The following is a 56202-nucleotide window of genomic DNA, read 5'->3' as shown; positions in this document are numbered from 1 at the left end:
AATTCGGGGTCGTGCTGGTATTTCGCATAGGCGGCGCGAAGCTCGTCGATGGCGTGCGTGAGCGTCTCGCTCACGAAGCTGCCGCCGTATTTTCCGAAGTGGCCTGTCGGGTCAGGTTGAAGATAGGAGGGCATTGGGGGACCTTGCAAGGAGCGCGTCCGCGGCGCGCACGGCCGCGACGAACTGTTGGATCTTGCCGGCGTCCTTGATGCCTTTCAGCAAGGCCCCGCTGGTAGCGTCGGCCTCGACGCCGGAACTCACGTCAACGGCCAGCGTCCTGCAACGCGGCCGCACTTGCACGATGCCATCGGTCACGTTGGCAGGCCTCAACCCACCAGACAAGACGAGGTGAGCGTCGACGCTTGTTGGAAGCCGTGACCAATTGAATGCCTTGCCGCCGCCGCCATAACCGTCGACGTGGGCGTCGAGGAGCAGGGCGTTGGCGTGGGAGTGGAGACGTGCGAATTCTAGCAAGTCGAAGGGCGTGGCCTCGTCGAGCGGGATGCGCGCGGCGCGCATGTATGCGCGCTCGCCGGCGGCCTCACGGCACTGCTGGGGTGTCTCGTCGCCATGGAACTGCAGCATCGCGCCGGGCACGAGGTCGCAGGCCGCGCGCACGGCCTGCGCGCTCGCGTTGACGAACAGCAGCACGGGCGTGAGGAAGGGCGGCAGGCGCCTGGCGAGCACGGCGGCGCGCTGCGGGGAGACGAAGCGCGGGCTCTTGTCGAACAGCACGAAGCCCACGGCGTCCGCGCCGGCTTCCACGGCCGCATCGACATCCTGCTCGCGCGTGAGGCCGCAGATCTTGATGCGCGTGCGAAGGGGAGGAGCGTTGTGCGCGGGGTGCGCGGGGTGCGCGGCGTGCGGCGTCATGGCAAGGCATCATACGCAGCGGTGCGCTCGGGCAGCCCCCAGCGGGCGTCGTAGACCGGCCCGAGGAAGTGGAGGCCGGCGGGCGAGAACGTGCGTGCCGCCGCATCGCGGTCGCGCGCGGCGAGCACCTCGCCCATCCACGCCGCGGGCTTCAGTCCCTGCCCGACGAGCACGAGGCAATCCATGATGTTGCGGATCATGTGGTGCAGGAAGGCGTTGGCCTCGAAGTCGAAGCGCCAGTAAGCGCCGCGCCGGCGGATCTCGATGCGGCGCATCGTCTTCACCGGACTTTTCGCCTGGCAGGCGGAGGCGCGGAAGGAGGTGAAGTCGTGCTCCCCGATGAGGTGTCGCGCGGCCTCGCGCATCGCAGCTTCGTCGAGCGGGCGGAACACCCAGCCCACCCGCCCGCTGTCGATGCTGGGCCGCACGGGGCTCTCGAGCAGCACGTAGGCATAGCGGCGCGCGATGGCGCTCGCCCGCGAATGAAATTCGTCGGGGACCGGCTGCGCCCACTGCACGGCGATGTCGGCAGGCAGGAAGGTGTTGGTGCCGCGCACCCACGAGAAATTCTCGCGCCGGATGTCGGTGTCGAAATGCACCACCTGCATGAGGCCGTGGACGCCGGCGTCGGTGCGGCCCGCGCAGATCGTGGCCACGGGCCGCGGCTGCGCGGTGAATTGCGCGAGCGCCGCTTCGAGGCGGTCCTGCACGGTACGTCCCGAAGGCTGGCTCTGCCAGCCTTCGTAATCGCGTCCGTCGTAGGCGAGGCCCAGCGCCATCCGCATGCGCGCCCGTGCTCCCCGGGAAAAACGCGCTCAGCCGCCGCCGGGCCGCGCGGCCGCGGAAGCAACGAGCGTGGAAGCCGTCATTTCCTAACCGATTTCTGCCAGCAGGCGTTGAGCGCGTGACCGCAGATCGCCCGTGGCCTCGGCCAGAACTTCCTCGGCGAGGCTTCGCGCGCCATCGGAATCGCCGATGGCGTTGAACTCCTCGGCCAAGGCGAGCTTGGTCGCGAGCGGGTCCTCGCCGCCTTCGTCGTCCCCGCCGGCAAAACCCAGAGAGGGTGCCGCCAGCGGCGCGACCTCGCTGGCCGGGAGGTCCATGTCCAGGTCGAAACTGGGCACGTCCAGCGCGCCGGAAGGCGCGGACTCGGCCGGCGTCGGCGCGGCGGAGGTGGGCGCGTCCGGCTGCGAGAGCGGATCGCCCGGCAGGTCGAGCGAGAGCGTGCCGAGGTCGAACTCGATCATTCCCGAATCGGCCGGCTCCGCAACGGCCGGTTCAACGGCGGGTGCGGGGCTGGACGGGGAGGGCGGCGGCGCCACCGGACTCGGCGGCGGCGGCGGCTCGGGCGTGAAGTTCAGGCTGTTCTCGTCGAGCGTCAGGTCGGGCGCGTCGAGCCGCACGGCCTCGGGCTCGGGGTCCCGTGCGGTCTGGGCCTGGGTCATGACGGCCGCTGGCGCGGGGTCGAAGTCCATCTCGAGCGGCGGCATGTCGTCGGGGACGGCCGGGTCGGTGGGGACAGGCGGGGGAGCCGCTGGCGGCGGGTCCAGGGTGAAGGCCTGCGTCGCGATCGCCTGCGTGCGATCGAAGGCAGGCGTGGGCGGTGCGACGGCGGTGGACGTGTCCTCGGGCTCGTCGCCAAGAGAGAAGTCGAGATCGAGGTCGAGATCGACCGCGGGCGGAGGCGGTGCGCTCGCAAGCGCCTGGGTTGCGGTGGTGGTCGCGAAGGCGGCGGCGCCACCCGCGGCGGCGGCGGCGGCCAGCGCGCCTTCGCCGGGCTGCCCGCCCGGCCGGTACATGGAATTGCCCGGGTCGAGCTCGCGGCCCAGGTCGCAGATGTGCTCCCACTCGGGACCTTCGCCATGCGTGATGTGGTACGCGTCGGTCGCGACGACTTCGAAGGCCTTGGGGTCGCGGCGTTTCGCGTAGATCTCGAGCAGCTTCGCGTGGATCGCGACGCGCTCGGGATTCACGCGCAGCGCTTCCTTGAGGATCTCCTCGGCCTGCAGGTCGCGGCCATAGGCGAGATAGACGTCGGCTTCGGCCACGGGGTCGACGTCGCCCGCCGCGTCGAGCTGGCTCGGCGAATAGACCATCGACGAGCCGGTCGCGCTGGCGGCGCTGCTCTCGGCCGTGTCGACGCGCTGGCCGCCGCTCGCGCCGAAGAAGGAGTCGGGCTGCAACCGGCTTTCGAGGAAGGAGCTGTCGACCTGGGCCGTCTTGCGGCGCTGGCGCACGCGGTACACGCCGAGACCCAGCAGGAGCGCCAGGCCAGCGAGCACCGCGCCGGGGATCAGCGGATTTTCGAGCAGGTCGTCGACGAGGGATGTCTCGGGCGGCGGCGGCGGTGCCGGCGCCTTGGCCGAAGCGGGCCGCGCCGCGCTGGCGGGCTGCGCAGCGGAAGTGCCGGCGGCGGTCGGCGCCGAGGCGGCCGACACCGGGGGTGCGATCGCCGTGGAGGCGCCGGAAGGTGCCGGGGCCGTCGCGTTCGGGCTGGACGCGGGACCCGAAGCGCGGGCTGCCGCGGCCGAAGCCGCTGCAGCGGACGGCGCGGAGGCGGAGGCTCGCGGCGCGGACGCGCCGGGCGTCGCGACCGCGGTGGCGGGTGTTGCCGCACGTGCGCTGGCCGGCGCGGAAGCCGCCGCGGCGGCTCGCGCACTCGCCGGCGCGGTTGCCGGAACGGTCGCCGCCGGAGCGGAACCCGGGCGCGTCGTCGCGGTCGCCGCGGCAGGCGCCGAAGCCCCCGCGCGCGGCGCGCTGGCGGATCCCACGGGAGCGGTCACGCCGACCCGGGGTCCGCTCGCCGCGCCGCCGGGGACAGCGGCCACGCCCGGCGCGAGTCGATTCAGCTCCGTGATGTTCCGATTCAGCTCCGCGACGCGGGTGGACTGATCGCGGGCCGCGCGTTCGCGTGCAACGCGGTCCTCGGCCGCGCGTGCCGTGGCCCCGCCCTTCGACAGCGTCAGGCGGTCGGGCGCCGTGGCGGCGGGACGGCGGTCGTCGACCTTCGCTTCGACGCGACCCGAGGCCGAACGTCCGGCGGACGGTGCGCCGGCGGCGGGCACGCCTTCGGCGAGGCGGCGGCGGAATTCGTTGAAGTCGCGGCTCTGGGCGACGACCGTGCGGCGCGCTTCGTCCGCCGGGACGCTCGCCGCCGATTGCTCGGAGGGCATCTCGAGCACGGCGCCGGCGCGCAGGCGGTTGATGTTGCCGCTGGAGAACGCATCGGGATTCGTGCGCAGCATCGCGACGAGCATCTGGTCGAGCGAGATGCTCGCCGGCTTGTTGGCCGCGGCGATCCGGCCGGCCGTGTCGCCGGACTGCACCGTGACGCGGCGACCATCGCCGGCCGGCGGCGCGGCAGCCGCTGGCGTGGCAGGCGCCCGGGCTGCGGGGCGCGGCGCAGGGCGCGCAGCGGAAGGCGCAGGCGCGGCCGAGCGTGCAGGCGCGGCCGAAGGTGCAGGCGCGGCCGAAGGTGCAGGCGCGGCGGCGCGAGCAGCGGGCGCGGCGCTCGGCGCGCTCGGCGCGCTGGGCACGGCCGTCACGGACGAGGGCGGCGCCACCGGCGCCGTCTGCGCGGCGATCGGGTTCGAAGGCTGGCGCGTGTTCGCCGGATCGAACAGCATCGTGTAGTCGCGCACGATGCGGCCCTGGGCCCACACGGTCTCGAGGATCAGGTCGACGAAGGGCTCGTTGACCGCGCGGTCGCTCGTGAGGCGCAGGTAATGGCGGCCGTCGGGGCGGCGCAGGAGCGTGATCTGGACGTTGTTCAGCGCCGGGCTGTATTCGAGGCCCGCGGCGCGGAAGGTCTCGGCCGGTGCGACGTTCACGCGCAGCGAAGCGCGCTCTTCGTCGGTGATCTGCGGAATGTCGATCTCGGCGCGCAGCGGCTCGCCGAGGGCCGACTGAACGAGCACGCGGCCGAGCGACAGCGCATGCGTGTCGGGGCTGGCGAGCCCGAGGACCATTGCGGCTGCAAGCGCGAGCGCCGAAAGCCGCGCTTGCGGCGTGCTGGTCGGTGCAGGCGTTCCCACTGCTCGTTCAAGAGGCAGTTTTGTTCTCTTCATGCGGCCCGTCGCCCCAAGGCTTGAAAACGAAAAATGACCATAGCATCAATGTCTTAGGCTGACAAGCTGAGACAGCTTTTAAGTTCGTAACGGGCCACGCCGGTCCTGCGCGGGGCTGCGGATGTTGCCATGCGACAACGGGGAGATGTCGTCAAGCGAGTACAAGCAGTTCTCGTCAAACGACAACGGCCCGATGCTCGCGCACCGGGCCGTTGTCTGCATGCGAGCGCGCGGATTATGCGTCAAGCAGGATGCGCAACATACGCCTTAAAGGCTCGGCCGCGCCCCACAGCAGCTGGTCGCCGATCGTGAACGCGCCGACGTATTCGGGACCCATCGCGAGCTTGCGGATGCGGCCCACCGGGACGGTCATGGTGCCCGTCACCGCCACGGGCGTGAGCGACTTCAGCGTGGCTTCGCGCGTGTTCGGCACGACCTTCGCCCACGGGTTGTCGGCGGCGATCATCGCTTCGATGTCGGCCAGCGGCACGTCCTTCTTCAGCTTGAAGGTGAGCGCCTGGCTGTGGCAGCGCATCGCGCCCACGCGCACGCAGAATCCGTCGACCGGCACGGCGGGCGTGCCGAAGCCCGCGCCCTGGCCGAGGATCTTGTTGGTTTCGGCGCCGGCCTTCCATTCTTCCTTCGACGTCCCGTCGCCCAGGTCCTTGTCGATCCAGGGAATGAGCGACCCGCCCAGGGGCACCCCGAAGTGCTCGGTCTCGCTCGCGCCCATGGCCTGCTGGCGGCCGAGCACCTTGCGGTCGATCTCGAGGATGGCCGACTTCGGGTCGTCGAGCAGCGCGCGCACTTCGGTGTTGAGCGTGCCGAACTGCGTGAGCAGCTCGCGCATGTGCTGCGCGCCGCCGCCCGAGGCTGCCTGGTAGGTCATGCTTGTCATCCACTCGACGAGCCCGGCCTTGTAGAGCGCGCCCACGCCCATCAGCATGCAGCTCACGGTGCAGTTGCCGCCGATCCAGTTGCGCCCGCCCTTGGCCAGCGCGTTCCTGATGACGGGCATGTTGACGGGGTCGAGGACGATGACCGCGTCGTCGTTCATGCGCAGCGCCGACGCGGCGTCGATCCAGTGGCCGGTCCAGCCGGCCGCGCGCAGCTTGGGGAAGACCTCGTTCGTGTAGTCCCCGCCCTGCGCGGTCAGGATCACGTCGCACTTCTTCAGCGCCTCGATGTCGAAGGCGTCCTTCAGCTTCGTCTCGTTCTTCGCCTGGGCGGGCGCCTTGCCGCCGGCATTGGAGGTGGAGAAGAACACCGGCTCGATCAGGTCGAAGTCGCCTTCGGCCTGCATGCGGTCCATGAGGACGGAGCCGACCATGCCGCGCCAGCCGACGAGGCCGACGAGGGGTTGTTGTGCCTTGGAGAGAGTCATCGCGCGCCTTTCGGATTTGAAACTGGTTTCTCCCCGGCTCATCGGGCCGGGGAGGGGCGCGCGACGAACCGGAGCTTGCTAGCCCTTGGTGGTAATTTTTTTCGTGATCGCGGCCACCACGGCTTCGCCCATCTGCTGGGTGCCGACCTTCGTGGTGCCATTCGAATGGATGTCCGCCGTGCGAAGACCCTGCGCAAGAACGGCCTTGACCGCGGACTCGATGCGGTCGGCGGCTTCGGGCTGGTTGAGGGTGAAACGGAGCATCATGGCAGCAGACAGGATTGTAGCCAAAGGATTGGCAAGCCCCTTGCCGGCGATGTCCGGCGCGCTGCCGTGCGACGGCTCGTACAGCCCCTGGTTCGTCGCGTTCATGCTGCCCGACGGGAGCATGCCGATGGAGCCGGTGAGCATGGACGCTTCGTCAGAGAGGATGTCGCCGAACATGTTGCCGGTGACGATCACGTCGAACGCCTTGGGCGCCTTCACGAGCTGCATGGCGGCGTTGTCGACGTACATGTGGTCGAGCTGGACGTCGGGATACTGCTGGCCGACCTCGGTGACCACATCCTTCCAGAACTGGAAGGTCTCGAGCACGTTGGCCTTGTCGACGCTCGTCACCTTCTTGCTGCGCTTGCGCGCGGCCTGGAAGGCGACGTGCGCGATGCGCTCGATCTCCGGGCGCGCGTAGCGCATCGTGTCGAAGGCTTCCTCGGCGCCGGCGAACGCGCCGTCGGGCGAGGCGCGGCGGCCGCGCGGCTGGCCGAAATAGATGTCGCCCGTCAGCTCGCGGATGATCAGGATGTCGAGGCCGGCGACCAGCTCGGGCTTGAGGCTCGATGCATGCGTGAGCTCCTCGTAGCAGATCGCCGGGCGGAAGTTCGCGAACAGGCCGAGGTTCTTGCGCAGGCCCAGGATGGCCTGCTCGGGCCGCAGGTGGCGCTCGAGCTTGTCGTACTTCCAGTCGCCCACGGCGCCGAACAGGATGGCGTCCGCTTCCTTCGCGAGCTTCATCGTCGCGTCGGGCAGGGGATGCCCGTGCTTGTCGTAGGCGATGCCGCCGACGTCCGCGAACTCGAGCTCGAACTTCAGGTCGAGGACCTTCAGGACCTTCACGGCCTCGGCCACGATTTCGGTGCCGATGCCGTCGCCCGGCAACACTGCGATCTTCATTTTTGCTGGTCTCGGTTTGGGTTTGCTTCCCGCCGATTTTATTCGGCCGGCGCGGACCCGGCTGCGCCCGCGCGCGCCTGCAGGTGATCGACCAGCAGCCGCGCGGTGAGCGGCAGGGTCTCGAAGTCGCGCGCGACGAGGGCGATGTCGCGCAGCGCCCAGGCATCGGTGAGGCTCACGGACTCGAGGTCGCCGACCCCGTGCATCAGCTCGAAGGCGCGGCGCGGCATGACGCCGACGCCGAGCGCGTTGTGGATCATGCGGCACATCGCGTCGAGGCCGGTGACGTGGATGCGCAGCTTGATGGCGCGCCCCGCGCTCGCCGCGGCCTCGCGCATCGTGAGGTACACGGAGCTGTTGGCGTGCAGCCCGACGTGGTCGTACGCGAGGGTCTCCTCGAAGGCGATGCGCTTGCGCCGCGCGAGCGCATGGCCGCGCGGCACGATGAGCACGAGCTCGTCGCGGCGGTACGGCTTGAGCTGCAGCGTGTGGCCGGCCGCGAGCACGCCCGTGTTGCAGATGCCCAGGTCGGCCGCGCCGTCCTGCACCGCGCGCGCGACGTCCACCGAGAGGTGCTCTTCCAGGTCGATCTTGACCTCGGCGTGCGCTTTCGAGAACGCACCCAGGTCCTCGGGCAGGAACTGCACCACGGCCGAGATGTTGGCGTGGATGCGCACGTGGCCGCGCACGCCGTCTGCGTATTCGGAGAGCTCGGCCTGCATTTTCTCGAGGCTCGCGAGCACCGAGCGCGCATGGTGCAGGAGCGACTCGCCGGCCGGCGTGAGGTCGACCCCGCGCGTGTGGCGGTACAGCAGCGGCGTCTCGAGCGTGGCCTCGAGGTCCGACAGGCGCTTGCTCACCGCCGACGCGGCGATGAACTCGCGCTCGGCCGCGCGCCCGATGGAGCCGAGCTCGCACACCGCGACGAAGAGCTGCAGCGACGTGAGGTCGATGCGGCGGGCGAAGGAGCGTTCGTTGGGGCGCATGGAAGGACTGGATTCTCGCTCGGATCGCGTGCGCGTCAGCGGGCGCCCTCCCGCGGCTGCGCATGGCTTTGCCGCGTTCCGCTTCGACGGTCGCGTGGCCGCGGTGGCTGGCGCAGGGCGGCCGACGCCGTTCAGCCGGCGAGCGCGCGCACCGCGACGCGCGCCGCCGCGAGGTCCCACGCCGCGCAGCCCACGCTCTTGACGACCACGGGCACGTCGCGTCGCGCGCCGTTCGCGACCGCATGCGACAGCGGCATGACGCGGCCCCAGTCGATGCCGGCGCGTTGCAGGTCGCCGGCTTCGTGGCGCGCGCCCGTGGGGTCGTCCGCGTACACGTCGCTGCCGGCCAGGGTACGTGCGCCGAGTTCCGCCATCTCGGGCTTGAAGGCGCCCACGCCAATGACGAGGCGGCGCGGCGTCGCCGCTTCGTCGTAGACCGCCTCCTTGCTGGTCGTGAGCGTGACGACGAGCTCGCACGTCGAAGGAATGGCCGGGGGACAGGGCGCGAGCCGCGGATGCGTGCCGCGATGTCGCTCGCAGAAGTCGTCTTCCGCCGCGCGGCTCGTGCCCTTCACCAGCACCTCGCAATCCGGATGGAGCACGCGCAGGGCGGCGACGTGGAATGCCGCCTGCGCGCCGGTGCCGATCAGCACGGCCTGCGTCGGGGAGCGCGCCATGAACGTGCGCACCGCCAGCATCGAGATCGCCGCGGTGCGTCGGCCGGTGAGTTCCGGTCCGTCGAGAAAGCAGAGCGGCCGCCCGGTCGCGGCCTCGACCACGGTCACCACGCCGTGCAGCGTGGGCAGTCCCCGCTGCGCATTCGCGCGCTGCACGCTCACCAGCTTGTGGATCGCGATGTCGCTCGCGCTTGCCGGCATGCTGAGCATCACGCCTTCGCCCGAAAGCGGGACGCTCAGGCGCGTCGGGCTCGCGATCCGGCCGGCGGAGTATTCCACCGTTGCGATCGCGAGCGCGTCGACGAGCGCGGGGTAGCCGACGAGCGCGGCCGTGCGTTCGCGGTCGAGCAGGCGCGGCGCCGTCACTCGATGACGACGTTGGCCTCCCGCATCACCTTGCCCCACTTCTCGATCTCTTCCACCACGAGCCTGTGGTATTCGGCGGCCGAGGTCGAGCGCGCGTTCATCGACAGGGCGCCGAACTTGTCCTTCACTTCCTGCTTCTTCACCACGTCGACCATGGCCGCGTTGAGGTGATCGATCACGTCCTTCGGCGTGCCCGCCGGCGCGAAGATGCCGGTCATGCCGAGCGCGACGAAACCGGGAATGGTCTCGGCCACGGTGGGCGTGTTCGGGAACGCGGCGGCGCGCGTGGTGCCCGTGGTCGCGATGATGTTGATCTTTCCGTCCCGCACGAGCGGGTTCGTGTTGCCGACCGTGTCGCACGACATCATCGTCTCGCCACCCATCAGGCCCACGGCCATGGGGGCGCCGCCCTTGTAGGGCACCGAGAGCAGCTTCACGCCCGCCGCGGTGTTGAACGCTTCCACGATCAGGTGCGGCGTCGTGCCCGTGCCCGTGTTGCCGCAGGTCACCTTGCCCGGGTTCGCCTTGGCGTACGCGATGAGTTCGGGCACCGTCTTGAAGGGCGCCGAGGGGTTCGTGTAGAAGCCGTAGATCGTTTCCGCGACGGTGGACACCGGCACGAAATCCTTGCGCGCGTCGATGGGCGAGCCCTGCTTGCGCAGCAGCAGCATGTTCATGGACGAGGTGCCGAGCAGCAGCGTGTAGCCGTCCGGCTTCGATTTCGCGACGAAGTCCGCGCCGATCAGGGTGCCCGCCCCCGGCCGGTTGTCCACCACGAAAGGCTGGCCCAGCCGTTCCGCGAGGTGCGTGGCGATCAGGCGGCCGATGCCGTCGGCCGGACCGCCGGGCGGGAAGGGCACGATGAACCGGATCGGCCGCTCCGGGTAGGCGGCCCATGCGGTGCGCGTGGCGAAAAGGGTGGCGCCTGCGACGCCGGCGGCGAGAAGGGTTCTGCGTGTGGTCATGGGCGCAATGTAGGAGCGGCCGGCAACGCCCGCGATTCGGGAAATCCCTTTTGTTCCGTGCATCGGTACTCTTCCATCGTACGGAACGCCCGATGCGAGCCTGCGGGCAATCCGCGAACGGAGGCGAAGAATGCGCAGCGACGCACGAAAGCGAAGGAAACGATGACAGGCGGCAAGGTGTTCATACCGGCGTTCACGGCGCATCCCGACGTGGACCGCGTCTTCGCCGACAACGGCTTCGAGCTGGATTTCGCGCTCTCCGCCGAGGAGCGCGCGCTCGGGCGCTGGGCCTACGAACGCGCCGACCTGCGCAGCGAGATCATGGAAGCGGCGCTCGCGGAGCGCCTGGGCGACGCGCGCGTGCTCTGCGCGGTCGGCGTGAAGGGGCACCTGCCGGTCACGGCGGAGATGCTGGAGCGCGCGAAGAAGCTCGAAGTGATCTACCTCGGCGCCGCCGGCTACGACCGCGTCGACCTGAAGGCCGCCACCGCGCGCGGCATCCCGGTCTTCAACGCGCCGGGCGGCAACGCCATCGGCGTGTCGGAACACGCGATGGGGCTCATGCTCGCGCTCGCCCGGCGCATCGATGCCACGGCGCGCTACAGCCGGGAGACCGGCAAGTGGGCGCGCCAGTTCACCATGCTGTCGACGCCGCGCCTGAGCGTGCTGCACGGCAAGACGCTGGGCCTGGTGGGCTACGGCTTCATCGGCCGGCATCTCGCCGACAAGGCGCGCCTGGGCTTCGGCATGCGCGTGATCGCGTACGACCCGTACTTCGATCCGCTCGAGGCGGAACGCCACGGCATCGAGCTCTTTCACGATCTCGATGCGATGCTCGCCGCGTCCGACTTCGTGTCGATCCACGTGCCGTGGAACGAGGCGACGCAGGGCCTCATCAACGCCGAACGCCTGGCGCGCATGAAGCCCACGGCCTACCTCGTCAACACCGCGCGCGGCCCCATCGTCGACACGCCCGCGCTCGTCGAGGCGCTGACGAAGCGCACGATCGCCGGCGCGGGACTCGACTGCGTCGACCCCGAGCCGCTGCCCGACGACCATCCGCTCTACCGGATGGAGAACGTCATCGTGACGCCGCACATCGGCGGGGCGGCGCAGGAAGACATCGAGCAGGCCGACCGCGTGGCCGCGCGGCTCGCGGTCGACTATCTCAAGGGCCGCGGCGCCCGCAGCGCCGTGAACGCGGCGGCCCTCAAGGCGCGCGGCTGATCCGCGCGTCCACGACGAAATCCAGGAAGCACACCCCATGTCCCAGGCCGCGCAAGACTCCGCCAATTTCGCGTACGACCCGTTCTCGCACGAGGTCATGCGCAATCCGCTGCCCTTCTACCGGGTGCTGCGCGACAGCCACCCCGTCTACTACATGCCGCAGTACGATGCGTTCGCCATCTCGCGCTTCGCCGACATCCACGAGGTGTACAAGAACGAGTCGTCGCTCCACACCATGGAAGGCACGCTGACCGAACGCACGGCGCTCTCGACGCGCAATCGCGGCCCGCAGGTGGAGCCGGTTCGGGAGAGCCTGCCGCTGCTCGGCTGGAACCAGCCGCCCGATTACGAGCACATCCGCCAGGCGATGGGGCAGCAGCTGCGCCGCAGCTTCGTCAACGGACTCGAAGAGGACATCCGCGCACGCACGCGCGCACTGCTCGACGCGCTGGTGCCGCGCGGGAAGTTCGACGTGGTGACGGACTTCGGCGGAATCATCGCCGCGGGCTCGGTCTGCCGCCTCACCGGCATCCCCATCGAGCGGGCCGCGGAAACCTACGAGGCCGCGCGCCTGGCCGGCGCGCAGGACCCGGTGACCGGCGGCTTCGCGCCCGACTGGCTGAAGAACCGCAACCGCCTGCTCGACATCTGCCGCGACGCCGTGCGCGCGCACAAGGACGACCCGAATCTCGACCCGGCGAGCGCCATCGGCGGCTTGCGCGCCCTGAAGGTCAAGGGCCGCGAGCTCACCGTCGACGAGATCACGACCTTCGTCTCCAGCATCGTCTTCGGCGGCGCCGAGACCCTGCCGAAGGTGATGGCGCACGGCTTCATGGAACTCGCGGCCGCGCCGCACCAGCGCGAGGCGATCCGCGCCGACCTGAAGAAGAACTCCGTCGCCGCGATGGAGGAGATCCTGCGCTACTGCGCGCCCGCGCAGTGGTTCATGCGGACGGTGAAGACGCCGGTGACGATCGCCGGCCAGGCGATGGAGCCGGGCCAGCGCATCCTCACGCTGCTCGCCGCGGCGAACCGCGACGAGCGCGAGTTCCCCGAGCCCGACCGCTTCATCTGGAACCGCAAGATCGTGCGCCACCTCGCGCTCGGCCACGGGCTGCACTCGTGCATCGGCATCCACCTCGCCAAGCTGGAGGGGCAGGTCATGCTGCAGGAAGTGCTCGCGCGCATCCCGCACTACACGATCACCGATGCCGTGCGCACGCCGTCCTCGTTCCAGTGGGGCTACACGAGCGCGGTGCTGCACACCAACGCCTGAGCGACGCATGGCCCTCTTCCTCTCGGCGGTCATCAGCGGCATCGCGAGCGGCGTGCTGCTCGCGCTGCTCGGCTTCGGCGTGGTGCTGCTGTACAAGGCGACCGGCGTGGCGAACTTCGCGCAGGGCGCGCTCGGCACGCTCGGCGCCTTCATCGCGTACAAGACGAGCACGAGCCTCGGCATCCCGATCTTTCCGAGCATCCTCATCGCGCTCGTGGCGATGCTCGGGCTGGGGGCCGTCTTCTACTGGTTCATCCTGCGGCCGCACGACGATTCGGGCCGGCTCAACCTCGTCATCCGCACGCTCGGCCTCGAGATGCTGATCTTCGCGGTGGTGGAGCACCTGTGGGCGGCGGGCCAGCCCTTCGCGTTTCCCAAATTGTTCGGCACCGCCATCGCCTTCCACCTCGGCCCGGCCGCGGTGTCGTGGGCGACCGTCGCCGTCATCGGCATCGCCATCGTCATGGCCGGCCTCGCGTACGCCGCGTTCCGCTTCACCGACGTCGGCCTCATGTTCATCGGCATGTCCGAGAAGGCCGAGATCGTGCAGATGCTCGGCATCCGCACGCGCCGCCTCACGCTGCTCGCGTGGATGATCACTTCCAGCGTCGCCGCGCTGGTGGGCGTGCTGCTCGCGCCGCATGCGCTGCTGTCGTCCGACATGATGGAGCCCTACCTGCTGCTCGCCTTCACGGCCGTGGTGATCGGCGGCCTCACGAGCCTGCCCGGCGTATGGCTCGGCGGCATCGTCGTGGGCGTGGTCAACAACGTCGTGAGCCTCTACGGCAACGGCGACCTCGCGACCTTCGTGATCTTCGCGCTGCTGCTTTTCGTCCTGAGCTTCCGGCCGCAGGGCCTGTTCGGCCACCCGGAAATCGAGCGACTTTGACCGGTTTTTCCACCCCCTGATTCAACACAAGGAGACGACATGACGACATGGGTCGATGGCTTGCGGCACGCCCTGGCGGCCGCGCTGGTGGCGGGGGCGTTCGCTCCCGCGTACGCCCAGACGCCGGGCGTGAACAAGGAGGGCGTGGGCAAGGACCGCATCCTGCTCGGCACCTCCAACCCGCTCACGGGCCCGGTCGGACCGCCGTGCAAGCCGGTGAGCGACGGCCACCTCGCCTGGTTCGCGCACGTCAATGCGCAAGGCGGCGTGAAAGGCCGCAAGATCGAGAACATCGTGCTGGACGATGCGTACAAGGCGCCCGAGGCGCTGGCCAACGGCCGCCAGCTCGCGGCGAAGCCGGTGTTCGCGTTCTTCGCCGGCTGCGGCACGCTGCAGCCGCCGGTGCTGATGCCGATCGCCAGGCAGAACAAGATGCTGTACCTGTTCCCCTCGGCCGGCAACCCCGAGCTGATGACGACGCACTTCGTCTATAGCCTGTTCCCGCTGTACAGCGACCAGATGGCCGCGATCACCGAAGCGTCGATGAAGAAGTACGGCCCCGGCAAGGTGTTCAGCGTGCTGGCCGACGTGCCCGGCGTCGAGGACAACATCAAGGCCATCGTGAAGGCGGCCACGAGCGGCGGCGGCAGCTACATCGGCGAGGAGCGCGTGACGCAGCGCGAGCCCGACTACACGCCGCTCGCGCTGAAGATCAAGGCGATGAAGCCCGACTACATCATGATCCTCATGACGGCGCCGGCCACCGCGAAGCTCATGAACGCGCTGCAGGCGCAGGACGCTTTCCCCGCGAAGTACCTGCTCGGCACGCTGACGATGGCCTCGCCCGCGTTCCTCAATGCCGCGGGCAGCCTCGTGAACGGCAAGGCGCTGGTCGGCCTGCCGGTGGTGCCGCCGGACGATCCGCGCGCGAAGTCCTGTGTCGACGTGCTCAAGAAGTATTCTCCCGAGACGCCCATCGACGCGTTCAGCCTCTACGGCTGCGCCGCCGGCCAGGTGTTCTCCGCCGCGCTGGCCGACACGCCGGAGCCGGTGACGCGCGCCTCGTTCGAGAAGACGCTCATGAGCTGGAAGGCGAAGAACGTGACCGAGGTCGTGTCGCCCATCACGTTCAATAACCCGAAGCACCTCGGCGCGACGCAGATGATCATGACCAAGATCGTCAACGGCAAGGCGGTCGCCGAAGGAACGATCCCGCTGCCCCGATGAGGATTGCGACCGAAGCCCGCAGCGGCACGGCCGTCGCCACCGCGGTGACGATGGCCGCGCTCGCCACGGTTCCCTTCCTGCCTTTCGGGGACCGTGTCCAGCTGATCCTGACCATCGGCGTGATCTACGCCATCGCCGCGGTCGGGATCGACCTGTTCTCCGGCTACTGCGGGCAGCTCACGTTCGGCAATTTCGGCTTCATGGCCATCGGCGCGTATGCGTCGACCATCCTCGCCACGGACTACGGCTGGTCGCCGTGGGTCGCGTTGCTCGGCAGCATCGGCGTGGCCGCGTTCATCGGCCTGCTGCTGGGCGCGGCGGCCGTGCGCCTGCCGCACCTGGGCACGGCGATGGGCACCTTCTTCTTCGCGACGACGGTGGCCGTCGCGCTGCGCGGCGCGACGCTCGCGCCGATCACGCGCGGACCCACGGGGCTGCCCGTGCCGAGGGCGGAGATCGGCGGCGCGCCGCTCACGCCCATCGGCATCTTCTGGCTCGCGTGGATCCTGCTCGCGATCGCCACCCTGATTTCGTACCGCTACGCGAACTCGCGCGCGGGCATGGCGCTGCGCCTCATCAAGCGCAGCGAAGTGGTCGCCGAGTCCATGGGCGTCCACGTGATGTCGCACAAGCTGTGGGCCTTCGTGTGGTCCACCGCCACCGCCGGCATGGCGGGTTTCGTCTATGCGCAGGCGCTGGAATACATCATCCCCGAAGCCTTCCCCGGCTTCGAGTCGGTGATCCTGCTCACCATGGCGATCATCGGCGGACTCGGCAGCATCGCCGGGCCGATCATCGGCGCGGTCGCGTTCTCGATCCTCGGCGAACTGACGCGCTCGGCGGGCGACGTGCGCCAGATCCTCTTCGCGCTGCTGCTGCTGGCGAACCTGATCTTCATTCCGGGCGGCATCTTCAGCGTGATCGCCTGGATCTCGGCCAAGGTGCGTGGCCAGGACGCGAAGGCGCCCGCGACGGCCGAGCGCGCGAGCCACTTCGACGCGCCTTCCGGCGCGCATGTCGAGCGCCGCACGATCGCGCGCGAAGGCCTTCCGCTCGTGCTGCAGATGCAGAACGTGACCGTGCGCTTCGGCGGCGTCGTTGCCATCGACAACGTGAGTCTGCAGGTGGCGCAGGGGACGATCCACGCGATCATCGGTCCCAACGGCGCGGGCAAGACGACGCTGCTCAACTGCATCAGCGGGCTGCAGACGCACGAAGGCGAAATCCGTTTCGGCGAGCAACGCATCGTGGGCCGGACGGCGCGCAGCGTGCGGCGCAGCGGCATGAGCCGCACGTTCCAGAACCCCTCGCTCGTCGCCGACCTGACGGTCGAGGAGAACGTGCGCATGGGCACCTACGGCACCAGTCCGTGCTCCCCCTTCTTCGACATCGTGCCGCTGCGCTCCACGCTGAGGCGCGACCGCGAGGCGGCGCGCCTCGCGCATGCCGCGCTCGACGCCGTGGGCTTTCCGCAGGACCGGCGCAAGCTGGTGGCCCGCGACCTGTCGCTCGCCGACCAGAAGATCGTGGACATCGCGCGGGCCATCGTGGGCGCGCCGCGCCTGCTGTTGCTCGACGAGCCGACGGCGGGCCTGGCCGAAAGCGAGATCGAGGTCATTGCCGGCGTGCTGCAGAAGGTCAATCGCGACAACGGCATGACCATCGTCGTCATCGCGCACCACATCGGCTTCGTGCGTGCCGTCGCGGACTATGCGACGGTGCTCGACTTCGGCAAGCCCATCGCGGAGGGCCTGCCCGACGACGTGACGAGCCGCAAGGAAGTGATGGACGTGTTCCTGGGGTCGGAAGATGAGTGACGCCGTGTTCCAGGTGCGCGAACTCGCGGTGAGCTACGGCGCGGCGCGTGTCATCGAGAATGTCAACGTCGACGTCGCGGCCGGCGAGATCGTCGGCGTGGTCGGGCCGAACGGCGCGGGCAAGACGACGACGCTGCGCGCGATCTCCGGGCTCGTGGCCCGCCGCCGCGGCAGCGTGATGCTGAATGGCGTCACGCTCGCGGAGCGACCCGAAGCGGTGGCGCGCGCGGGCATCGCGCACGTGCCCGAGGGGCGTGGGCTCATTCCCAGCCTGACCGTGCATCAGAATCTGCGCCTGGCCGCCATCGGCGCGGGACGGCGCCTGTCCGACGAGGACGTGCGCTACGCCACGACGGTATTTCCGGCCATCGAGCGTCTGATGGACCGGCGCGCAGGATTCCTGAGCGGCGGCGAGCAGCAGATGGTCGCCATTTCTCGCGGCCTCGTCGCGCGCCCCACGATCCTGATGGTCGACGAACTGAGCCTGGGCCTCGCGCCCCGCATCGTGAAAGACATGTCGCGGGCGCTGCGGCGTGTGGCGGGCGAGCGGCGCATCGGCATCTTCCTCGTCGACCAGAACGTGCGCGGCCTGTCGCACGTGTGCGACCGCATCTACGTGCTGCAGGACGGGGTGAGCTCGGTCGCGAACAAGGAAGACACCGAGCTGATGCGCGCGGTGTACTTCGGGCGCTCGGGTTAGAGGCCGAGCCGGTACACCGCGTTCGCGGTGTCGAAGAAGAGGGACTGCACTTCCGATTTCGAGGCGCCCGCCGCGATGCGCTTGTACGCATTCATGACGACGGGATAGCTGCCGCTTTGCTTGTCCGGCGGAAAATTGCTCTCGAACATGCAGCGGTTCGCGCCGAAGAATTCGATGGCGGTCCAGAAAAACGGCTTCCACGCCGCGGCGAGTTCCGCGGATGTCGCCGGCAGTTCGCGGTTGTTGAGGCCGAGGCCGGCGAACGGCATGCCGAGGCCGCCGAGCTTCACGTAGACGTTGGGGCAGGTGGACAGCTCGCGCATCCATTTCGTCCAGTGCGCGAACACTTCCTCCTTCCGCGACGCATAGTGCGCCACGCCCAGCGGGCTGCTCACATGATCGAGCACGAGCGTCGCCTCGGGCACCGCACGCGCGAGGTCGGTGAAGTCGGGCAACTGCACGTGGTACTGGCACGAGTCGTACACGAGTCCCTTCGCGGCGACGCGCTTGAGACCCTTGCGGAACTCCGCGCCGCGCATCAGGCCGTCGCCCGGCGCGAGCGAGCCATATTCGCCCACCAGCGGCTCGAAGAACGCGCGGTTGCGGATGCCGCGCAGGCGTCCGTTGCCCGCGGCGATGTGCGCATCGAGCACCGCGTAGACCTTGTCGCCCAGGCGCAGGTCGGCGTACGACACGATGCCGTGGTTGACGAGGGTCTTGCCGTAGTGGCCGCTCGCGGCCATGGCGGCGATGCCGTTGGCGAATTCGGTCTCGCCCACCGGGCGCAGTTCCTCCGGCCCGTCCTTCTTCCACATCGCCGAACATTCGACGAACATCGTCGCCACGATGTCGTGGCCGGTGTCGAGGTCGCGCACGAAGTCCTCGAGCAGGTAGACGTCGTGCGGACGGCCCACGAGGTGGTGGTGCGGATCGATGATCCGCAGTTCGGGCATCAGGATCTCTTCCGCGGGCTGCCTGGCAAAGCGCGCATCGAGCACCGCCAGCGACTGGCGGAAGTCCCACTCCTTGCCCTTGGGCAAAGGGTGGCTCATGGGGATGGCGCGAAGTAATGCGACTCGAGCAGCATGCAGCCCCTGGGCGAGCTGTAGGGGCCGTGCGAGGTGCCGGGCGGGCGGCAGCGGTACGCGGGTCCGTTCAGGACCGGCGCGCCTTCGTAGAGCATCTCGCCTTCGATGAGGTAGGCCTCTTCCCAGTAGCTGTGAATGAGCGGCTTCTCGCTCTTCGCGCCGGGCAGGAAGCGCACGAGCCGCGTGCGGCGGCCCGTCTTCGCGGCTTCGTCGAAGTTGTCGGCGAGCTCGATCATCTGGATGCCGGGAAAGCCCGGCAGGTCGGTCCACTTCGCGTCGGCGAGGTGCTGGAAGGCCTGGAAATCGGAGAGGGACATCGGGTGTGCGCGGAGTGAGTGCCGGCCGCAACTCTCTCACCGCCGCCCTCGGCCCGGCAACCTCCGGGGCGCGCGCGTTCCGTGCTTTGGATGGAAGCGCCCATGAAAAAAGGCCCGCGCGATGCGGGCCTTCGACGGGAAGAGAAAGCGATCAGCGCTGCGCGATCGGCTTGACCTCGCGCCGCTCGGAGCCCGTGAACAGCTGGCGCGGACGGCCGATCTTGTACTCGGGGTCGCTGATCATCTCGTTGAGCTGCGCGATCCAGCCGACCGTGCGCGCGAGCGCGAAGATCGCGGTGAACAGCGACACGGGGATGCCGATCGCGCGCTGCACGATGCCGGAGTAGAAGTCGACGTTCGGGTACAGCTTGCGCGAGACGAAGTATTCGTCCTCGAGCGCCACCTTCTCGAGCGCCATGGCGAGCTTGAACAGCGGATCGTTCTGCAGGCCCAGCTCGGCCAGCACTTCATGGCACGTCTCGCGCATCAGCTTGGCGCGCGGGTCGTAGTTCTTGTACACGCGGTGTCCGAAGCCCATCAGCTTCACGCTGGAGTTCTTGTCCTTCACCTTGGTGACGAATTCGCCGATCTTCGCGACGCCGCCCATCTTCTGGATGTCTTCCAGCATGTTGAGCGCGGCCTCGTTCGCGCCGCCGTGGGCGGGGCCCCACAGGCACGCCACGCCCGCCGCGATGGCGGCAAAGGGGTTGGTGCCGGACGAGCCGCACAGGCGCACCGTGGAGGTGGAGGCGTTCTGCTCGTGGTCGGCGTGCAGGATGAAGATGCGGTCCATCGCGCGCACGAGCACGTCGTTGGGCTCGTAGTCCTCGCACGGCGTGGCGAACATCATGCGCATGAAGTTCGACGTGTACGACAGCGAATTCTTCGGATACATGTACGGCTGGCCGGCGCTGTACTTGTACGCCATCGACACGAGCGTCGGCATCTTCGCGATCAGGCGGATCGCGGCGATCTCGCGGTGCTCGGGGTTGTTGATGTCCGTGCTGTCGTGATAGAAGGCCGACAGCGCGCCCACCAGGCCCGTCATCACGGCCATCGGGTGCGCGTCGCGCCGGAAGCCGCGCAGGAAGAACTGCATCTGCTCGTTGACCATCGTGTGCATCGTCACGGTCTGGACGAACTTCGCCTTCTGGTCGGGCGTGGGCAGTTCGCCGTACAGCAGCAGGTAGCAGGTCTCGAGGTAGTCGCACTGCGTCGCGAGCTGCTCGATCGGGTAGCCGCGGTACAGCAGCTCGCCCTTGTCGCCATCGATGTAGGTGATGGTCGACTGGCACGACGCCGTGGACATGAAGCCCGGGTCGTACGTGAACATTCCGGTCTGCGCGTACAGCTTGCGGATGTCGATGACGTCGGGGCCGACGCTGCCGCTGTACACGGGTAGCTCGACGCTCGGGCCGCCGTTCGAGAACGACAGGGTGGCTTTGTTGTCAGCGGGTTTCATAGGTGTGTCCTCAGGTTCAATTCCCAACGGCCGTCGATGCCGCCACCCGCGGGCGCAGCATCTCCAGCACCTTTCTCGTCTCGCCGTTCAGCGGCGTCTCGGCCTCGTCCTTGCGCCGCAGCAGCAGGTCGAGCAGGTCGTTGTCGGCCAGGTCCATGAGCTCGGCGAGGCCATTCGCCTGGGCGACGGTCAGCGTGCGCTCGTGCTCCGCGAAGAACTTCTCGATGAGCAGGTCGTTCTCGAGCAGGCCGCGGCGGCAGCGCCAGCGCAGCTTGCTCAGGGACCGGGCATCGATGAGTTCGTCCTGCATGAGCGATGCGTGATCAGACCGCGCGGCGGACCATCAATTCCTTGATCTTGCCGATGGCCATGGTCGGGTTCAGGCCCTTCGGGCAGACGTCGACGCAGTTCATGATGGTATGGCAGCGGAAGAGCCGGTAGGGGTCCTCGAGGTTGTCGAGCCGGTCGCCGGTGGCTTCGTCGCGGCTGTCGGCGATGAAGCGGTAGGCCTGCAGCAGGCCCGCGGGGCCCACGAACTTGTCGGGGTTCCACCAGAAGCTCGGGCACGAGGTCGAGCAGCTTGCGCACAGGATGCACTCGTACAGCCCGTTGAGCTCCTCGCGCTCCTCGGGCGACTGCAGGCGTTCCTTCTCGGGCGGAATCTGCTCGTTGACGAGGTAGGGCTTGATCGAGTGGTACTGCTTGAAGAACTGCGTCATGTCCACGATCAGGTCGCGGATGACGGGCAGCCCGGGCAGCGGCTTGAGCACGATGGGCTTGTCGCCCAGGCTCAGCAGGTTGGTCAGGCAGGCCAGGCCGTTCTTGCCGTTGATGTTCATCGCATCGGAGCCGCACACGCCTTCGCGGCAGGAGCGGCGGAACGACAGCATCGGGTCCTGCGCCTTGAGCTTCATCAGGGCGTCGAGCAGCATGCGCTCGTTGCCCTCGAGCTCGATCGTCACCGTCTGCATGTACGGCTTGGCGTCCTTGTCGGGGTCGTAACGGTAGATCTGGAACGTGCGCTTTTGCATTTTGGATTCCGGCTTCTCGAATGTAGGGGCTTCGCAGGTCAGGACGATTGCGTAGTCAGAACGTCCGCACCTTGGGCGGCACCGAATCCACGGACAGCGGCTTGAGCTTGACCGGCTTGTAGTCGAGCCGGTTGCCCTCGCGGTACCACAGCGAATGCTTCAACCAGTTGGCGTCGTCGCGGCCGAGCGGCGACACCGGGTCGTCCGCCGGGCGCTCGTAGTCGTACACGGTGTGCGCGCCGCGGCACTCCTTGCGGGCGGCCGCCGATTCGATGGTCGCCTGCGCGGCCTCGATCAGGTTCTCGACCTCCAGCGCTTCGACCCGCGCGGTGTTGAACACGCGCGACTTGTCGCCCAGGCCGATGGCGTCCACGCGCGAGCGCAGCGCCGCGATCTTGCGCGTGCCTTCGTCCATGCTCTGCTGCGTGCGGAACACGGCGGCGTGCTCCTGCATGGCGGCGCGGATGTCGTTGGCGACGTCCTGCGCATATTCCCCGCTGCCCGCGGCCTCGAGGCGGTTCAGGCGCTCCAGCGACTGCGCCGCCGGGTCGGCCGGCAGCGGCTTGTGCGACTTGGTGCGGCTCGCGAACTCGACGATGTGGTTGCCCGCCGCCTTGCCGAACACCAGCAGGTCGAGCAGCGAGTTGGTGCCCAGGCGGTTGGCGCCGTGGACGCTCACGCACGAGCATTCGCCGACGGCGTAGAGCCCGTTGACCACGCTGTTGTCGTCGCCGTTCTTCTGGATGACGACCTGGCCGTTGATGTTGGTCGGGATGCCGCCCATCTGGTAGTGGATCGTCGGCACCACGGGGATCGGCTCCTTGGTGATGTCGACGTTGGCGAAGTTCGCGCCGATCTCGAACACCGAGGGCAGGCGCTTGTGGATCGTCTCGGCGCCCAGGTGGTCGAGCTTGAGCAGCACGTAGTCCTTGTTCGGGCCGCAGCCGCGGCCTTCCTTGATCTCCTGGTCCATCGAACGCGAGACGAAGTCCCGGGGCGCGAGATCCTTGAGCGTGGGCGCATAGCGCTCCATGAAGCGTTCGCCGTTGCTGTTCAGCAGGATCGCGCCTTCGCCGCGGCAGCCTTCGGTGAGCAGCACGCCCGCGCCGGCCACGCCGGTCGGGTGGAACTGCCAGAACTCCATGTCTTCCAGCGGAATGCCCGCGCGCGCCGCCATGCCCAGGCCGTCGCCGGTGTTGATGAAGGCATTGGTGGAGGCGGCGAAGATGCGTCCGGCGCCGCCCGTGGCGAGCAGCACGGTCTTGGCGTGCAGCACGTGCAGGTCGCCGGTTTCCATCTCGAGCGCGGTCACGCCGACGACGTCGCCCTCGTTGTCGCGCACGAGGTCGAGCGCCATCCATTCGACGAAGAACTGCGTCTTCGCGCGCACGTTCTGCTGGTACAGCGTGTGCAGCATCGCGTGGCCGGTGCGGTCGGCGGCGGCGCAGGCGCGCTGCACCGGCTTCTCGCCGTAGTTGGCCGTGTGGCCGCCGAAGGGACGCTGGTAGATCGTGCCGTCGGGGTTGCGGTCGAACGGCATGCCGAAGTGCTCGAGCTCGTACACGACCTTGGGCGCCTCGCGGCACATGAACTCGATCGCGTCCTGGTCGCCGAGCCAGTCGGAGCCCTTGACGGTGTCGTAGAAGTGGTAGTGCCAGTTGTCCTCGGACATGTTGCCGAGCGACGCGCCGATGCCGCCTTGCGCCGCCACCGTGTGCGAGCGCGTGGGGAAGACCTTGCTGAGCACGGCGACGTTGAGGCCCGCGAGCGAAAGCTGCAGCGACGCGCGCATGCCGGAGCCGCCGGCGCCGACGATCACGACGTCGAACTTGCGGGTGGAGATGTTGCTTTTGGTGTAACTCATGTTTTTCTTCTCGTGCTCAGACGCGCCAGAGCACCTGGATCGCCCAGCCGGCGCAGCCGACCAGCCACACGATCGTGAGGATCTGCAGCACGAGGCGCACGCCCACGGGCTTGACGTAGTCCATCAGCACGTCGCGCATGCCCACCCACACGTGGTAGAGCAGGCCGGCGATGGTGGCGAAGGTGAGCATCTTCATGGCCTGCCCGGCATAGAGGCCCGCCCAGGTCTCGTAGCCGATGGGGCCGCTCGTGAAGACGATGCGCAGGATGACGACGATCGTGAAGACCGCCATCAGCACCGCGGTGACGCGCTGCGCGAGCCAGTCGCGCGTGCCGTAGTGCGCACCGACGACGGTGCGGCGGGAGCCGTAGTTGACTGCCATTTTTCTTTTCCTTCGGATGTTCAGTAGAGGCCGAACAGCTTGGCGCCGAGCACCACGGTCAGCAGCAGGCTCAGGACCAGCGTGACCCTCGCCGAGGTCGTGCCGAACTCCTTGGTGACGGCCGCATGGCTCACGTCCATCCACACGTGACGCAAGCCGGCGATGAAGTGGTGCAGGTAGGCCCAGATCAGTGCGAGCGCCACGAGCTTCATGAACCAGCCGGGCGCGAAGCCCAGGCCGTTGTTGAACGCGGACTTGAAGCGCGCGTACGAGAACTCGGACGACACCGAGGTGTCGAACATCCAGATGATGAAGGGCAGCAGCACGAACATCAGCACACCGCTCACGCGGTGCAGGATCGACACCCAGCCGGCCGCGGGAAGGCGGTAGGTGGGCAGGTCCGACAGGGCGTTGATGTTGCGGAATTCGGGCCGCGGGCGGGCGGGCGTCGTGGTCATCGGGTCTTTCTTCTTCGGGAGTTCGGCGGAATCGGCGGGGTTGTCAACGAGGCCGCGCAGGGGCAAACCCTCAAAATTCTATTGCAATGCATCAAATAGACACGGAGGTTTGACTTTTCCGCAGGCAGAAAATGCGCGGCCGGAACTCGACCCGCGTTCAATTCAGCTCGTTGCGGTAGTGGTGCGTGTCGGTCCGGTAGAGGCCGCGGCGCAGCTCCATCGGCACGTCGTTGTAAGTGAACGCGATGCGCTCCACCGACAGCAGCGGCGTGCCTTCGGCCACCTGCAGCAGCGCGGTGTTCGACGCGTCGGCGGCCACGGCGCGGATCTTCTCTTCGGCGCGCACCATGCGCACCCCGAATTCGATTTCGAACATCGCGTAGGTCGGCCCCTGGTACGACGCCATCTGGTCGGCCGTCAATCCCTTGAAGGCGTTGCCGGGCAGCCAGAGGTCCTCGAGGATCGTCGGCACGCCGCCGAACGACAGCGTGCGGCGCACCTGCACCACCGCATCGCCCGAGCGCAGCGCGAGCGCGCGCGCGACGTCGGCCGTGGCGCGCAGGCGCTTGCAGTCGAAGATCTCGCGCAGCGCGGGGCCCTCGGAGTCGCGGTCGCCGCTGTCGGGCACTAGCTTCAGGAAGCGGTACTGCACATGCTGCTCGGCGTGCGTGGCCACGAACGTGCCCTTGCCCTGCCTGCGCATCACGAGGTTTTCGGCCGCGAGCTCGTCGATCGCCTTGCGCACGGTGCCCTGGCTCACGCGGAAGCGCGCGGCCAGGTCCATCTCGCTCGGGATCGCCTCGCCCGGCTTCCATTCGCCGGCCTGCAGGCTTTGCAGGATGAGCGACTTGATCTGCTGGTACAGCGGGCTGAAGGCGGGCGTCCCCGGCTCCGCGCCCGCGGCGCCGTCGGTGGGGGAGGTCAGCGAGGCCATGGCGGATCATATCTTATATAAGACATAAGACAAATTGACGCACGGGGGTGGGCGCGGGTACACTCCCGGCCTGTTCCGCAGGCGTTTTCGTCGTCGTCGTCGGCATTCGCCGATGCGCGCCGGAGGTCCACGCGAGCCTTTTCATACCCACCCATCCACCGGAGCCCCTCCATGAGCAAGAAGCCCGTTCGCGTCGCCGTCACCGGCGCCGCCGGCCAGATCGGTTACGCCCTCCTATTCCGCATTGCTTCCGGCGAGATGCTCGGCAAGGACCAGCCCGTCATCCTGCAACTGCTGGAAGTGCCGGCCGAGGGTCCGCAGAAGGCGCTCAAGGGCGTGATGATGGAACTCGAGGACTGCGCGTTCCCGCTCCTGGCCGGCATGGAAGCGCACGGCGACCCGATGACGGCGTTCAAGGACACCGACTACGCGCTGCTGGTCGGCTCGATGCCCCGCAAGGCCGGCATGGAGCGCTCGGAGCTGCTGTCGATCAACGGCAAGATCTTCATCGGCCAGGGCCAGGCGCTCGACAAGGTCGCGTCGCGTGACGTGAAGGTGCTGGTCGTCGGCAACCCCGCCAACACCAACGCGTACATCGCGATGAAGAGCGCGCCCAGCCTGCCGCGCAAGAACTTCACCGCCATGCTGCGCCTCGACCACAACCGCGCGCTGTCGCAAGTCGCCGCCAAGACCGGCACGAAGGTCGCCGACATCGAGAAGCTCACCGTCTGGGGCAACCACTCGCCGACGATGTACGCCGACTACCGCTTCGCCACCGTCGGCGGCAAGAGCGTGAAGGAGATGATCAACGACCAGGAATGGAACGCCAACACGTTCCTGCCGACGGTCGGCAAGCGCGGCGCCGCGATCATCGAAGCGCGCGGCCTCTCGTCCGCCGCTTCCGCCGCCAACGCCGCCATCGACCACATGCGCGACTGGGCGCTGGGCTCCAACGGCAAGTGGGTCACGATGGGCATTCCGTCGGACGGCCAGTACGGCATTCCCAAGGACACGATGTTCGGCTTCCCGGTCACCACGCAGAACGGCGAGTACAAGGTCGTCGAAGGCCTGGAGATCGACGCGTTCTCGCAGGAGCGGATCAACGTCACGCTGAAGGAGCTGCAGGACGAGCAGGCCGGCGTCGCGCACCTTCTTTGAACCCACGCGCCGTCATTCCCGCGAAGGCGGGAATCCGGGGCATCCGAATTCCTCCTGAGCAGGCATTGAAATGAAGTACCTCATCGCCACGCTGATCCTCGCTGCCGCACCCGCGATGGCCATCGCGCAGACCGCAGCGCCGGCCAAACCGGCGGCGAAGCCGACGGCCACCGCGAAGCCCGCGGCCGCCAGGCCGCAGGCCAGGCCGCAGGCCGCGAGCCCGCGCAAGCCGAACGCCGCGCAGGCCAAGGCCATCGAGGAGAGCGTGCCGATCGAGGAACCCGATCCCTCGATCAAGCTCACGGAAGCGGAGCTCGAGATCGCGAAGAAGATCCACGTCGGGGAGTTTCCCTGCGAACTCGGCGCGAACGTCCGCATCCGCGCCCTGAGGCGCGAGGGCTTCTTCCTGGTGCAGAACAAGCTCAATCGCTTCGTGATGCACCCGGTGGAGAGCCGCACCGGGGCGATCCGCCTCGAGGACCCGATGCGCGGGGCACTGTTCTTGCAACTGGGCAACAAGTCGATGCTCATGAGCCAGAAGCTGGGCCAGCGCCTGGCCGACGAGTGCCAGAGCCCGGAGCAGGCGACTTTCGCCGCCGACATGAAGAACAGGCCCGCGGTGAACCTGCTGGAAGCCCCCAAGACCGAGCCGGCCAAGAGCGGCCCGGACTGACATTGAACGAACGACCGGAGAGAGAGTCATGCTGCAAGCCTACGTTGAACATGTCGCCGAGCGTGCCGCGCTCGGCATCCCGCCGCTGCCGCTCACGGCCAAGCAGACCGCGGACCTGATCGAGCTGATCAAGGCGGCGCCCGAGAAGGAAGAGGGCTTCCTGCTCGACCTGCTGACGAACCGGGTGCCCCCGGGCGTGGACGACGCCGCGAAGGTGAAGGCGAGTTTCCTCGCCGCCGTCGCGCACGGCGACCTCGAAGTGAAGGCGCTGTCGAAGGAGAAGGCCACCGAGCTGCTGGGCACAATGGTCGGCGGCTACAACGTGAAGCCGCTGATCGACCTGCTCGACGACATCGCGGTCGCGCCGGTCGCCGCCGAGGGCCTGAAGAAGACGCTGCTGATGTTCGACTTCTTCCACGACGTCGCCGAGAAGGCCAAGGCCGGCAACGCCTTCGCCAAGGACGTGGTGCAGAGCTGGGCCAACGCCGAGTGGTTCACCTCGCGCCCTGCGGTGCCGCAGAAGATCACGGTGACCGTGTTCAAGGTGCCCGGCGAGACCAACACCGACGACCTGTCGCCCGCGCCCGATGCGTGGTCGCGCCCGGACATCCCGCTGCACACGCTCGCGATGCTGAAGAACACGCGTGCTGGCGCGGCCTTCGTGCCCGAGGAAGACGGCAAGCGCGGCCCGATGAAGTTCATCGAGGACCTCAAGTCCAAGGGCCATCAGGTCGCCTACGTCGGCGACGTGGTCGGCACCGGCTCGTCGCGCAAGTCCGCGACCAACAGCGTGATCTGGGCCACCGGCCAGGACATTCCGTTCGTGCCGAACAAGCGCTTCGGCGGCGTCACGCTCGGCGGCAAGATCGCGCCGATCTTCTTCAACACGCAGGAAGATTCGGGCGCGCTGCCCATCGAAGTGGACGTGAGCAAGCTGGAGATGGGCGACGTCATCGACATCTTCCCGTACGAAGGCACCATCGAGCGCGGTGGCGAGGTCATCGAGCGCTTCCAGCTCAAGAACGACGTGCTGCTGGACGAAGTGCAGGCCGGCGGCCGCATCAACCTGATCATCGGCCGCTCGCTGACGGCGAAGGCGCGCGAGTTCCTGGGCGTCGGCCCGTCCACCGCGTTCCGCCTGCCGAAGGCCCCGGCCGATTCGGGCAAGGGCTTCACGCTCGCGCAGAAGATGGTCGGCCGCGCCTGCGGCCTGCCGGAAGGCCAGGGCATCCGTCCCGGCACTTACTGCGAACCGCGCCAGACGACGGTGGGCAGCCAGGACACGACCGGCCCGATGACCCGCGACGAGCTGAAAGACCTCGCGTGCCTCGGCTTCTCGTCGGACCTCGTCATGCAGTCGTTCTGCCACACGGCCGCGTATCCGAAGCCGGTGGACGTGAAGACGCACCGCGAGCTGCCCGCATTCATCAGCAACCGCGGCGGCGTCGCGTTGCGCCCCGGCGACGGCGTGATCCACTCGTGGCTCAACCGCCTGCTGCTGCCCGACACCGTGGGCACGGGCGGCGACAGCCACACGCGCTTCCCCATCGGCATCTCCTTCCCCGCCGGCTCCGGCCTCGTGGCCTTTGCGGCCGCCACGGGCGTCATGCCGCTCGACATGCCCGAAAGCGTGCTCGTGCGCTTCAAGGGCGAGATGCAGCCGGGCATCACGCTGCGCGACCTGGTGCATGCCATTCCCTACTATGCGATCCAGCAGGGCCTGCTGACGGTGGCGAAGCAGGGCAAGAAGAACGTCTTCTCGGGCCGCATCCTCGAGATCGAAGGTCTGCCCACGCTGAAGGTGGAGCAGGCGTTCGAGCTCTCCGACGCGTCGGCCGAGCGTTCGGCCGCCGGCTGCACGGTGAAGCTCGACAAGGAGCCGGTCCTCGAGTACCTGCGCAGCAACGTCGTGCTCATGAAGAACATGATCGCGCAGGGCTATGCCGACAAGCGCACGCTCGAGCGCCGCATCAAGGCGGTGGAGGCCTGGATCCAGAACCCGGACCTGCTCGAAGCCGACAAGGACGCCGAGTACGCCGCCGTGATCGAGATCGACCTCGCGAAGATCACCGAGCCGCTGCTGTGCTGCCCGAACGATCCGGACGACGTGAAGCCGCTGTCGGAAGTGCAGAACACGAAGATCGACGAAGCCTTCATCGGCTCGTGCATGACCAACATCGGGCACTTCCGCGCGGCGTCGCTGCTGCTCGAAGGCAAGCGCGACATCCCGGTCAAGCTGTGGGTCGCGCCGCCGACCAAGATGGACCAGGACGAGCTGACGAAGGAAGGCCACTATGCCAACTTCGGCAGCGCCGGTGCGCGCACCGAGATGCCGGGCTGTTCGCTGTGCATGGGCAACCAGGCGCAGGTTCGCGAGGGCGCGACGGTGGTGTCGACCTCCACGCGCAACTTCCCGAACCGGCTGGGCAAGAACACGAACGTGTACCTCGCCTCGGCTGAACTCGCCGCCATTGCGTCGAAGCTGGGTCGCCTGCCGACGATCGCCGAGTATCACGAGGACATGGGCGTGATCAACAAGGCCGGCGACAAGGTGTACCGCTACATGAACTTCGACCAGATCGAGGAGTACGCGGACGTGGCGAAGGAAGTGACGGCGTAGTCGTCCATCCGCACGCGAGAAGCCGCCTCCTGGGCGGCTTTTTTTTCTCTCACTTTGCCAGCCATGACTTGCAAATTGCCGAGAAAAACCTCAAAATGCCTGCCATGGCTGACAACCTTCGCCTCCCCGATGAGTTGGGCCGCGCCCTGCGCGAGCGGCGGGAAGCGCTGGGGATGAGCAAATCGCAGCTTGCCGTGAAGGCCGGCAAGGTGCGCGAGGTCATCTACCGACTGGAGGCGGGGGACGAGAGCACGGTCTCGTCGCTGATGGCCGTGGCCGGCGCGCTCGGACTCGTCCTGCGGCTCGAGAGCGCGGGCCTGCCGACCGCGCGCGAGGTGGCCGACCGCTTCCGCGAGGACGACGACGATGCTCCCTGAGAAACTGCGCCTCCTCGACGTCTCCATCGGAAACGCACGCGGCGCCGGGCAGCTGGTCAAGACTTCGGTGTACGAGTTCCGTTATCTCGCGCCCGAGCCGGGGCAATCTCCCGTCGCCCTCCTGATGCCGCCTGCGGAAAGCCTCACCTGGCGCGATGGCGACCTCTTCGCGCCGATGGACCAGAACCTGCCCGAGGGCGACCTGTTCATGAAGATCAGGGAGATGTTCCCCAAGCAGCCGCTCACGCCGATGCACCTGCTCGCCCTGGTTGGCCGTAACGGCATCGGGCGACTCGGCTACTCGCTGCCGGACCAGCCCGCAGCAGCATTGCCGCAACCCATGAGCAAGGAAGAATTGCTGAAGACCCGCTACACGCCCGAAGTCTTCAACGAGCTGATGGCGGCCTACCTGAGCACCGGCGCGGGCATCTCCGGCGTGCAGCCCAAGATCATGGTGCCGGACCGGCCCACGGTCCCGATCCCCTCCCTGATCGTCAAGGCAGCGAGCCCCGCCTATCCCGGGCTCGCTGTCAACGAGTATCTGTGCCTGCGCGCCGCGGAACGCGCAGGGATCGAAGTCCCCAGGTTCGCGCTATCCGACGATGGGCAGATGCTGGTGCTCGATCGATTCGACATGGTGATGGACGAGCGCGGCGACGTCGAGCGCCTCGGCTTCGAAGACATCGCGGCGCTCGCGGGCCTGCGCGTGCGCGACGTGCTGTCCGACCGCAAGTACCACGGCAGCTACCAGCGCATCGCCGAGTTGCTGAAGCAGTTGCAGCTGCCCGGCGAAAACCTTCACCGATTCTTCGAGCAGGTCGCGTTCTCGGTGATGGTGCGCAACGGCGACGCGCACCTGAAGAATTTCGGCGTGCTGTATCGATCGGCCCAGGAGGTGTGGCTCGCGCCGATGTTCGACGTGGTGACGACGTCGATCTACCGGTACACGCAGTACGCGGGCGGCCCGGAACTCGAAGATCGAACGCTCGCCCTCAAACTGTTCGCCGGCCGGCACGGCAGCAAAGCCTATCCGACGACCGAAGAACTGCACGACTTCGGCCGGCGCATCTGCGGCGTGAGCCAACCCGGGCGGGTTCTGGAGACGATCGCCGTCGCGATGGGAGCGACGCTCGACGAAGCGAACGTCGACGCGCGCGTGCCGAAGGAGCTGCTGGCGAAGATGCGGGATGCGTGGGAATCGGGAATGAAGCACGCCCGCTGAGGTCGGAGCGTCTACACGCCGCCGACGCTTACGAAATCCCGCCCGAGCATCCCCAGCGGCTCGCCCGCGCGCTCACGCACTTCCACGACGCGACCGATGACGATGGTGCCGCTGCCGGCTTCCGTCGTCGACTGGAGTTCGCACTCGATACAGGCCAGCGCACCCGAAAGGACGGGCGCGCCGAGCACGCCCGCCTCGTGCGCGACCACCGCGAACTTGTCGCCGTCGCGCGCAGCGAAGGCCATCGCCACAGCCTGCTGGTCGCTCGCGAGGAAGTGGATGTTGAAGCGCCGAGACGCGAGCACGGCGGCCAGGGTGCGGGACGAATTCCCGAGGCACGCAAGATAGAGCGGCGGATCCATCGACACGCAGGCCACGTTGTTCACCAGCGCGCCATGCTTCTCGTCGCCGTAGGCGGTGGTGACGACGCCCACGCCGGTGAGCCAGTGTTTCGTCGCGTCTTTCAGGCGGGTCGGGTCCACGGTGCTGCCGATCGGAATCAGTTCAGCAGATTGTCCCGCAAGGTCTCGTGTTCGTATTCGCGGCGGAACACGCCGCGCTTCTGGAGGATCGGGATCACGTGGTCGACGAAGTCGTTCACGCTGTCCGGGTTGGTCGTGGGGCTCAGGTTGAAGCCGAGGCACCCGGTCTCGCGCCAGATGCGCTCGATCTCCGTCGCCACCTGCTCCGGCGTGCCGGCCACCTGGGGAATGGTCGGTCCGAGCGCCCACTTCTTCGCCACTTCGCGCAGCGTGACCTGCTCGCCCTTTTCGTTCGTCATCGCGGACGCCATGAGGCCGCGCGAGCCCTGCGACTCCGAGCTGTCCGACAGAGGCTTGTCCGGGTCGTACTGGCTGAGGTCCATGCCGAAGACGCCCGACATGCGCGCGAGGTTGGCCTCGAGCGGCACGCGCTCGCGCAATTCCTCCACGCGCCGCTTCGCCTCCGCTTCGGTGCTGCGCACGATGGGCTGCAGGCCGAAGATCACCTTCGGGTCCGGTGCGCCATACTTCGCCGCCTCGGCCTTCAGTTGCGCCGTGGCCTTCAGCATGCCGGGCACGTGCGCCTGGATGCCGAAGATCACCTCGGCATGTTTCATGGCGAACTGCATCCCGCGGCCCGACGACCCCGCCTGGAACAGCACGGGACGGCCGAAGCGCGAGGGCAGCACCGGCGCCATGGCCTTGCAGCGGAAGTACTGGCCCGTGAAATCGACCTCCTGCACCTTGTCCGGGTCCGCGAAGCGGCCCGTGGCCTTGTCCCGGAGAATCGCCTCGGGCGGCACGCCGTCCCACAGGCGATAGCAGATCTCCATGAACTCGTCGGCCATGTCGTAGCGCTCGTCGTGCTCGATCTGCCGGCCGAGTCCGCACGCGAGGTGTTCGGCTCGGCTGAAGCCCGAGACGATATTCCAGCCGACGCGCCCCTTGCTCAGGTAGTTGAGCGTCGACAGGCGGCGGTTGGCGAGATAGGGCGAGGTGCCGTTGGTGGACAGCGTGACGCACAGGCCGAGGCGCTTCGTCGCGGCGCTCATCACGGCAAGCAGCGGCATCGGATCGTGGTTCGGCCAGATCACGCCGTACTCCACCGACGGCTTCACGCTGTTGCGATAGACCGCATGCGTCGCCGGGCTGTCGGCGAAGAAGACGCCGTCGAAGCAGCCGCGCTCCAGCGTGCGCGCGATGTCCTGCCAGTAGCCGTAGTCCTCAAGTCCGTCGAGCTGGCCATCTGCGGGGTCGGCCCAGGCCATGAGCGTGTGCGTGATGCTGGTGTGAAGCAGCATCTGGAACAGGTGCATCCGTGGCGTCTGCATCGCGTCACTCCGCCTTGATGCCCGCGTCGCGCGCGGCGGCCGTCCACAGGCGCAGCTGCCCCGAAACGAAATCGGGGAAGGTCTGGCCGCCGAGGTCGAGCGGGTCGAGGCCGAGGAGCTTGAATTTCTCCAGCGTTTCCGCTTCACCCCGCGCCTTGCGCACCTGCGCGCGCAGCCAGGCGACGGACTCGGGCGCCATGTTCTTCGGCCCGCACAGCCCGGCCCAGGCCACCACCTGGATCGGCGCCCTGCCCAGCTCGGTGAGCGCCGGCACGTCCGGCAGGTTGATGGAGCGCTGCGTGGAGATCACGGCCAGCGCTTTCACCCGCCCCGACTTCACCATCGGCACCGTCGTGCCCACGTCGGTGACGCCGTAGGACACCCGGCTTTGCGAGACATCCGCCAGACCTTCGGCCGAACTCTTGTAAGGCACGGGCAGCACGCGCATGTCCAGCTGCTTGGCGAGCGTCGCCGAGAGCACCTGCGCGGTCGCGTTCGCATACACGTAGCTCAGCGAATCCGGCTTGGCGGCGGCCTGCCGCACGAGCGCATCGAGCGAATCGAACCCCAGCCCGGGCGCGGCCGTGACGACGTAGGTGTACGCGGCGAGCGGCTCGATGAAGGTGAAGTCGGTCACCGTGTCGTAGGGCAGGGACTTGCTCACCGAGTTGGCGATCGAGTTGATCGACGCGCTGCAGATGCCGACCGTGTAGCCGTCCGCCGGACTGCGCACGAGCGCCGTCGTGCCGATGGAGCCGAGCGCGCCGGGCGTGTTGCGGATCACGAAGTTCGCGCCCGTGCCCTTGCTCGTCGCGTCGGCGATCACGCGCGCGAGCTGGTCCGCGCCGGAGCCCGCGGCGTACTGCACGATGAAGTTGATCGGCTTGCTGGGGAACGCCTGCGCAAGCGCCGCAGGGGGAGCAAGGAGCGCGGCGATGCAGGCCGCGGCGGCGAGGGCACGGAAGATGCGCATGGGAGTGTCTCCTGGAGTGTTGTGGGCGCGGCTCAGCGGACGAGCGATTTCACGTAGTCCTCGCCGACGCCGTTGTCCTTGCAATGCCGCATGTAGCGGTCCAGACGCAGGTACACGTCGTCGTAGCTCGTGACCATGCCCTCGGGGTCGAGATGGATGACCGGCCCGTACACGTGGAACAGCGCGGTCATGTGCCCGACCTCGGGGTCGATGAAGAGCGTGTGGATGTGGCCGGCGGGCTCGTAGACGAAGCTGCCGGCCTTCGACAGCCAGTCGTGCTCGCGGTAGCCCCAGGAGCCGTCCATGGTCCATGCGGTGACCGCCGCCGCATGGCGATGGCGCTGGATCGTGCCCTTGCCGCGTGCGCGCAGGAGGCTGATCCAGCCGCCGTTGGTGACGTCGAAGAGCAGCGGCCGCACCCAGCCTTCGAGCGGATGGTCGTTGCCGCGATGCGGCAGCGGATACCAGCGCGCGTCGTGCGACATCACGTCCGGCTCGAACATCTCGGGCCGCGTGAAGGTGGAGTTGGGGATGTGGATCATGGGTCGCTCCGTCGCTGTCAGACGAGCCGCGCGTCGCGCCAGCCCGAGATCTCTTCCTGCGTGAAGCCCGCCTTCAGCAGGCGCGCGACCGTGTGCTCGCCCAGCGCGGGCGCGGCGCGGCGTACGTTCGCTTCGCCGCCGCTGAAGCGGATCGGCGCGCGCACTTCGCGCAGCTTGCCGAGCTTGCTGTGTTCGGTCTCGATGAACAGGCCCTCGATGCGCTCGTCGAAGAAGTCCATCGACTCCTTGATGCTCAGCACCGGCGCCGAGATCACCTCGTGCTTCGCAAAGCGCGCCAGCCAGTCGTCGCGCGTCTTTTCGCGGAAGAGGGGCGCGAGGATGGCGACGAGCGCCTCGCGGTTCTTCACGCGGTCCCAGTTCTCGGTGAAGCGCGGATCGGCGGCGAGTTCCTCGCGGCCGATCGCGGCGCACAGCTGCCGCCACGACGCGCGGTGGAACGCGCCGACGACGACGTGCTTGCCGTCGGCCGTCTCGAAGGCCTGGTAGGGCACGAGTTGCGGATGGCCGCTGCCCTGCCGCTTGTAGTTGGGCTCGCCGTTGAGCACGCTCACGACGTAGTTGGGCATGAGCGCGTAGGCGGCCTCGAGCAGCGAGACCTGCACGTGCTCGCCGTGCCCAGTCGAATCGCGGCGGCGCAGCGCGGCCAGGATGCCGATGGTGCAGAGCATCGCGGCCGACGCGTCGACCACCGGCGTGCCCGTCTTCGACGGCCCGCCGTCGGGCTCGCCCGTCACGTCGAGCAGGCCCGAATATGCCTGGCCGATGATGTCGTTGCCGCCGTCCTCCTCCATGCCCTTCGCCTCGCCAAAGGCCGAGACCGAGCAGTACACGAGGCGCGGGTTCACCTCGCGCAGCTGCTCGTAGCCCAGGCCCCATTCGGCCATGCGGTGCGAGCGGAAGTTCTCGACCAGCACGTCGCATTCAGCCGCGAGCGCGCGGACGATGCGCTGGCCTTCCGGCTTGCGGATGTCCGCGGTGATGCCGTCCTTGCCGCGGTTGATGCCGAGGAAATAGCCGCTCTCGCCCTGGCCGACATAGTCGTCGGTGAAGCGGATGAGGTCGCCGCGGCCGGGCTTCTCGACCTTCACGACGTCGGCGCCGAGCTCGCCCAGCAGCATGGCGGAAAAAGGCGCGGCCAGCGCGGAGCCGAGGTCCAGCACCTTGATGCCGGCGAGGTGGGGGGATGCTTGCTTCGTCATGGCTCGGTCAGTGCGTCGCGGGCGCGAAATGGCGTTCGGCGGCTTCCAGCGCGCGCTCCACGCCGTGGTCGCGCATCTCGCGCAGGAAGTTGAATTCGCCATCGCGGAAGTGGAGGTTGCTGGCCCACGCGGCGACGGCCGTCGCGGTGGCGAATCCGGTGGAGATCTGCATCTTGGCCAGCGAGGCGAACACCACGTGCTTCTCCGCGGCGATGCCGTCGCGCATGACCTGCGTGCAGAAGGTCGCGAGATTCACCGCGGCGGCATCGAGCGCTTCCGGTGCGACGACTTCGTCCACGAGGCCGTAGTCGAGCGCTTCGTTCGCATTCCACTGCGCGTCGAAGAGCAGCAGTTCCTTGGCGCGCTTCAGGCCGACGGCCGCGACGAGCATCGAGACGTCGCCGTCCACGCCGACGTGCCGCCAGCGCGGATTGCCGAAGCGCGCCGTGCGGTCGGCCAGCACGAGGTCGGAGCACAGCGCGAGGTACAGGCCGACTTCGAGGCACAGGCCGCGAGCGGCGAGCACGGTGACCTTGGGGCAGTGCAGGATGCGCGTGTAGAGGCCGTCCGGCCCCCACCAGAGCGCGTCGTGCGCGAGCAGGCGCGCGCGCTGGCTCGGAATCTTCTTCGTCGAGCCGCCGGGCGCGTCCTTGTACATGCGCTCGACCTCCGACGGCTCGAAGCCGCGCGTGAGGTTCGTGCCTTCCGCGCCGATCAGGATCGCCTTGATTGCATCGTCGGCGGCGAAGGCGACGAAGGCGTCGCGCAGGGCGGCGACCATGTCGAGCGTGACCGCGTTGTCCGCATCGCCGCGCGCGATGACGATGCGCCCGATGTGCGCGGTGGCGTCGCGTTCCGTGCGAATGGAGGGATGTGTCATTTGCGGTCCCCCGCCGTCTGGCCCGCAGCCTGCTGCGCGGCGTTCAGCGAGTCGGCGTAGAAGCCGGCCATGTCGAAGTCCTGGCCGACGCCCTGGGTGTCGAGGAAAGCCTCGAAGAGCAGCTTGCTCATGGCGATGCCGTCGAGCGGCATGCGCGCCGCGCTCCGCGCCGCTTCGAGCGCGCAGGCATCGACGTCGCCGGTGGGCACGATGCGGTTCACCAGTCCGGCGCGCAGGGCTGCATCGGCGCTCCACGCGTCGCAACCGAGCATCCAACCTTTCGCCCGATTGAGCCGCGTCGTCAGCGCCGCGAGCACGAGGTTGCTTTCCGGCAGCGTCGCGAAGGGCGGCTCGAACTCCGCGTCGTCCGAGCAGACCGTGTGGTCCGAGCAGAGCACGAGCAGGCTGCCCACCGCGCCGCAATGGCCGCGCACGGCAGTGACGACGACCTTCTTGCAGTACGCCAGGTTCTGGTACAGGCCCGAGGGCGCGCAGTACGCCGCGTGCCACTGCGCACGACGGCTTGCGCGCACGGTGGCCGCGGCGGCGAGCTCGCGGGCGAGCGCGGGGCGGGCGAAGTCGTCGCCTTGCGCACGCAGCACGATGGACTTGACGCCGTCGTCGTCAGCCGTGTCGCGCACGGCGTCGCGCAACTGCAGGGCGAAGGCGGTGTCGGCGTTCGACAGCGGCGCGAGGTCGGCGACCGTGATCGTGGCGACCGCGCTGTCGTGCTCGATCCGGATCATGCGGGCTTCCCCTCGCCGGTGGCGGCGGCGAGCCGCGCCTTGTCGGCCTGCAGCGCGCCCGACACGCCGGACTCCTTGACCTTCGTCCAGAAGTGCGCCTCGTCGTGGTCGGCCTGCAGGAAGTGCGAGAAGAGCAGGCCGCTCACCTCGCGCACGTTCGTCTGGAACAGCGACTCGGCGGCGCGCAGGCGGGCGGTGAGATAGCCCAGGAGCGCAGGCGGCTCGCTCGCGAGACGGCCGGCGATGGCCTGCACTTCCTCGTCCATGCGCTCCTCGGGCACGCAGCGGTGCGCGAAGCCCATGCGAACGGCGTCCTCGCCGGTCATGGCGGCGCCGGTGTAGCCGAAACGGCGCGCGGCCTTGGTGCCGAGGATGCGGTTGATGTGCGTCGCGGACACGGCGCCCGCGGGGCCGAGGAAGCGCGCTTCGAGCGCGCCGATCTTCGACGACGGATTCACGACCACCAGGTCGCAGCGCGTGCCGATCATGAAATACGCCGCCGCCGCGCAGTAGCCGTGCAGGCGCAGCACCGTCGGCTTGCTGCAGCGGGTGATCGCCTGGCTGAAACCCTGGCGGCCGTAGTTGAGGTCGCTGGCGTAGCGGTTGGCCATGGCGAGCGACATGCGCTTCTGCCCGGGCTTGCGCTGGCCCCAGTCCTCGTTGATCTCGTTGCCGCTGCAAAAGGACTTGCCGTTGCCGCCGATCACGACCACGCGCACCTCCGGGTCCTGCTCGCAGGCCTGGACCAGCGCCATGAGCCGCGCGCGCATCGGCACGGTCATCGCGTTGTGCTTCTCCGGCCGGTTGAAGGTGATGCGCGCGATGCCGTCGGGCCGCTTCTCGAACAGCACGTGCTGCGGCGCGAGCGCCAGGCTGTCGGGATTGCCGTAGGCTTTCACGCCGCGACCGCTTCGCTCGTGGCGGGGCGGGTGGCGGCGCGCGGGGCGGCGGCGTCCACCGACACGATGGTGTCGCCGTCGACCTCGAACTGCGTGCCGATCTTCTGCGCCGCGGTGATCTTGCGCATGTACGCGAGCACCTCGCCGAACTCCGGCTCGCTGGCCTTCAGCAGGCGCGGCTGCGACTTCTGGTTGATCATCGTCGGCTGCCAGCGCACCTTGCTGACCTCCCCGCCGGTCACTTCCAGGAACACGGCCATGCCCTTGCGCGAATCGACCGGGAACGGAAACGTCGGGTAGGCAGGGTCGTGCGTCCAGCCCGGATGCAGCCGCTGGCGACGCTCGATCCGCTCGGGCTTGTCCAGCTCGCCCGGCTGGTAGTACATGTCGAACGCGAAGTTGGCGAGGCCGTAGAAGATCGGCTTGCCCTTGTAGATCTCCACCGGCTTCAGGATGTGCTGGTGGTGGCCGAGGATCACGTCCGCGCCGGCATCGATGCAGTGCTTCGCGTACTTGGTCTCATAGGTGGCGAGTTCGCCTTCCTTGAAATGAAGGCCCCAATGCTGGGAGACGACGACGACGTCGACCTGCGCCTTCAGCGCGCGGATGTCGGCCAGCATGTTCGCGAGATCCTCGTCGTGCGGATACGTGAGGATGCGCGGCGGCGTGCCGGGCTGGTCGGGTTCGAGTGTCTCGTAGATCGTGCGTGCGCGCGCCGGCGCGCAGCCGGGGCGGTCGACGTCGGCCCAGTAGCGGATCGGCAGGATCGAGCAGTAGGCGAGGAAGCCGATGCGGTTGCCGTTGTGCTCCACGATCACCGGCTTGCGCGCTTCGGCGAGGTTCTCGCCCGCGCCGAAGACGTGCATGCCGGGCACGTTGCGGAAATGCTGGAGGGTCTCGCGGAACGCGCTGATGCCGTAGTCCATGCAATGGTTGCTGGCGAAGGACGCGAGGTTGAAGCCGGCGCGGCCGATCGCGTTCACGTTCTCGGGGTCGCCGCGCAAGGGCGAGGACGTGCCGCTCACGTTGACCTCGCCGGACTTCGCATAGATGGCCTCGATCTGCGCGAAGGCGAAGTCGGCCTTGCGGATCTGTTCGTGGACGAGCTCGAAGATGGTGTCGGGCTGCTCGCGGTTCACGGCGACGTCGCCGATGGCGAAGATGCGGGTGGGCTGGCTCATGGCTTGTGCGCTGTTCGAAGTGCGGATTGGGAATTACTGCGGCTGGATGTTTCCGGCCTTCACCACGTCGGCCCACTTGCGGACCTCGGCGGAGAGGTAGGGGCCGAAGCGGTCGGCGCCGCTCGCGATGACGTGTACGCCGTCTTTCTCGAACTGCGCGGCCAGCTTCGGGTCCTTCGCCACCGCATTGATGTCGGCCGCGAGCTTGTCGACGACGGCCTTCGGCGTGCCGCCCTTCGCCACGATGGCGTACCAGGTGACGAGCTCGAAATTCTTCAGGCCGGCTTCGGCCATGGTCGGCAGCTCGGGGTAGAGCGCCGAGCGCGTCTTGCTCGTGATCGCGATGGCGCGCACCTGGCCCGACTTGGCGAGCGGCAGGCCGGAGAGCAGCGTGGTGAACATGAAGTCCGCATCGCCGCGCAACACGCTCGTGAGCGCCGGCGCGCCGCCGGGGTAGGGCACGTGCAGCGCGTTCAGGCCCGTCGCGGTATTGAACATCACGCCGCCCAGGTGGCCCGGGCCGCCGAGGCCGGGCGCGGCGAAGTTCAGCGGGCGCGTCTTGCCCAGCGCGATGAGTTCCTCGACGCTCTTGACGTTCAGCTTCGGATTCACCACGAGCAGGTTCGGCGCCTCGACGACGTTGGTCACGCCGACGAAATCCTTCAGCAGGTCGTAGGGCATCGCCTTGCGCAGGCTGGAGTGCACCGCGTGCGAGGTGATGATGAGCCCGATGGTGTGGCCGTCGGCGGGCTGCTGCAGCATCGACTGGATGCCGATGGTGGCGTCCGCGCCGGGCTTGTTCTCCACGATCACCGGCTGGTTCCAGCGCTCGGTGAGGCCCTTGGCGAGGTGGCGGGCGAGCGAGTCGGCGCCGCCGCCGGGCGACCAGGACACGACGAACTTCACCGGACGCGCGGGGAAGTCTTGCGCGACGGCGGGCGTGGCGAGGGCGAAGAGGGTCGCGGCCGCCGCCATCCAGCCGCCGATCGTCAGGGTTCTGCGAAACATGGGAATTCCTTTCAGTCGGTTCTTGCGTTCAGGCCGTGGCGCGGGTCGCCGCTGGCGCGGCTGCAAAGCGCGCGAGCACGCGCTCGGTGTCTTCACCCAGCGCGGGCACGTGCGGCCGGGGCGCGGCATGGATGCCGGGCATCCGGAAGGGCGCATTCGGCACGCGGTAGCTCCCGGCGGCGTCGCGCACTTCGGTGGTCGCGCCGCGCGCGCGCACCTGCTCGCTCTCCATCGCCTGCTGAACGCTGAGGTAGCGGGTGCACGGCACGCCGGCGGCCGCGAGGCGCCGTTCGCATTCCCCGGCGGTGTGCCGGCGCGTCCAGTCTTCGATCAGCGCCATGAGCTCGGCCCAGTTCCGCTCGCGCGTGACGGTCGTCGTGAAGCGCTCGTCGCGCAGCCATTCCGTCTTGTCGATCACGCCGCACAGGGCCTCGAAGTTCTTCTGGCTGGTCGGCGCGATCACGATGAAACCGTCGCTCGCGGCGAGCGGCGGATACACGCGGCTCTTCGCCGGTGTCGGCGCCTGCCACTCCTGGCACTCGGCCACCAGGAGGTTGAGCATGCCGTCGAGCAGCGCCACGTCGATGTACTGGCCTTCGCCCGTGCGCTCGCGGCGGAACAGGGCCGACTGGATCGCGCCGAACGCCGACATGCCGCCGAACACGTCGGCCGTGTACGTCGCCGTGTTCTGCGGCTTCGCGCCTTCGTTGTATTCCATCTGCGCGAGGTCGAACCCGCTCGCCGCATGCACGATGGGGGCGTACGCCGGCCGGCGCGAGTCGGGTCCGGTCTGGCCGAAGCCGGAGATGGAGCAGTAGACGATCGCGGGGCGCAGCTTGCGCAGCGCTTCGTAGCCGAGCCCCAGGCGGTCGGCGACGCCCGGTCGCCAGTTCTCGACCACCACGTCGCTCTGCGCCGCGATGGCGAGTGCGGCGGCGAGGTCGCCGGGGCGCTTGAGGTCGAGCACGACGCTTTGCTTGCCGCAGTTGAGCTGGCCGAAGAAGCTGCTGCTGCCGTCGCGCACCGGCCGGCGGCCGCGGTTGTGGTCGCCGTGCGGCGGCTCCACCTTGACGACCTCCGCGCCCAGGTCCGCCAGCAGCCGCGTGCAGTACGGTCCCGACAGCATGTTGGTGAGGTCGAGCACGCGCACGCCATGCAGCGGTCCCGGCGCGGGCGACGTGTCGTCGTATCGGTTCATGCGCCGGACTATCGCGTGCGGCGCTGTTTGTGTAAACTGGGATTATTCGGACAATCGTTCGGATTTGCCACACAATCCGTTCCGGCCGCCGTGCCCGGGGGTCAAGAACTCCGTGAACCACAACCTCACTGGCCGCGCCATCGATGCCTTCCTCGCGCTGGAGGAGACGCGCCGCTTCGCGCTCGCCGCCAAGCGCTGCCACGTGTCGCCCTCCACCTTCAGCCAGATGATCGCGAGGCTCGAGGACCAGGTGGGCGCGCGTCTGTTCGACCGCGACACGCGCAACGTTTCGCTCACGCCCGAAGGCGAGGTGTTCTCGGTCGGCGCGCATCGCATCGCGGCGGAGATCCGGTCGTCGCTGTCGGAGTTGATGGACCGGGCGAGCCATCGCCGCGGACGGGTCGCCGTGGCCGTCACGCCCTCGCTCGCGGCCGACTGGCTGCCTCGCCGGCTGGCGGAGTTCCGCGCGTCCTATCCCGACATCGACCTGCGCATGCACGACGGCACCACCGACCGCTGCATGGAGATGGTGCTGCGCGGCGAAGCCGACTTCGGCATCAGCGCGCAGCGTGGGCGCGAGGCCGAGTTCGACAACGTGCTGCTGTTCCAGGAGCGCTACTACGTCATCTGCGCGGAGGGCGATGCGCTGGCGCAGCGGAAGGGGGTCAAGCTCACCGACCTGCGCCACCGCACCTTCGTGCACATGGTGCGCACCGGCACCGTCCGCCAGCAGATGATGCCGCTGCTCGCGAGCGCGCAGGTCGCCGACAGCGGCATGGAGGTCGCCAACTTCGGCTCCGTGGCCGGGCTGGTCGCCGCCGGATTCGGCATCAGCATCGTGCCCGAACACGCGGTGCGGCTGTGCCACCGCGAAGGGCTGGTCGCCGTTCCCGTCCAGTCCACGAAGGCCGTGCGGCCCGTGATCATGACGCGCCGCAAGGGGCTGAGCCTGTCCGTGGCGGCATCGGCATTCTGGGCGCAGCTCGAAAAGGGAAAGCATCCCGCCATGGCAAGGAGACGATCTTGAAACCCCCACCCTTCGACCAGCGCGAGCTGCGCGACGTGCTCGGCACGTTCGTCACGGGCGTCACGGTCGTGACCACGCGCGCCGCCGACGGCAAGGCGTACGGTGTCACGGCCAACTCGTTCAGCTCGGTGTCGCTCGACCCGCCGCTCGTGCTGTGGAGCCAGTCGGTCTCGTCGAGCAGCCATCCCGCGTTCCGCGACACCGATCACTTCGCCGTCAACATCCTTGCCGACGACCAGGTGCAGTTGTCGAACCACTTCGCGAAGTCGAGAGACGACAAGTTCGTTGGCATCCCCCACTCGGACGGGCTGAGCGGGGCGCCGGTCCTGCAGGGCGCCGCCGCGCACATCGAGTGCGTGAAGGTGGCGACGTATCCCGGCGGCGACCACGTCGTCTACCTGGGGCGCGTCGAGCGCATCACCCGCGGCGGGCGCCGCCCGCTCGCGTTCGGTCAGGGTCGCTACATGGTGCCGTACGCCCACGACCTGGGGCCGATGGCGCTGGGCGTCGGGCAGGCGCCGCCGCCGTCGACCGAAGCCGTGCGGATCGCCACGGACGCCATGCCCGCCATCAGCCGGGCCGTCGGCGACCACACGCTCTGCCTCGCCGTGTGGGGCAACCATGGCCCGACGTGCGTGCGCTTCGAGCCGGGCGCGCAGCCGGTCAGCGCCTACCTGCGCACGGGGCTGGTCGTGAGCGTCACGCGCTCGGCGACGGGCCGCGCGTTCGCGGCCTTCCTGCCGCCGGAGATCACGCGCAGCTTCGTCGACGAGGACTTCCGGCTGTCGCACTCCTCGCTGGAGAGCGAATCGCTGCAGCGTGCCGTGTTCGAAGGCGAAGTCGAGCAGGCGCGGGGCCGCGGCATCGCCCGTTCGGCCAACACCGAGCCGTCACCGATCCACGGCGTGGCGGTCAATGCATTCAGCGCGCCCCTGCGCGACGGCGAAGGCCGGATGGTCATGGCGCTGTCGGTCGCCTCGCAGGCGACGCGCCTGGCGCCGGATATCGATGGCGAGGTGCCGGCGCTGCTGAAGCGGGCGGCGGAGGACATCTCGGCGCGGTTGGGCTGAGGGCCAAAGACAAGCCGGCCGGCTCATCCGCCGCGACAAGCCGCCACAATCGGCGGCAAGAGCAACTGCTGGGGCCTCCATGTTCCGTTCCTTCTTCCTGTCGCGCCGCTGGTTCGTCTGGTCCGTCCTCGGCGGACTGCTGATCCTCGCCTCCACCTGGTACCGCGTGGAACTCGACGTGCAGATCAACGAGTGGTTCGGCAGCTTCTACGACCTCGTGCAGAACGCGCTGTCGAAGCCCGGCAGTATCACGATGCCGGAGTACTGGGCGCAGCTCGCGACCTTCACCAAGATCGCCATGATCTACATCATGGTGTCGGTGCTGATCGACTTCTTCACCAAGCACTACGTCTTCCGGTGGCGCCAGGCGATGAACGACTGGTACATGGAGCACTGGCCGAAGCTGCGCCGCATCGAGGGCGCGGCGCAGCGCGTGCAGGAAGACACGATGCGCTTCGCGACCATCATGGAGAGCCTGGGCGTCGAATTCATCCGCAGCGTGCTGACGCTCGTCGCCTTCCTGCCGATCCTGTGGGGGCTTTCCGCGCAGATCACCAAGCTGCCGTACTTCGGCGACGTGCCGCACTCCCTGGTGTGGGTCGCGATCGCTTCGGCAATGTCGGGCACGGTGCTGCTGGCGATCGTGGGCGTCAAGCTGCCGGGGCTGCAGTTCCAGAACCAGCGCGTCGAAGCCGCGTACCGCAAGGAGCTGGTCTACGGCGAGGACGATCCCTCGCGCGCGCAGCCCGAGGAGACGCGGCGCCTCTTCGCCAACGTGCGCTTCAACTACTTCCGGCTCTTCTTCCACTACCTCTATTTCGACGTCGCGAAGTACGCGTACCTGCAGCTCTCCGTGATGATCCCGTACATCGCGATGGGCCCGACGCTCGTGGCCGGCGGCATGACGCTCGGCGTGATGCAGCAGGTCGTGCGCGCGTTCGGCCGGGTCGAAGGGGCGTTCCAGTACCTCGTGCTGAGCTGGACGACGGTGGTGGAACTCATCTCCGTCTACAAGCGCCTGCGCGCGTTCGAGGCGCAGATCAAGGGCCTGCCGGACGAGCCGCCCGAGCCGCGTCAGCCCGAGGCGGCCTGAGAGGCTGCGGCTGCGGCGAGCGCTCGCAACGCGCTCGCCGTCGCTTCGTCCATCGGGAAGAAGGTCTCCAGCGCCAGCTCCTGCAGCGTGATGTCGACCGCGCTGCCGAAGACGGTGGTGGTGCTGATGAAGCTGTGGACGCCGCCGTCGCGCGCGCGGAACTGCAGGGGCATGACGACCCCCAGCACTTCGCCTTCGAGGTGCGTGTCGTCGGCGCCGGGCGGCTGCGGATAGTCGCGCAGTTCGGCCAGCAGCGCCTCCAGCACCGGGTCGCCCGTCGCATTCACCTGCTGGCGCAGCCGCTCCAGCACGTGGTGGCGCCATTGCCCCAGGTTCACGATGCGCGGCGCGAGGCCGCGCGTATGCAGGCTCAGTTTCAGCACGTTGACGGGCGGCGCGAGCAAGGCCGCGTCCGCGCCTTCGAGCAGGTGCGGAACCATCGCGTTGGCCGCGACCAGGTTCCAGTGCCTGTCGACGGCGAGCGCAGGGTTCGGTTCGTGGCTCTTCAGGATGGCGAGTACGGCCTGACGCGCGGGCGCGAGCGCCGGATCGTCGAGCGGCCGCTCGCGATACATCGGCGCGAAGCCGGCCGCGACGAGCAGGGCGTTGCGCTCGCGCAGCGGCACGTCCAGGCGCTCGGCGAGGCGCAGCACCATTTCGCGGCTGGGCGACGCGCGGCCGGTCTCCACGAAGCTCAGGTGGCGCGTGGAAATGTCCGCGTGGTTCGCGAGGTCGAGCTGGCTCATGCGCCGGCGCTGGCGCCAGTGCCGGAGGTGTTCGCCGAACGGTGGGGGTCTCTGCATTCTTGTATGCTGCCAAACTTTGGCGCTACAGGCTTGCGCCGCCGACTTCGAAAGAGAGAGAACCTTCCCCATGACGCGTGTTTTCAATTTCAGCCCCGGCCCCGCGACGCTTCCCGAGGCCGTCCTGCGGCAGGCCGCCGACGAGATGGTCGACTGGCACGGCACCGGCATGTCGGTCATGGAGATGAGCCACCGCGGCAAGGAATTCATCTCGATCCACGCCGAGGCCGAAGCCACGCTGCGCGAGCTGCTCGACATCCCCGCGAACTACAAGGTGCTCTTCATGCAGGGCGGCGCCATCGGCGAGAACGCCATCGTGCCCATGAACCTGATCGGCCGCACCGGCCGCGCCGACTACGTGGTCACGGGCGACTGGTCGAAGAAGTCGATGAAGGAAGCCAAGACCTACGGCGAGATCGCGGTCGCGGCCAACGGCGAGGCCGGCAAGTTCACGGCCATCCCGAAGTTCGCCGAGTGGAAGCTCGACGCGAAGGCCGCCTACGTCCACATCTGCTCGAACGAAACCATCGGCGGCGTGCAGTTCCACTGGACGCCGGAGACGGGCGACGTGCCGCTGGTGGCCGACATGTCCTCGGACATCCTGTCGCGGTCCATCGACGTGTCGAAGTACGGCCTGATCTACGCGGGCGCGCAGAAGAACATGGGTCCGTCGGGACTGACCATCGTGATCGTGCGCGACGACCTGCTCGGCCACGCGCTGCCCATCACGCCCACCGCCTTCAACTACAAGATGCAGGCCGAAGCCGACTCGATGTACAACACGCCGCCCACCTACGCGATCTACATCGCCGGGCTCGTGTTCAAGCACGTCAAGGCGATGGGCGGCATGAAGGCGATGGAGGCGCACAACCGCGCCAAGGCGAAGGTGCTGTACGACTACCTCGACGCCAGCAAGTACTTCCGCAACCCCGTCGCGCCGCAGGACCGCTCGCTCATGAACGTGCCGTTCAAGCTGAAGGACGATGCCCTCGACGAGACCTTCCTCATGGGCGCGCAGGCACGCGGCATGATCCAGCTGAAGGGCCATCGTTCCGTGGGCGGCATGCGCGCGTCGATCTACAACGCGATGTCGATCGAGGGCGTGCAGGCGCTCGTGCAGTACATGAAAGAGTTCGAGGCCGAGCATGGTTGACGCCGCCGGGCCGCCCCAAGGCGTCAGAGCCCCCTCGGGGGGCAGCGCAGGACACGAAGTGCCAAGCGTGGGGGTCGTATGAAACCGTTGCAGGTCCTGGTCCTCAACGCGATCGCGCCGCGCGGCCTCGAGCGGCTGCCCGAGGGCCGCTACGTGACCAGCAAGGACATCGCCGAGCCCGACGCGGTGCTGGTGCGCTCCGCCGACATGCACAAGATGGACATTCCGCAGTCGGTGCGCGCGATCGGCCGCGCCGGCGCGGGCACGAACAACATTCCCGTGAAGGCGCTCAGTGCGCGCGGCGTGCCGGTGTTCAACGCACCCGGCGCGAATGCGAACGCGGTGAAGGAACTCGTGCTCGCCGGCATGCTGATCGCCGCGCGCAACCTCGCGCCGGCGCAGCGCTACGTGCAGGAGCTCGACCCGTCCGGCGACATCGACAAGACGGTGGAAGAGGGCAAGAAGGCCTTCGCCGGCTTCGAGCTCGCCGGCCAGACCCTGGGCGTCATCGGCCTCGGCAAGATCGGCTGCCTGGTGGCCGATGCCGCCATCAAGCTCGGCATGAACGTGCTGGGCTACGACCCCGAGATCACGGTCGACGCCGCGTGGAGCCTGCCATCGCAGGTCCGGCGCGCCACGAGCGTGGCCGACGTGCTGAAGAATTCGCAGTTCGTGACGATCCACGTGCCGCTGGTCGAGGCCACGCGCAATCTGGTGAATGCCGACAACGTCGGCCTGCTCAAGCCCGAGGCCGTGCTGCTCAATTTCTCGCGCGACGGCGTGGTGGACGATGCCGCCGTGGTGCAGGCGCTGGCGGCCCGCCAGCTCGGCTGGTACGTGTGCGACTTTCCCGCGGCCGCGCTGCTGCGCCAGCCGCGCGTGGTCGCGCTGCCGCACCTGGGCGCATCCACGCGCGAGGCGGAAGAGAACTGCGCCGTGATGGTCGCCGAGCAGCTGCGCGACTATCTGGAACACGGCAACGTGGCGAACGCGGTCAACTTCCCGAACGTGAGCATGGAGCGCGAGTCGAAGTGGCGCGTCGCCATCGCGAACGCCAACGTGCCCAACATGGTCGGCCAGATCTCGACCACCATGGCGCAGGCCGGGCTGAACATCCACAACATGGTCAACAAGTCGCGCGGCGACATGGCGTACACGCTGGTGGACGTGGACAGCGCGGTGCCTGACGATTTGCTGAGGAAGCTCGGGCGCATCGAGGGCGTGCTGGCGGTGCGCTACCTGCCGGTCGAGTGATGCGCGTCGTTTCCGCGTAGGCCGGAAGCCGGGGCGCCCTGGATTCCCGCCTTCGCGGCAATGACATCCTCCGGTCGGCGAATGGCGGCAAAATCGTTGCCATGACCCACGCCTTCGCCCACACGCTCAAGCCGTTCGCCACCCGCCAGGGCGGCAAAGGGAAGTTCTACTCGCTGCCCGCGCTGGCCGACCAGTATCCCAAGGTCGCACGGCTGCCGATGTCGCTGCGCATCGTCCTCGAGTCCGTGCTGCGCAACTGCGACGGCAAGAAGGTGACCGAGGAGCACGTCAAGCAGCTTGCGAACTGGTTCCCCAACGCCGACCGCACCACCGAGATCCCGTTCGTCGTGGCCCGCGTGATCCTGCAGGACTTCACCGGCGTGCCGCTGCTGGCCGACCTGGCCGCCATGCGCAGCGCCGCCCAGAAGCTCGGCCGCGACCCGGGCCGCATCGAGCCGCTGGTGCCGGTGGACCTGGTGGTCGACCACTCCGTGATGGTCGACCACTACGGCACGAAGGATTCGCTCGACCTCAACATGCGGCTCGAGTTCCAGCGCAACCGCGAGCGCTACCAGTTCATGAAGTGGGGCATGCAGGCGTTCAGCACTTTCGGCGTGGTGCCCCCGGGCTTCGGCATCGTGCATCAGGTCAACCTGGAGTACCTGGCCCGCGGCGTCCATGAAGATGCGAAGGGGGTGCGCTACTTCGACTCGCTCGTCGGCACCGACAGCCACACCACGATGATCAACGGGGTGGGCGTGGTCGCGTGGGGCGTGGGCGGCATCGAGGGCGAGGCCGCGATGCTGGGCCAGCCCGTGTACTTCCTCACGCCCGACGTCGTGGGCTTCGAGCTCTCCGGCCGCCTGCGCGAAGGCGTGACCGCCACCGACCTCGTGCTCACCGTCACCGAGATGCTGCGCAAGCACAAGGTCGTGGGCAAGTTCGTCGAGTTCTTCGGCGAGGGCACGCGCAGCCTCTCGGTGCCCGACCGCGCGACCATCGGCAACATGGCGCCGGAGTATGGCGCGACCATGGGCTTCTTCCCGGTCGACGAGAAGACCGTCGAGTACTTCAAGGGCACGGGCCGCACCGCCGAGGAGATCGACTTCCTCGAGGGCTATTTCCGCGCGCAGGGCATGTTCGGCGTGCCGATGCCCGGCGAGATCGACTACTCCTCCACGCTGAAGCTCGACCTCGGCACTGTGACGCCGAGCCTGTCGGGGCCGAAGCGCCCGCAGGACCGCATCGAGCTCGGCAACGTGGCCGCGAACTTCCGCGATCTGTACGCGAAGCCGGTGGTCGAGAACGGCTTCGGCCGGCCGGCCGAGACGCTGCAGACGCGGCACCTGCTCAAGCTGGGCGAGGAGATGAGCCAGCCCAGCCCGGACAACCCGCCGACGCCGCTGGCCGCGCCGCGCTTCGAGGCGGAGATGGAGGCGAACAAGCCCACGCTGCCCGCCGCGCATGCGGTCGCGGAGCCGCCGCGCACGTCGGTGCAGGACATCACCATCGGCAACGGCGACATCCTCATCGCGGCCATCACGAGCTGCACCAACACCTCCAACCCCGGCGTGCTCCTCGCCGCCGGCCTGCTCGCGAAGAAGGCGGTGAAGAAGGGGCTGCGCGTCAAGCCGCACATCAAGACGTCGCTCGCCCCCGGCTCGCGCATCGTCACCGAGTATTTCGAGAAGACGGGCCTGCTGCCCTACCTCGAGCAGCTCGGCTTCTCGGTCGTGGGCTATGGCTGCACGACCTGCATCGGCAACTCGGGCGACCTGGCGCCGGAGATCAACGAGGCCATCGCGCAGAGCGACCTCGTGTGCGCGGCGGTGCTCTCGGGCAACCGCAACTTCGAGGCGCGCATCCACCCGAACATCAAGGCGAACTTCCTGGCGAGCCCGCCGCTCGTGGTCGCCTACGCCATCGCGGGCACGGTGCTCACCGACCTGATGACGCAGCCCGTCGGCCAGGGTTCGGACGGCAAGGACGTGTGGCTGGGCGACATCTGGCCCACGAGCGAGGAGATCCATGCGCTGATGAAGCACGCGCTGTCCGGGTCGATGTACCGCAGGAACTACGGCAAGGTGAAGTCGGAGCCCGGCGCGCTGTGGCAGGACGTCAATGGCGTGAGCGGGCAGACCTACACGTGGCCCGCGAGCACGTACATCGCGCAGCCTCCGTTCTTCGAAACCTTTGAGCTTGCCGAACCCGCGGCGCGCGATGCCGAGTCGGTCACGGTGCGCGATGCCCGCGTCATCGCGCTCTTCGGCGACTCGATCACCACCGACCACATTTCGCCGGCCGGCTCGATCAAGGACACGTCGCCCGCCGGCAAGTACCTGCTGTCGCATGGCGTGCAGAAGCCCGACTTCAACAGCTACGGTTCGCGGCGCGGCAACCACGAGGTGATGATGCGCGGCACCTTCGCGAACGTGCGCATCAAGAACCTGATGATTCCCGCGCGCGACGACGGCGCGCGCGAGGAGGGCGGCGTGACGCTGTATCGCGATGCGCAGGGCGCGGCCGAGAAGATGTCGATCTACGACGCGGCGATGAAGTACGTGGCCGAAGGGCGCAACACCGTCATCTTCGCGGGCGAGGAATACGGCACGGGTTCCTCGCGCGACTGGGCGGCCAAGGGCACCCAGCTGCTGGGCATCAAGGCCGTGATCGCGCGCAGCTTCGAGCGCATCCACCGCAGCAACCTCGTGGGCATGGGCGTGCTGCCGCTGCAGTTCCAGGGCAGCGACACCTGGCAGTCGCTGCGGCTGGACGGGAGGGAACTCGTCGACGTGGTGCCCGATCCGCAACTCAGGCCGCAAAGCGACGCCAGGCTGATCGTGACGCGGGCGGACGGGACGAAGCAGGAAGTCACCGTGACGCTGCGCATCGACACGCCGATCGAGGTGGACTACTACCTGCACGGCGGCATTCTTCCGTACGTGCTGCGGCAGTTGCTCGCGGACTGAACGAGGATTCGGGAGCCCCGGCAATCCCGGGCTTCCCAGCGACCGCCGAGCGACAATGTTCCATCGATGAACCAGCAACTGCTGATCGCGGGCGGCGGCATCGGCGGGCTCGCCGCCGCGCTCGCCGCTGCGCGCGCGGGCTGGGAGTCGTCGGTGTTCGAGCAGGCCACGGCGTTCGGCGAAGTCGGCGCGGGCCTGCAGATCGGCCCCAACGCCGCGCGCATCCTTCGCGAGTGGGACCTGCTGCAGGGCGATTTCGCGCAGCAGGTGGCGCGGCCGCGTTCCCTGCGCATCCACGATGCCTTGAGCGGACGCGAACTCGCCTCGATGCGCCTGGACGATTTCGAACGCCGCTATGGCGCGCCCTACCTGACCGCGCATCGCGCCGACCTGCATGCCGCGCTGCTCGATGCCGCGCAAGCGGCCGGTGCGCGCCTGCATCCGGGCGCACAGGTGCTTTCCGCCGACAACTGGGAAGGGCAGGTTCACGTCGACCTGGAGGGCGGCTTCTCGGCGGAGGGTGACGCGCTGATCGGCGCGGACGGCCTGTGGAGCCGGGTGCGCCGGCACGTCGTGGGGCCGGCCGAGCCGCGGTTCACCGGGCACGTGGCCTATCGCGGCCTGGCGCTGCAGGCATCGCTGCCCGAGCCGGCGCGCACGAACGACGTGTGCGCGTGGCTGGGGCCGCGTCTGCACCTGGTGGCGTATCCCGTGCGTGCGGGCGAGTGGCTGAACGTCTTCTGCGCGGTCGACGGCCAGGCGCCCGGCGATGCGGCGAGCTGGGAGCATCCGGGCGCGCAGGACGACTTGTTGCGCGCCATGGGCCCCGCTTCATCCGCCGTGCGCGGCATCGTCGAAGCGATCCCGCAGTGGCGGCTGTGGGCGCTGCATGCGCGGCGGCCCCTGAAGTCGCCCGCGGGCATGGCGCGCGGCCGCATCGCATTGCTCGGCGATGCGGCGCATCCGATGCTGCCGTATCTCGCGCAGGGCGCGGGCATGGCGCTGGAGGATGCACGCGCGTTGCAGCGCGAGCTGTCGGCGGAACTGCTCGATGGCGACGTGCAAGGCGCGCTGCGGCGCTATGCGCAGAGCCGCTGGGCACGATGCGCGCGCGTGCAGGCGCGCTCGCAGCGCAACGCGGGCATCTTTCATGCGGGCGGGTTCGTGCGATTCGGCCGCAACCTTTCGCTGCGCCTGTTCGGCGAGCGGCTGCTCGATGTGCCGTGGCTGTATGCCGATTGATGCCCGGGTCCCGCGCACCGGCTTGCGGGCAGAATCGATACCGATGACACATCTGCCGCCCCGACTTCGAAACCGCGCATGAAATCCGCTGCCCGGACTCCTGTCCTCGTCGGCATCGGCGTGGCCCACCAGCGCGAGGACGACTGGCGCCTCGCGCTCGAGCCGCTGGACCTGATGCTGCACGCGGTGCGTGCCGCCGGCGGCGACGCTGGCGGCGCGGCGGCTCTGGCGGGTGCGCAGTGGATCGCGGTACCGCGTGGCCGGTGGAAGTACACCGATCCCGCGGGCGCGATCGCGCGAGCGGTCGGCGCCGGCGGCGCCACGTCCGTGCTGGCGAGCGTGGGCGTGTCGCAGCAGACGCTCCTGGCCGAGGCCTGCGGGCGCATCGCGCGCGGCGAGGCGCACACCACCCTCGTGGCCGGCTCCGACGCGGGCTACCGCATCCTGCGCGCGCAGATCGCCGGCGAGAGGGCGACCGAGCGCGCCGAGCCGGGCGCGCCCGACGAGTACTGGGAACCCGAGGAAGATCTACGCCACCCCGTCGAGAAGCGCGCCGGCCTGGCGATGCCGGTCGGCCTGTACGCCATCCTGGAAAGCGCGTTCCGTCATGCGCACGGCTGGAGCGTCGAGGAGCATCGCGACCGGCTTGCGAATCTGTACGCAGGCTTCGCTCGCGTGGCAGCCGCGAACCCGGACGCGTGGTCCCGCCGCGCGCTCACGCCCGCCGACATCCGCGAGGCCGGCCCGCGCAATCCGATGCAGGCGTTCCCGTACACCCGCCTTCACTGCTCGACATGGAACGTGGATCAGGCCGCAGCGCTGCTCTTCTGCTCCGCCGAGCGCGCGGAAGCGCTGGGCATTCCGCGCGCGAAGTGGATCTATCCCGTGGCGAGCACGGAATCGAATCACATGGCGGCCGTCTCGACGCGGGCGTGCCTGCACGAATGTGTCGGCGCCGCGGTCGCCGGACGCGCCGCCCTCGACGCCGCGGGGCTGCGCCCCGAAGACCTCGACGTGGTCGACCTGTACAGCTGCTTCCCGATCGCGGTGGAGTCGTATGCACAGGCGCTCGGCCTGCCGCTCGATCGCGAACTGACGATCACCGGCGGCATGGCCTTCGCGGGCGGACCGTTCAACAACTACCAGTTCCAGAGCACGGCGCGCGCGGCTCGATTGCTGCGCGAAGGCCGGGGCCCCCATGCGCTCGTGTCCTGCGTGTCCGGAATCCTGACCAAGCAGGGCTTCGGCATCTGGAGCCGCGAAGCGCCGGCGGCGGGTTTCGTCCAGCTCGACCTGAGCGACGAAGTCGCGCGCCGTTCGACGGTCCTCGACGTCCGCGACGCGTACACGGGCCCGGCGACCGTCGCCGGATTCACCGTCGTCCACGGCCGCGGCGTGGCGCCGCGCGGCGTCGTGCTCGTCGACACGCCGCAGGGCGAGCGCGCGCTGGCGACCACCGAAGACCCGGCGTGGGTCGAGCGCTTGCAGCAGGAGGAGTGGGTCGGTCGCGGCGTCGACGTCGAAGGGGTCGGCCTGAGGCCGTGAACCGCGCGGCTACAGGTCCGTCCGCAACTTCCAGATCTCCGGAAACAGCACCACGTCGAGCATCTTGCGCAGGTAGCTCACGCCGCCGGTGCCGCCCGTGCCGCGCTTGAAGCCGATGATGCGTTCGACCGTCGTCACGTGGCGAAAGCGCCAGAGGCGGAACGCATCCTCCAGGTCGATGAGTTCCTCCGCGAGCTGATACAGGTCCCAGTGCGCTCCGGGCTCACGGTAGATGGAGAGCCAGGCCTGCTCCACCGCGTCGCTGGCGACGTGAGCCTGTGTCCAGTCGCGCTCGATGCACTCGGCAGGCAGCGCGTAACCCCGGCGCGCCAGCAGGCGCAGCGCTTCGTCGTAGAGCGAGGGCGACTCGTACGCCTGCCGCACGACCGCGAGGCGATCGTCGCGATGCTCGTGCGGCTTGAGCATCGCGGCGTTCTTGTTGCCCAGCAGGAACTCGACGCAGCGGTACTGCCAGCTCTGGAAGCCGCTCGAATTCGCGAGGTAGGGCCGGATCGCGCTGTACTCGGTGGGCGTCATCGTCGCCAGCACGTCCCAGGCATGCACCAGCTGTTCGAAGATGCGCGACACGCGCGCGAGCATCTTGAAGGCCGGCGCGAGTTCGTCGCGCGCGACGTGCGCGATGGCCGCGCGCAGCTCGTGCAGCATCAGCTTCATCCACAGCTCGCTCGTCTGGTGCTGCACGATGAAGAGCATCTCGTTGTGGTCGGGCGAGAGCGGCTTCTGCGCGGCCAGGATCGCATCGAGCTGCAGGTAGTCGCCATAGCTCATGTCGCCGCTGAAATCGAGCTGCGCCTTTTCGTCGCGGACGATGTACTCGGGCTTGTTCGCGTCGTTCACGTCACGGCCTGCCGGCGATCGAATTCGGGGCGCTTCCATTCGGCGGTGGCGAGGACCTCGCGCAGATGCTCCACCGCGTTCCACACGTCTTCAAATCCGAGATAGAGCGGCGCGAAGCCGAAGCGCAGGATGTCCGGCGCGCGAAAGTCGCCGATGACGCCACGCGCGATGAGCGCCTGCACGATGGCGTACGCGCCGTCCGAACGCGCGAGGCACACCTGCGAGCCGCGCCGTGCATGCTCGCGCGGTGTCACGAGGGTGAGTCCCTGAGCGCCGCACCGGGTCTCGACGAGTTCGATGAAGAGATCGGTGAGCGCGAGCGACTTCGCGCGCAGCGCGCGCATGCCGCCTGCGGCTTGCGCGGCCAGCAGCGTGTCGAGCCCGCATTCGAGCGCCGTCATGGCGAGCACGGGCTGCGTGCCGCACAAATAGCGCGAGATGCCGGCCGCGGGGCGATACGCCGGATCGAATGCGAACGGCGCCTCGTGGCCGAACCAGCCGGAGAGCGGCTGCACGAACCGGGCGACATGCCGCGGATGCACCCACACGAACGCGGGTGCGCCCGGCCCGCCATTGAGATATTTGTAGCCGCAGCCGACCGCGAAGTCCGCATCCGCGCCGGGGAGGTCGACTTCGACCGCGCCTGCGCTGTGCGCGAGGTCCCAGACGACGAGCGCGCCCGCGTCGTGGGCGGCGCGCGTGAGGGCATGCATGTCGTGCATCGCGCCGGTGCGGTAGTTGACGTGCGTGAGCAGGAGCACGGCGGTCTCTTCGTTCAATGTGCCCGCGATGCCGGAAGGGTCGTCGACGAGGACGAGGCGGCCGCCGCGTTCGCGGCACAGCGACTCGGCGATGTAGAGATCGGTCGGGAAGTTGCTGCGCTCGCTGACGACGGTGCGCCGCGGCGATGCATTCGAAGCGGCCATCGACAGCGCCGCGCTCAGCACCTTGAACAGGTTGATGGAGGTGCCGTCGGTACACACGACTTCGCCCGGACCCGCGCCGACGAGCGTGGCGAGCTTGTCGCCCAGCCGCCGCGGCATCTCGAACCAGCCGGCGGTGTTCCACGAGCGGATCAGGCCCGTGCCCCATTCCTCGGACACGGCCTGCGCGACGCGCGCCGGCGCGCTCTTCGGCATGACGCCGAGCGAATTGCCATCGAGATAGATCACGCCGGGCGGCACCGCGAACAGCTCGCGAAGCATTCGCAGCGGATCGCTTGCATCGCGATCGCGGCATTGCGCGAGCGTCGCGGTCATGTCGGTGCCGATGCCGGAGAAGGCGTCATCCGCCGCAGCTTACGGCATTGCGGGATCGCCCGGGAAGGGCGGCAGGCCATGGCGCGCGCGGGCGAGTTCGCAGGCGTCGCTGCCGGGCTCGAGCTCGCGGCACGGGCCCGGCCGCCATTCATAAATGCCGCAGGAGGCGCGCACGCCGATCCTGCCGGTCAGCGCCGCGCAGCGCGGCGGCTGGTGGTCGGTGCCGCGCATGCGGCACAGCGTGCCGTTGACTTCGACG

General features: G+C 68.6%; 52 protein-coding genes (1 of these 52 only partly in view). 19 read left to right on the top strand and 33 right to left on the bottom strand.

The window, feature by feature from the left end:
• From trpB to AB7E83_RS19985, 9 genes are all read right to left on the bottom strand, one after another.
• Positions 1-134, bottom strand: partial view of a tryptophan synthase subunit beta gene (gene trpB, locus AB7E83_RS20025; protein ID WP_428572559.1) — the start only. 1114 nt of this gene lie to the left of the window's left edge; 134 of the gene's 1248 nt are visible here — the first part of the coding sequence; the start codon lies at positions 132-134; its stop codon lies beyond the left edge, outside the window.
• Positions 112-873 carry a phosphoribosylanthranilate isomerase gene (locus AB7E83_RS20020; RefSeq protein ID WP_428572558.1) on the bottom strand — a complete coding sequence of 254 codons (762 nt, stop codon included), beginning with the start codon at positions 871-873 and terminating at the stop codon, positions 112-114. The genes trpB and AB7E83_RS20020 overlap by 23 nt, the downstream gene beginning before the upstream one ends.
• Positions 870-1658, bottom strand: coding sequence for a tRNA pseudouridine(38-40) synthase TruA (gene truA / locus AB7E83_RS20015; RefSeq protein ID WP_428572557.1), 789 nt, complete (start codon positions 1656-1658; stop codon positions 870-872). Before truA ends, AB7E83_RS20020 begins: the two co-directional genes overlap by 4 nt.
• A gap of 87 nt (positions 1659-1745) precedes the next feature.
• Positions 1746-4841: a FimV/HubP family polar landmark protein gene (locus AB7E83_RS20010; protein WP_428572564.1), complete on the bottom strand. Its 3096-nt coding sequence runs from the start codon at positions 4839-4841 to the stop codon at positions 1746-1748.
• A 334-nt stretch (positions 4842-5175) separates the two neighbouring features.
• The gene (asd, locus tag AB7E83_RS20005) at positions 5176-6324 is read right to left on the bottom strand and encodes an aspartate-semialdehyde dehydrogenase (protein ID WP_428572556.1); all 1149 of its coding nucleotides are present in this window, start codon (positions 6322-6324) and stop codon (positions 5176-5178) included.
• A gap of 78 nt (positions 6325-6402) precedes the next feature.
• Positions 6403-7494: a 3-isopropylmalate dehydrogenase gene (gene leuB, locus AB7E83_RS20000; protein ID WP_428572555.1), complete on the bottom strand. Its 1092-nt coding sequence runs from the start codon at positions 7492-7494 to the stop codon at positions 6403-6405.
• Between the two features lie 38 nt (positions 7495-7532).
• Positions 7533-8480 carry a LysR substrate-binding domain-containing protein gene (locus AB7E83_RS19995; RefSeq protein WP_428572554.1) on the bottom strand — a complete coding sequence of 316 codons (948 nt, stop codon included), beginning with the start codon at positions 8478-8480 and terminating at the stop codon, positions 7533-7535.
• 131 nt (positions 8481-8611) lie between these two features.
• Positions 8612-9523, bottom strand: a complete 912-nt coding sequence (gene lhpI / locus AB7E83_RS19990; protein ID WP_428572553.1) for a bifunctional Delta(1)-pyrroline-2-carboxylate/Delta(1)-piperideine-2-carboxylate reductase — start codon at positions 9521-9523, stop codon at positions 8612-8614.
• Entirely contained in the window at positions 9520-10488 is a 969-nt protein-coding gene (locus tag AB7E83_RS19985) for a Bug family tripartite tricarboxylate transporter substrate binding protein (RefSeq protein ID WP_428572552.1), read from the bottom strand. Before AB7E83_RS19985 ends, lhpI begins: the two co-directional genes overlap by 4 nt.
• 162 nt (positions 10489-10650) lie before the next feature.
• Here AB7E83_RS19985 and AB7E83_RS19980 point away from each other — a divergent pair, with 162 nt between their 5' ends.
• Genes AB7E83_RS19980 through AB7E83_RS19955 form a run of 6 tightly spaced genes read left to right on the top strand, consistent with a single transcriptional unit; the run spans position 10651 to position 17624 of the window.
• Positions 10651-11715: an NAD(P)-dependent oxidoreductase gene (locus tag AB7E83_RS19980; protein ID WP_428572551.1), complete on the top strand. Its 1065-nt coding sequence runs from the start codon at positions 10651-10653 to the stop codon at positions 11713-11715.
• 37 nt (positions 11716-11752) lie between these two features.
• Complete coding sequence (locus AB7E83_RS19975; protein ID WP_428572550.1) at positions 11753-12991, top strand: cytochrome P450; 1239 nt, start codon at positions 11753-11755, stop codon at positions 12989-12991.
• Between the two features lie 7 nt (positions 12992-12998).
• Entirely contained in the window at positions 12999-13880 is an 882-nt protein-coding gene (locus AB7E83_RS19970) for a branched-chain amino acid ABC transporter permease (RefSeq protein WP_428572549.1), read from the top strand.
• A gap of 39 nt (positions 13881-13919) precedes the next feature.
• Positions 13920-15107: an ABC transporter substrate-binding protein gene (locus tag AB7E83_RS19965; protein WP_428572548.1), complete on the top strand. Its 1188-nt coding sequence runs from the start codon at positions 13920-13922 to the stop codon at positions 15105-15107.
• Positions 15104-16924, top strand: coding sequence for an ABC transporter permease subunit (locus AB7E83_RS19960; protein ID WP_428572547.1), 1821 nt, complete (start codon positions 15104-15106; stop codon positions 16922-16924). The genes AB7E83_RS19965 and AB7E83_RS19960 overlap by 4 nt, the downstream gene beginning before the upstream one ends.
• The gene (locus AB7E83_RS19955) at positions 16917-17624 is read left to right on the top strand and encodes an ABC transporter ATP-binding protein (RefSeq protein WP_428572546.1); all 708 of its coding nucleotides are present in this window, start codon (positions 16917-16919) and stop codon (positions 17622-17624) included. Before AB7E83_RS19960 ends, AB7E83_RS19955 begins: the two co-directional genes overlap by 8 nt.
• Here AB7E83_RS19955 and AB7E83_RS19950 read toward each other — a convergent pair.
• The 9 genes from AB7E83_RS19950 to AB7E83_RS19910 all read right to left on the bottom strand — a co-directional run bounded on the left by AB7E83_RS19950 (position 17621) and on the right by AB7E83_RS19910 (position 25160).
• Positions 17621-18676: an amidohydrolase family protein gene (locus AB7E83_RS19950; RefSeq protein ID WP_428572545.1), complete on the bottom strand. Its 1056-nt coding sequence runs from the start codon at positions 18674-18676 to the stop codon at positions 17621-17623. The genes AB7E83_RS19955 and AB7E83_RS19950 overlap by 4 nt on opposite strands.
• Positions 18673-19029 carry a cupin domain-containing protein gene (locus AB7E83_RS19945; RefSeq protein ID WP_428572544.1) on the bottom strand — a complete coding sequence of 119 codons (357 nt, stop codon included), beginning with the start codon at positions 19027-19029 and terminating at the stop codon, positions 18673-18675. The genes AB7E83_RS19950 and AB7E83_RS19945 overlap by 4 nt, the downstream gene beginning before the upstream one ends.
• A 151-nt stretch (positions 19030-19180) precedes the next feature.
• Positions 19181-20491: a citrate synthase gene (gltA, locus tag AB7E83_RS19940; RefSeq protein ID WP_428572543.1), complete on the bottom strand. Its 1311-nt coding sequence runs from the start codon at positions 20489-20491 to the stop codon at positions 19181-19183.
• Positions 20492-20507: 16 nt separating this feature from the next.
• Positions 20508-20801: a succinate dehydrogenase assembly factor 2 gene (locus AB7E83_RS19935; RefSeq protein ID WP_428572542.1), complete on the bottom strand. Its 294-nt coding sequence runs from the start codon at positions 20799-20801 to the stop codon at positions 20508-20510.
• Positions 20802-20814: 13 nt separating this feature from the next.
• Positions 20815-21522, bottom strand: a complete 708-nt coding sequence (locus AB7E83_RS19930) for a succinate dehydrogenase iron-sulfur subunit (protein WP_428572541.1) — start codon at positions 21520-21522, stop codon at positions 20815-20817.
• 55 nt (positions 21523-21577) lie between these two features.
• Complete coding sequence (sdhA, locus tag AB7E83_RS19925; protein ID WP_428572540.1) at positions 21578-23386, bottom strand: succinate dehydrogenase flavoprotein subunit; 1809 nt, start codon at positions 23384-23386, stop codon at positions 21578-21580.
• A 16-nt stretch (positions 23387-23402) separates the two neighbouring features.
• Entirely contained in the window at positions 23403-23768 is a 366-nt protein-coding gene (sdhD, locus tag AB7E83_RS19920; RefSeq protein ID WP_428572539.1) for a succinate dehydrogenase, hydrophobic membrane anchor protein, read from the bottom strand.
• Between the two features lie 20 nt (positions 23769-23788).
• On the bottom strand, positions 23789-24226 hold the full coding sequence (gene sdhC, locus AB7E83_RS19915) for a succinate dehydrogenase, cytochrome b556 subunit (protein ID WP_428572538.1): 438 nt from the start codon (positions 24224-24226) through the stop codon (positions 23789-23791).
• A 157-nt stretch (positions 24227-24383) separates the two neighbouring features.
• Positions 24384-25160 carry a GntR family transcriptional regulator gene (locus AB7E83_RS19910; protein ID WP_428572537.1) on the bottom strand — a complete coding sequence of 259 codons (777 nt, stop codon included), beginning with the start codon at positions 25158-25160 and terminating at the stop codon, positions 24384-24386.
• A 171-nt stretch (positions 25161-25331) separates the two neighbouring features.
• Here AB7E83_RS19910 and AB7E83_RS19905 point away from each other — a divergent pair, with 171 nt between their 5' ends.
• From AB7E83_RS19905 to AB7E83_RS19885, 5 genes are all read left to right on the top strand, one after another.
• Positions 25332-26318, top strand: coding sequence for a malate dehydrogenase (locus AB7E83_RS19905; protein WP_428572536.1), 987 nt, complete (start codon positions 25332-25334; stop codon positions 26316-26318).
• Positions 26319-26388: 70 nt separating this feature from the next.
• Positions 26389-26991 carry a hypothetical protein gene (locus tag AB7E83_RS19900; protein WP_428572535.1) on the top strand — a complete coding sequence of 201 codons (603 nt, stop codon included), beginning with the start codon at positions 26389-26391 and terminating at the stop codon, positions 26989-26991.
• A 28-nt stretch (positions 26992-27019) separates the two neighbouring features.
• Positions 27020-29611 (top strand): bifunctional aconitate hydratase 2/2-methylisocitrate dehydratase, encoded by a 2592-nt coding sequence (gene acnB, locus AB7E83_RS19895; RefSeq protein WP_428572534.1) that lies wholly within the window; start codon positions 27020-27022, stop codon positions 29609-29611.
• Positions 29612-29715: 104 nt separating this feature from the next.
• A complete protein-coding gene (locus AB7E83_RS19890; protein ID WP_428572533.1) occupies positions 29716-29988 on the top strand; it encodes a helix-turn-helix transcriptional regulator in 273 nt (90 codons plus the stop codon).
• Entirely contained in the window at positions 29978-31210 is a 1233-nt protein-coding gene (locus AB7E83_RS19885; RefSeq protein WP_428572532.1) for a type II toxin-antitoxin system HipA family toxin, read from the top strand. The genes AB7E83_RS19890 and AB7E83_RS19885 overlap by 11 nt, the downstream gene beginning before the upstream one ends.
• A gap of 11 nt (positions 31211-31221) precedes the next feature.
• Here the strand turns inward: AB7E83_RS19885 and AB7E83_RS19880 are convergent, their stop codons facing one another.
• The 11 genes from AB7E83_RS19880 to AB7E83_RS19830 are packed head-to-tail and all read right to left on the bottom strand — an operon-like array spanning position 31222 to position 41670.
• Entirely contained in the window at positions 31222-31692 is a 471-nt protein-coding gene (locus tag AB7E83_RS19880; protein ID WP_428572531.1) for a flavin reductase family protein, read from the bottom strand.
• 17 nt (positions 31693-31709) lie between these two features.
• On the bottom strand, positions 31710-33023 hold the full coding sequence (locus AB7E83_RS19875; protein ID WP_428572530.1) for an NtaA/DmoA family FMN-dependent monooxygenase: 1314 nt from the start codon (positions 33021-33023) through the stop codon (positions 31710-31712).
• Positions 33024-33027: 4 nt separating this feature from the next.
• Positions 33028-33996, bottom strand: coding sequence for a Bug family tripartite tricarboxylate transporter substrate binding protein (locus AB7E83_RS19870; protein WP_428572529.1), 969 nt, complete (start codon positions 33994-33996; stop codon positions 33028-33030).
• Positions 33997-34028: 32 nt separating this feature from the next.
• Complete coding sequence (locus tag AB7E83_RS19865; RefSeq protein WP_428572528.1) at positions 34029-34538, bottom strand: 2,4'-dihydroxyacetophenone dioxygenase family protein; 510 nt, start codon at positions 34536-34538, stop codon at positions 34029-34031.
• A 17-nt stretch (positions 34539-34555) separates the two neighbouring features.
• The gene (locus tag AB7E83_RS19860) at positions 34556-35758 is read right to left on the bottom strand and encodes a CaiB/BaiF CoA transferase family protein (protein WP_428572527.1); all 1203 of its coding nucleotides are present in this window, start codon (positions 35756-35758) and stop codon (positions 34556-34558) included.
• Positions 35759-35765: 7 nt separating this feature from the next.
• Positions 35766-36638 carry an enoyl-CoA hydratase/isomerase family protein gene (locus AB7E83_RS19855; protein ID WP_428572526.1) on the bottom strand — a complete coding sequence of 291 codons (873 nt, stop codon included), beginning with the start codon at positions 36636-36638 and terminating at the stop codon, positions 35766-35768.
• Complete coding sequence (locus tag AB7E83_RS19850; protein ID WP_428572525.1) at positions 36635-37384, bottom strand: enoyl-CoA hydratase/isomerase family protein; 750 nt, start codon at positions 37382-37384, stop codon at positions 36635-36637. Before AB7E83_RS19850 ends, AB7E83_RS19855 begins: the two co-directional genes overlap by 4 nt.
• Positions 37381-38283 carry an enoyl-CoA hydratase/isomerase family protein gene (locus AB7E83_RS19845; protein WP_428572524.1) on the bottom strand — a complete coding sequence of 301 codons (903 nt, stop codon included), beginning with the start codon at positions 38281-38283 and terminating at the stop codon, positions 37381-37383. Before AB7E83_RS19845 ends, AB7E83_RS19850 begins: the two co-directional genes overlap by 4 nt.
• Positions 38280-39464, bottom strand: a complete 1185-nt coding sequence (locus tag AB7E83_RS19840; RefSeq protein ID WP_428572523.1) for a CapA family protein — start codon at positions 39462-39464, stop codon at positions 38280-38282. The genes AB7E83_RS19845 and AB7E83_RS19840 overlap by 4 nt, the downstream gene beginning before the upstream one ends.
• Positions 39465-39497: 33 nt before the next feature.
• On the bottom strand, positions 39498-40472 hold the full coding sequence (locus AB7E83_RS19835; RefSeq protein ID WP_428572522.1) for a tripartite tricarboxylate transporter substrate-binding protein: 975 nt from the start codon (positions 40470-40472) through the stop codon (positions 39498-39500).
• 28 nt (positions 40473-40500) lie between these two features.
• On the bottom strand, positions 40501-41670 hold the full coding sequence (locus AB7E83_RS19830) for a CaiB/BaiF CoA transferase family protein (RefSeq protein ID WP_428572521.1): 1170 nt from the start codon (positions 41668-41670) through the stop codon (positions 40501-40503).
• A 112-nt stretch (positions 41671-41782) separates the two neighbouring features.
• On the opposite strand from AB7E83_RS19830, the gene AB7E83_RS19825 reads away from it, so the two are divergent.
• From AB7E83_RS19825 to sbmA, 3 genes are all read left to right on the top strand, one after another.
• A complete protein-coding gene (locus AB7E83_RS19825; protein WP_428572520.1) occupies positions 41783-42697 on the top strand; it encodes a LysR family transcriptional regulator in 915 nt (304 codons plus the stop codon).
• Positions 42694-43767 (top strand): flavin reductase, encoded by a 1074-nt coding sequence (locus AB7E83_RS19820; RefSeq protein ID WP_428572519.1) that lies wholly within the window; start codon positions 42694-42696, stop codon positions 43765-43767. The genes AB7E83_RS19825 and AB7E83_RS19820 overlap by 4 nt, the downstream gene beginning before the upstream one ends.
• Positions 43768-43846: 79 nt before the next feature.
• The gene (gene sbmA, locus AB7E83_RS19815) at positions 43847-44860 is read left to right on the top strand and encodes a peptide antibiotic transporter SbmA (protein ID WP_428572518.1); all 1014 of its coding nucleotides are present in this window, start codon (positions 43847-43849) and stop codon (positions 44858-44860) included.
• Here the strand turns inward: sbmA and AB7E83_RS19810 are convergent.
• A complete protein-coding gene (locus AB7E83_RS19810) occupies positions 44842-45663 on the bottom strand; it encodes a helix-turn-helix domain-containing protein (RefSeq protein WP_428572517.1) in 822 nt (273 codons plus the stop codon). The genes sbmA and AB7E83_RS19810 overlap by 19 nt on opposite strands.
• Before the next feature lie 70 nt (positions 45664-45733).
• Here AB7E83_RS19810 and serC point away from each other — a divergent pair, with 70 nt between their 5' ends.
• The 5 genes from serC to AB7E83_RS19785 all read left to right on the top strand — a co-directional run bounded on the left by serC (position 45734) and on the right by AB7E83_RS19785 (position 53826).
• Positions 45734-46816, top strand: a complete 1083-nt coding sequence (gene serC / locus AB7E83_RS19805) for a 3-phosphoserine/phosphohydroxythreonine transaminase (protein WP_428572516.1) — start codon at positions 45734-45736, stop codon at positions 46814-46816.
• Between the two features lie 78 nt (positions 46817-46894).
• A complete protein-coding gene (locus AB7E83_RS19800) occupies positions 46895-48070 on the top strand; it encodes a phosphoglycerate dehydrogenase (protein ID WP_428572515.1) in 1176 nt (391 codons plus the stop codon).
• 101 nt (positions 48071-48171) lie between these two features.
• Positions 48172-51039 (top strand): aconitate hydratase, encoded by a 2868-nt coding sequence (locus tag AB7E83_RS19795; protein ID WP_428572514.1) that lies wholly within the window; start codon positions 48172-48174, stop codon positions 51037-51039.
• Positions 51040-51105: 66 nt separating this feature from the next.
• Positions 51106-52281, top strand: a complete 1176-nt coding sequence (locus tag AB7E83_RS19790; RefSeq protein ID WP_428572513.1) for an FAD-dependent monooxygenase — start codon at positions 51106-51108, stop codon at positions 52279-52281.
• A 78-nt stretch (positions 52282-52359) separates the two neighbouring features.
• Positions 52360-53826: a hypothetical protein gene (locus AB7E83_RS19785; protein ID WP_428572512.1), complete on the top strand. Its 1467-nt coding sequence runs from the start codon at positions 52360-52362 to the stop codon at positions 53824-53826.
• Between the two features lie 9 nt (positions 53827-53835).
• On the opposite strand, the gene kynA is transcribed toward AB7E83_RS19785, so the two are convergent.
• The 3 genes from kynA to AB7E83_RS19770 form a co-directional block, all read right to left on the bottom strand.
• On the bottom strand, positions 53836-54723 hold the full coding sequence (gene kynA / locus AB7E83_RS19780) for a tryptophan 2,3-dioxygenase (RefSeq protein WP_428572511.1): 888 nt from the start codon (positions 54721-54723) through the stop codon (positions 53836-53838).
• The gene (gene kynU, locus AB7E83_RS19775) at positions 54681-55943 is read right to left on the bottom strand and encodes a kynureninase (protein ID WP_428572510.1); all 1263 of its coding nucleotides are present in this window, start codon (positions 55941-55943) and stop codon (positions 54681-54683) included. Before kynU ends, kynA begins: the two co-directional genes overlap by 43 nt.
• 39 nt (positions 55944-55982) lie before the next feature.
• The coding region (locus tag AB7E83_RS19770) for a YkgJ family cysteine cluster protein (RefSeq protein ID WP_428572509.1) at positions 55983-56202 on the bottom strand (220 nt) is incomplete at its 5' end.

The sequence above is a fragment of the Ramlibacter sp. genome (assembly GCF_050250995.1).
GTDB lineage: Bacteria > Pseudomonadota > Gammaproteobacteria > Burkholderiales > Burkholderiaceae_C > Ramlibacter.
This window is presented reverse-complemented; position numbering and strand designations above follow the sequence as displayed.

Coding starts and splice junctions, on each gene's coding strand:
- AB7E83_RS20020 (WP_428572558.1), bottom strand. CDS start 873: ATGACGCCGCACGCCGCGCACCCCGCGCACCCCGCGCACAACGCTCCT.
- truA (WP_428572557.1), bottom strand. CDS start 1,658: ATGCGGATGGCGCTGGGCCTCGCCTACGACGGACGCGATTACGAAGGC.
- AB7E83_RS20010 (WP_428572564.1), bottom strand. CDS start 4,841: ATGGTCCTCGGGCTCGCCAGCCCCGACACGCATGCGCTGTCGCTCGGC.
- asd (WP_428572556.1), bottom strand. CDS start 6,324: ATGACTCTCTCCAAGGCACAACAACCCCTCGTCGGCCTCGTCGGCTGG.
- leuB (WP_428572555.1), bottom strand. CDS start 7,494: ATGAAGATCGCAGTGTTGCCGGGCGACGGCATCGGCACCGAAATCGTG.
- AB7E83_RS19995 (WP_428572554.1), bottom strand. CDS start 8,480: ATGCGCCCCAACGAACGCTCCTTCGCCCGCCGCATCGACCTCACGTCG.
- AB7E83_RS19985 (WP_428572552.1), bottom strand. CDS start 10,488: ATGACCACACGCAGAACCCTTCTCGCCGCCGGCGTCGCAGGCGCCACC.
- AB7E83_RS19980 (WP_428572551.1), top strand. CDS start 10,651: ATGACAGGCGGCAAGGTGTTCATACCGGCGTTCACGGCGCATCCCGAC.
- AB7E83_RS19975 (WP_428572550.1), top strand. CDS start 11,753: ATGTCCCAGGCCGCGCAAGACTCCGCCAATTTCGCGTACGACCCGTTC.
- AB7E83_RS19970 (WP_428572549.1), top strand. CDS start 12,999: ATGGCCCTCTTCCTCTCGGCGGTCATCAGCGGCATCGCGAGCGGCGTG.
- AB7E83_RS19965 (WP_428572548.1), top strand. CDS start 13,920: ATGACGACATGGGTCGATGGCTTGCGGCACGCCCTGGCGGCCGCGCTG.
- AB7E83_RS19960 (WP_428572547.1), top strand. CDS start 15,104: ATGAGGATTGCGACCGAAGCCCGCAGCGGCACGGCCGTCGCCACCGCG.
- AB7E83_RS19955 (WP_428572546.1), top strand. CDS start 16,917: ATGAGTGACGCCGTGTTCCAGGTGCGCGAACTCGCGGTGAGCTACGGC.
- AB7E83_RS19950 (WP_428572545.1), bottom strand. CDS start 18,676: ATGAGCCACCCTTTGCCCAAGGGCAAGGAGTGGGACTTCCGCCAGTCG.
- AB7E83_RS19945 (WP_428572544.1), bottom strand. CDS start 19,029: ATGTCCCTCTCCGATTTCCAGGCCTTCCAGCACCTCGCCGACGCGAAG.
- gltA (WP_428572543.1), bottom strand. CDS start 20,491: ATGAAACCCGCTGACAACAAAGCCACCCTGTCGTTCTCGAACGGCGGC.
- AB7E83_RS19935 (WP_428572542.1), bottom strand. CDS start 20,801: ATGCAGGACGAACTCATCGATGCCCGGTCCCTGAGCAAGCTGCGCTGG.
- AB7E83_RS19930 (WP_428572541.1), bottom strand. CDS start 21,522: ATGCAAAAGCGCACGTTCCAGATCTACCGTTACGACCCCGACAAGGAC.
- sdhA (WP_428572540.1), bottom strand. CDS start 23,386: ATGAGTTACACCAAAAGCAACATCTCCACCCGCAAGTTCGACGTCGTG.
- sdhD (WP_428572539.1), bottom strand. CDS start 23,768: ATGGCAGTCAACTACGGCTCCCGCCGCACCGTCGTCGGTGCGCACTAC.
- sdhC (WP_428572538.1), bottom strand. CDS start 24,226: ATGACCACGACGCCCGCCCGCCCGCGGCCCGAATTCCGCAACATCAAC.
- AB7E83_RS19910 (WP_428572537.1), bottom strand. CDS start 25,160: ATGGCCTCGCTGACCTCCCCCACCGACGGCGCCGCGGGCGCGGAGCCG.
- AB7E83_RS19905 (WP_428572536.1), top strand. CDS start 25,332: ATGAGCAAGAAGCCCGTTCGCGTCGCCGTCACCGGCGCCGCCGGCCAG.
- AB7E83_RS19900 (WP_428572535.1), top strand. CDS start 26,389: ATGAAGTACCTCATCGCCACGCTGATCCTCGCTGCCGCACCCGCGATG.
- acnB (WP_428572534.1), top strand. CDS start 27,020: ATGCTGCAAGCCTACGTTGAACATGTCGCCGAGCGTGCCGCGCTCGGC.
- AB7E83_RS19890 (WP_428572533.1), top strand. CDS start 29,716: ATGGCTGACAACCTTCGCCTCCCCGATGAGTTGGGCCGCGCCCTGCGC.
- AB7E83_RS19885 (WP_428572532.1), top strand. CDS start 29,978: ATGCTCCCTGAGAAACTGCGCCTCCTCGACGTCTCCATCGGAAACGCA.
- AB7E83_RS19875 (WP_428572530.1), bottom strand. CDS start 33,023: ATGCAGACGCCACGGATGCACCTGTTCCAGATGCTGCTTCACACCAGC.
- AB7E83_RS19870 (WP_428572529.1), bottom strand. CDS start 33,996: ATGCGCATCTTCCGTGCCCTCGCCGCCGCGGCCTGCATCGCCGCGCTC.
- AB7E83_RS19865 (WP_428572528.1), bottom strand. CDS start 34,538: ATGATCCACATCCCCAACTCCACCTTCACGCGGCCCGAGATGTTCGAG.
- AB7E83_RS19860 (WP_428572527.1), bottom strand. CDS start 35,758: ATGACGAAGCAAGCATCCCCCCACCTCGCCGGCATCAAGGTGCTGGAC.
- AB7E83_RS19855 (WP_428572526.1), bottom strand. CDS start 36,638: ATGACACATCCCTCCATTCGCACGGAACGCGACGCCACCGCGCACATC.
- AB7E83_RS19850 (WP_428572525.1), bottom strand. CDS start 37,384: ATGATCCGGATCGAGCACGACAGCGCGGTCGCCACGATCACGGTCGCC.
- AB7E83_RS19840 (WP_428572523.1), bottom strand. CDS start 39,464: ATGAGCCAGCCCACCCGCATCTTCGCCATCGGCGACGTCGCCGTGAAC.
- AB7E83_RS19835 (WP_428572522.1), bottom strand. CDS start 40,472: ATGTTTCGCAGAACCCTGACGATCGGCGGCTGGATGGCGGCGGCCGCG.
- AB7E83_RS19830 (WP_428572521.1), bottom strand. CDS start 41,670: ATGAACCGATACGACGACACGTCGCCCGCGCCGGGACCGCTGCATGGC.
- sbmA (WP_428572518.1), top strand. CDS start 43,847: ATGTTCCGTTCCTTCTTCCTGTCGCGCCGCTGGTTCGTCTGGTCCGTC.
- AB7E83_RS19810 (WP_428572517.1), bottom strand. CDS start 45,663: ATGCAGAGACCCCCACCGTTCGGCGAACACCTCCGGCACTGGCGCCAG.
- serC (WP_428572516.1), top strand. CDS start 45,734: ATGACGCGTGTTTTCAATTTCAGCCCCGGCCCCGCGACGCTTCCCGAG.
- AB7E83_RS19800 (WP_428572515.1), top strand. CDS start 46,895: ATGAAACCGTTGCAGGTCCTGGTCCTCAACGCGATCGCGCCGCGCGGC.
- AB7E83_RS19795 (WP_428572514.1), top strand. CDS start 48,172: ATGACCCACGCCTTCGCCCACACGCTCAAGCCGTTCGCCACCCGCCAG.
- AB7E83_RS19790 (WP_428572513.1), top strand. CDS start 51,106: ATGAACCAGCAACTGCTGATCGCGGGCGGCGGCATCGGCGGGCTCGCC.
- AB7E83_RS19785 (WP_428572512.1), top strand. CDS start 52,360: ATGAAATCCGCTGCCCGGACTCCTGTCCTCGTCGGCATCGGCGTGGCC.
- kynA (WP_428572511.1), bottom strand. CDS start 54,723: ATGGAAGCGCCCCGAATTCGATCGCCGGCAGGCCGTGACGTGAACGAC.
- kynU (WP_428572510.1), bottom strand. CDS start 55,943: ATGACCGCGACGCTCGCGCAATGCCGCGATCGCGATGCAAGCGATCCG.